Source organism: Bacillus stercoris, from assembly GCF_029772985.1.
Classification (GTDB): domain Bacteria; phylum Bacillota; class Bacilli; order Bacillales; family Bacillaceae; genus Bacillus; species Bacillus stercoris.
In genome coordinates this window covers 918,322-975,992 of sequence record NZ_CP121861.1, presented here as the reverse complement: position 1 = coordinate 975,992, position 57,671 = coordinate 918,322, and the positions used below count along the sequence as shown (strand labels likewise).

Genomic DNA, 57,671 nt, shown 5'->3' with positions numbered 1-57,671 from the left:
AGAGTGAGGATTTAATTATTCAGTTACTCCCAGAAGGTTATCAAAGAAAGGATGATCTGTCAAAGGGAACAGATGGAAAATACGGATAGAGCCAAGCCCTATCCGCATGTGATTATCGATTATTTTTCTTTTTTTGCACAGCTTCTTGAAGCGGATCATCTTTTAGAGCTGAACCTGCATCTTCAAGAGCTCCTTGGATTACGCTTTTTTCTTTTTCGGAACGTTTTCCTTTATCTTTATTAAAGAAACCCATTCGTATCACCTCTTTTTAAAAATAGGTACATGTTTAAGATGCCTTTTTCCTGAAAAATTATGCGGGAAATTTATTATCGTCCAAAGTCCTGTTGATCAAACATACATTCTCTTGATATATTTGTAATTCAGAGATTTTTTGCAAAAGATAAAGGAGAAGCGGCAAATGACAGGAAAAACACACATCATGGGAGGCATCGCTTCTTGTACGGCAGCAGCTTATTATTATGGATTTGATCCAGTGCTTATGGCTGCGTCAGGCGCGGTTGGGGCATTGATTCCCGATATCTGCCACACGCAAAGCAAAATCGGGAGAAAATTTCCTATTTTATCGAAAGTGGTCAGCTCCGTTTTTGGCCACCGTACCTTTACACACAGCCTGCTGTTTATGCTCATCATGTTTTTTATCACTTCTACATATATTCCAGATAAAAACATCTCAGCCGGCTTAATGATCGGAATGGCGAGCCACTTGATTCTTGACGCTTGGACAGTGAACGGAATCAAATTACTATTCCCTTCAACGATCCGCGTGCGGCTTCCATTATATATGAAGACAGGCAGTTTTTCTGAGCAGCTCGTGCTAGCCGGCCTGACCCTTGCTTCATGTTACTACTTTTATATGCTGTTTCATGGACGCATGTTGTAAATGCGAGTGCTGAAACTTGTCTGAACCGGCGGTTTTTAGTAGGTTTTACTTAAGAAGCATTTCATGCAGATGATCAAGAAAACGTGAGGAGTCATATTGATGAAAGGAACCTTTTTTCACAATCAGCGGTTTTTATGTTTTTCGATCTTGTTTATGTGGATCAAAACGTATGTGATATATAAACTCGGCTTTGATTTGCAGATCGACACTCTGTTGGAGGAGCTGATGTTGCTGATCAATCCGCTCAGCTTTATCCTTCCTTTATTCGGGATCGGCCTGCTTCTGAAAGGAAACAAGCAGCGGGTCTTTTTGCTGATTGCCAATCTGGTTCTGACTGTCATCTTGATCTCCAATACGATTTTTTACGGCTTTTATATCGATTTTATTACCATTCCGGTTTTATTTCAGGCCAGCAACATGAGCGATATGGGCAGCAGTGTAAAAGAACTGTTCCATCCTCTGTTTATTGCCCTGTTTGCGGATTTGGTTTGTCTGCTGCTGCTCGCCAGAAAAACGAAACAGCCGCAGACAAAAGCCGCTCCCCGCACGATCAAACGGTACTATGCGGCTTCCTGCGGCATGATTTTATGCACGCTGGCACTTGCAGAAGTACAGCAGCCGAAGCTTTTGGCACATTCCTTTGACCGGGAAATGCTCGTCAAAAGCATCGGTCTGTTTCAGTTCCATATATACGATACGATTTCTCAGACTGTTAATATAAGCGCGAAGGCATTTGCCGATGAAGACAGCATATCTGCCATTAAAAATTACACAGAGGCTGATTATAGCAAGCCTGATCAAAGCAAATTCGGACTGGCAAAGGGCCGCAATGTCATCTTTGTAACACTTGAGTCGACCCAAAGCTTTGTTTTGAATGAAAAAGTCAATGGAAAAGAAATTACCCCATTTATGAATGATCTCGTTAAAAAAAGCTATTCCTTTGATCATTTCTATCAGCAAACAGAACAAGGGAAAACATCTGATTCAGAATTCATCGTTGCTAACTCAATGTATCCTTCCCTTAGCGGCGCCGTCTTTTTCACGAAAAGCGACCATCAATTTCATACGATGTACAAATCGCTGAAACAGCATGATTATTATTCAGCCGCCTTTCATGCCAACCATAAAACATTTTGGAACAGAGATGTCATGTACGATACATTTGGGATTGACCGCTTTTTTGATGTTGATGACTTCCATGTCACTCCCGGAACATCGACAAGCTGGGGCTTAAAGGATAAGGAATTTTTAGAGCAGTCCGCCGAAAAGCTGAAAAGTCTGCCGCAGCCATTCTTCAGCAGTTTCATCACGTTAACGAATCATTTTCCGTTTGAGATTGATAAAAAGGATCAGCTGATTGATGAATACAATTCGAGCAGCGCCCTGCTAAACCGTTATGTGACAACGGTGCGCTATGAGGATGAGGCATTAAAGCATTTTATCAAAAAGCTGAAGGACGAAGGCTTATACGAAAATTCGATGATTGTATTTATGGGGGATCATTACGGCATTTCAGAAGCCCATAACGAGGCGTTGGCAGAGTTTTTAGGAAAAGACGAAATCACTCCGTATGACAATGTTCAGCTCCAGCGGGTGCCGTTTATCATACATATCCCGGGAATCACCGATCAACAGCCGGAAACCATCTCTGATGTTGGCGGACAAGTCGACGTCAGACCGACACTGATGCATTTACTCGGCGTTGACACAAAAGGCGATATTCAATTCGGCAATGATTTGCTGTCGGGCGATCGCACACCATTCGCCGTTCTGCGAAACGGAAGCTTTATTACGAACGATTTTATATACACGAAAAACACGTGCTACAGCCAAAAAACAGGTGAAATACTGGAAGATCAGGATGCGTGCCTCCCTTATAAGGAGAAAGCAAACGAAGAGCTGTCTCTCTCTGATAAAATTTTAAATGGTGACCTGCTCAGGTTTTCCGAATGAAAAAAATCCCTCTATATAAAGAGGGATTTTTTACGTTTCCAACATCACCTTGCCAGTCAGCTTTGTTTCATAGCCATTTAAATGAGACAAGTTCGCCTTGTAGTCCTCAGAATTCAAAATCTCCTTCACGGCTTTGAGCAGCTGCTCATTTTTTTTCAAAACGACGATATCATATTGTTCATCAATGAGCGGGATAAAATCAACACGCCCCATATGTGCCGCGTGCTGCGCCCCGATTCCCGCGTCAGCCTGTCCGCTTGAAACTTGTGAAGCGGCAGCGTAATGATCGGTCACGATATCGCCGTATCCCTTTACATCAGCCGGCTTCACACCAAGCAAGCCAAGCTGTTCATCAAGGAGCACCCTTGCGCCAGAACCCTTTTCCCTGTTGATGATCCGGATATCAGCTCTTTTCAAGTCTTTCCAGCCTTGAATGTTTTTCGGATTCCCTTTTTGCACATACAGACCTGCTTTGCGGAGAACGACATTGATGAGACAAAACGGTTCACCTGACAAAATCCGTTTTACATAAGGGGCGTTATACTGGCCCGTTTCTGCATCGTACAAATGGAGGCTGACAATGTCACACTTGCCTTGATACATATCAATCAGGCTGTTTAAGCTTCCTTTGTATTTACGGAGCGGCGTCTCCTGAATGGCATTCTCCAAATGCTTGCTGAGAAGATCCATCGAAATGTCCTGTCCGCTGATCATGACATTCGGTCTGCCGTCCGGTTCAGCCTCCTGCATCTGTTTCTGCGCTTCTGTTGCAGCGATGGGCTGAGACATTCTCATATTCGTCTTATATTGCTTTAAATCTTCTTCATCCACACGCATCTGCCTTCCAACACGGTATGCAGGCAGCACGCCTTTTTTAATCAAATCATAAACGGTCAGCTTTGATACCTTTAGCAGACCTGCAACTTCTTCTATCGTATAGGAAGAGGTTTCATTCATCATCATCACTCTCCTATTTTATTATACCTTTTCGCCGAATGTAAAAAAACCCACATAACCCAAACATAATCAGTTATAATTAGATATAACTAATCATAAGGGGTGCAATCATGTTTAAGAAGTATTCCATTCTAACAGCAGCCTTAACCGCTTTTCTGCTTGCAGCAGGCTGTTCTTCAAATCAGTCTTCAACAGACAGCGGGAAAAAAGTAACATTAACAATCTCAGCTGCCGCAAGCGCACAGGATGCACTTGAGGAAATTCAAAAAAATTATGAGAAAGAACATCAAAATATTACCATCCAAGATAACTATGGCTCATCCGGCGCCTTGCAAAAACAGATTTCTCAAGGAGCAGGAGCAGATCTGTTCTTCTCAGCTGCTGAGGACAAATTTAAAAAGCTGGTGGATGATGGGGATATCGAAAAAAAGGACAGCACTGATTTAGTCGGCAATGAAATTGTGCTGGTCGTACCGAAAAACGGAGATTCACCTGTGACAAGCTTCAGCAATCTGGCTGAATCAGAAAAAATCGCACTTGGCACTCCGGAATCCGTACCGGCAGGAGCTTATGGGAAAGAATCACTGACAAAACTGTCTTTATGGGACAAAGTGAAGGATAAAATTGTGTACGGAAAAGACGTTCGCCAAGTTCTTTCTTATGTGGAAACCGGCAATGTAGACGCAGGTATTGTTTATAAAACAGATGCCCTGGTCTCGAAAAAGGTCACCATTATTGACGAGGCAAAAGCAGATACACACAGCCCGATTGTCTATCCGTTAGGAATCGTAAAAGATACAAAACACCGTAAGGAAGCGAAGGAATTTTACGAATACCTGCAATCTGATGAAGCAATGAAAGTATTTGAGAAATATGGTTTTACTGCTGAGTAGCATAAACGCTTCAGAATTCTTAACACCTGTTATGCTTTCCTTTCAGGTGGCGGCAGTTGCCGGCATTGTTGTCATTATTCTCGGAACACTTGCTGGGGCTTGGATGTCACGGGCATCATTTTTTGGAAAAACGGCGCTCGAAACATGTTTTATGCTTCCGCTCGTTCTTCCGCCTACTGTTGTCGGTTTTATTTTGATCGTCATTTTCGGAAAGCATAGCTTCATCGGACAAGCCATCGAGTGGATCTTCCGGCAGCCTGTCATTTTCACCTGGTGGGCTGCTGTGATCGCCTCGGCTGTTGTAGCCTTTCCGCTCATGTATCAATCAGCCAAAACCGGATTTGCTGACATTGACCCCGATATACAGGGTGCGGCAATGGTAGACGGCGCAAGCAGATGGAAGGTCTTTATCCATATCTCCGTCCCGCTTGCCTATCCTTCTTTGCTGACCGGGAGCATCCTGAGCCTAGCGCGGGCGCTCGGAGAATTTGGCGCAACACTCATGTTTGCCGGGAACATCCCCGGTGTTACACAAACACTGCCGACGGCGATATATGTTGCATTGGATTCCGGAAACAACACCCTTGCCTGGGCGTGGGTCGTCTGTATTGTTGTCATTTCCTTTTTGATGCTGTTTTTCATTCAACAGAAAAAAACGCACTAAAAAACTCCCCGTAAAGGGGAGTTTTTTGATTAGAACAGAAGCTCATCAGGATTTGGGCCGACACGCTCATCTTTGTTTAATGCATCAATTTTATCCATGTCTTCTTGAGACAATTCGAAATCAAAAATATCAGCGTTTTCGATGATACGGTGTTCTTTAATGGATTTTGGAATGGTTACAACTTCATGCTGCAGATCCCAGCGCAAAATCACTTGAGCTACAGATTTATTATGCTTTTCTGCAATCTGTGTCAGTACTTCGTTATCCAAAAGCTGTCCCTGCATGAGCGGAGACCATGCTTCCAGCTGAATGCCGTGTTTTTTACAATAGTCTCTTAATTCTTTTTGCGTCAAACGAGGGTGAAATTCAACTTGGTTCACCATCGGTTTGATTTCAGTATCTTTTAACAGCTCTTCTAAATGATGAACTTGGAAGTTGCTGACGCCGATCGCGCGGATTTTGCCGTCTTTGTACAGCTTTTCAAGCGCGCGCCATGTATCTTTAAATTTATCTTTTCCAGGCCAATGGATCAAATATAAATCTAAGTAATCAAGCTGCAGTCTTTCCAGGCTTTTTTCAAAGGCAGCAAGCGTTGTTTCATAGCCTTGATCTTCATTCCACACTTTTGATGTGATGAAGAGCTCTTCTCTTGCCACACCGGATTCTTTAATCCCGATGCCAACACCTTCTTCATTTTTGTAGATCGCTGCTGTATCAATGCTGCGGTAGCCATTTTTAATTGCCGCTTTCACTGATTCAGTCGCTTCACTGCCATTTTCCACTTTAAAAACACCCAGACCGAACCAAGGCATTTCAACTCCGTTATGTAACTTTACCGTATCTTTTAAACTTGTTGGCACTTGAACATCCACCCTTTCACTGAAATGTAAGCGTCTATATTATCTCACATTCCTCTCAGCCGATACCAATAATACGCTTAAGGCCCTGTTTTTGCTTCTTTTTTCATAGCCAAGGTAAAACAATGTACTATTTTTTTCCTATTTTAACAATATTGAGATTACAAATACATGGAGCCGGGTATGCGTGTAGTGTAACCAAATGAAAACAAAGGAGGAAACAACTTGAAACGTATTCGTATCCCAATGACACTTGCTCTTGGTGCCGCTTTGACAATTGCCCCTTTGTCCTTTGCTTCCGCTGAAGAAAATCCTGCTCCGAAGATCTCGCAGACAACAACCGCCGGAACAACTGCCGCTGATGTAGGTTTAAACGTCAACCTGGATGTACTTGGAATTGCCAACCAGATCGCTGATGCCATCAAATCCGCACAGAATCGGGATGGATTTGTGAAGAATCTCATGGAGTCTTCCTTCTACGCGTCCGGCCAAAAATATAACGTCATGGTATTTAATTTAAGCCAGGAATATGAAGATCATTTGAACGGTGTGCAATTTTATGGCTCAGCCGTTTATGACGGCATTACGTATGGCATTTGGGTATTTGAAGACGGAACGTTTACAAACAAAGGGGATGGCGGCTGGATTAACTGGGCCTTCAGAGGCTGGTTCGACCGGGATGGCAGCACTGTCGAATTTCATCGCCCTTAATATAGAAAAAAGCTGGCGCTCTCACGCACCAGCTTTTTTGCTGCATTTATTCGCCGCCTTCAAGCATGGCGGCTTCGACATCATTAATGTATTGGCGAAGCTCATGGGAGATGTCCCGGGAAATTTCTCTTTCCTCGAACAGCGTTTGAATTTCATTTCTGATCGCCTGCACAGCCTTCAGCTTCACTTCCAGTTTTTGATTTTCAAAATGAGCGCTTGATTTTAACTCATGATGGCTGTTCTCCAGCCTAAAAATTAACTGTTTATAGAATGTAATGACAGATAAAAACACTTCCTTATGTTCTTCCGTCTTATGTTTTTCCAAATATTCTATCGCTGCTTTTGCCGTTTTTACTCTTGTTGCCCGTATCAATCCCGCTTCATTTAATATCGACATCTCCGGCTTTTTATGTTCACCGAAGAAAATCCAATACATCAGCCTCTTGAGCCTTGTTTTTGATAAGCCGACCTTAAACGGGTTGGCATACAAAATTTCCAACTCGTTAAATCGTTCTTGCAGCACATTTGCTGTTTCTTCCGGGATGTCTCCCCGCTCCAGCATTTTCATCAGTGCCTCTTGCTCAGCTTTAACCCCCTGCGCACGGACCTTTCGCTCATGCTTTTTGATACGATTAGATGAGGTATACTGCTGAAAACGAAGGTTTTTCATTTTCTCATTGTATTCAGCTATCACCGCAAGAGAGGCCGTTTTGTTTGTATCGTTCATGTCCTCTTTTATCGTTTGAAGAGCTGTTTTGATCAATTTGCGTCTCGCCGTCAGCAGCTTCTTGTTTCGTTCCTCGTCCTCTTCTTCTTTTTCAGTCAGAACCGGCAGCACTACGGTGGCAATGACAAGCGTGCATAAAATGACGCCGGCTGCTAAAAAGAGAATCAGATTTCTTTCCGGAAACGGCGTACCGTCCTCCAGAAAATACGGAATGGAGAAAGATCCCGCAAGCGTTACTGCTCCGCGCACACCGGAAATCGAAATTAACAGTGTCGAACGAAGACCCGGTTTATAGATGTTTTGATCTTTATTAAAGAACCATTTGCCGTTCCAAAAGAACAGCACCCACAGAAATCTGAGGAGCATTAACGTAAATGTGATGACTAGGATATAGCCAATCACCTTCATGTTGCTGATGGCGGTATCGTTAAAGATAACAGAAATCACATCAGGGATTTGCGTGCCGAGAATAACAAAGACCAGGCCGTTCAAAATAAATAAAATAATGTTCCACGTACTTGAGGAGACGATTTGCAGCTTGATCATCGTTGATTCCAGACGATCCTGTTCAACCGCATGAGTGATCCCTCCCGCCACAACAGCTAAAATGCCGGAAACGCCGATTTCTTCAGCGGCCAAATAAATCACAAACGGTGTCAAAATTTGAATCAGCATATGCATCGTGACATCCTGCATGCCAAGGCGGCGGAGAAATAGGCGAAAACGAATAATTAAAAATGAAATGACTACCCCGCACAGCAAGCCCCCAAGAGAAATAAAGACAAAGCTGACAGCCGCTTGCGCTAGTGAAAATGAACCAGTCACTGCCGCCGCAATCGCAAACTTAAAGGCTACAAGACCTGACGCATCATTCATCAGCCCCTCACCTTCAAGCAGGCGAAGAATCCCTTTTGGCATTTTCACTCTTCCTGATAATGCGCTGACAGCGACGACATCAGTCGGTGAAAGAATGGCCGCAAGTCCAAAGGCCGCTGCCAGCGGAATATCAGGAATCATCCAGTGAATCGTATAGCCGCCTACAATCACAGTCGCGAACACAAGGCCGAGGGCAAGCAATAAAATCGGAGCTCTTAAATTCCAAAGCTCCGCCCGCGGCGTCCTCTTTCCATCATTAAATAGCAGAGGCGCAATAAACAGAACAAAAAACAATTCGGTGCTTAATTCAAAATGAAGTCCCTGTGGAAATGAGGCGGCAAGAATCCCAAGGGCCACTTGAATCAGCGGCACCGGAATAAACGGAATAAATCGGTTCACGATATTAGAAATCGCAATAATCGTTAATAAAACAAGCACAACTAAAAATATGTCCAAATGCATGACCTCCTTCGTCTGTTGTCTTTCGTGCATGGTGAGTCTTGTCTAAAAGTCGCTGAGCCAGGCTGGCCTTGCATCCGATATGTGGTTTCGCAGGAGTTTCCTCCACACTTGTCTTCTTTTATAGTACCCTTTTTAGGGTAATTTTTCTCATGATATGCTCACAGTGAACTTTTTTGCATCAGAGCAAATTGCAAAAAAAAGAGACAGGAAGCTATTCCCCGTCTCTCGTCTTTCTTTCTCAATCATGAAAATTCGTACCGTCAGTTGTTGCTTTAATAATGCCGGCGCGGATAACAAAGTCACCGAAATGCTCGCCTTCCTCACGCTCTTTCGCATAGCGGGAAAGAAGGACGCGAAGCTCGCTTAAAATGTCTGCTTCACCGATGTTTTCACGGTACATTTTGCTTAAACGGCTTCCGTCAAACGCAGCGCCAAGATACATATTATATTTGCCCGGCGCCTTTCCGATAAATCCAATCTCACCGAGTGCGTGGCGTGCACAGCCGTTCGGGCAGCCTGTCATGCGAATGGTGATTTCCTGATCACGAAGGCCGTTTTCGTCAATAATCTCTTCAACCTTATCTAAGAGGGTTGGCAAATATCGTTCTGCTTCCGCCATTGCCAATCCGCAGGTTGGAAGAGCGACGCAAGCCATTGAGCTGCGACGGAGTGCTGAATGATGCTTGCCGTCAGTTAGTCCGTATTGCTCGATTAACGCACTGATTTCATCTTTTTTCTCACTTGAAACGTTTGCGATAATCAGGTTTTGATTGGCTGTCAGACGGAACTCGCCTGTATGAACTTTGGCGATTTCCCGTAAGCCTGTCATCAGCTTATAATCATCGTAATCCGTTATACGGCCGCCTTCGACAAACAGCGTGAAATGCCATTTATCCTCGATGCCTTCCACCCAGCCGTAGCGGTCGCCGTTATGATCGAAATGATATGGCTTCGCTGCTTCCAGGCTCCAGCCGAGACGGTTTTCCAATTCTTCTTTTACAGTATCTAAACCGAGGCGGTCAACCGTGTATTTGAACCGCGCATTTTTGCGGACAGAACGGTTTCCGTAATCACGCTGAATCGTAATCGTTTTTTCAGCAACGTCATACATTTGATCGGGCCGGCAGAATCCGATGACCTTGGCTAATTGCGGATATGTGGCTGTGTCACCATGCGTCATTCCCATACCGCCGCCGATCGCCACATTAAAACCGATCAGCTTGCCATCTTCGACTATCGCAATGAATCCAAGATCTTGTGAAAAGACGTCAATATCATTAGACGGCGGAACGGCAATACCGATTTTAAACTTCCGCGGCAGATAGAGCGGTCCGTACATTGGCTCGACTTCTTCCTCCGGCGTGCCGGCCACTCTTTCCTCATCGAGCCAAATTTCATGATAGGCTCTCGTCCGCGGCAGCAGATCATCACTTAATTTCTTCGACCACTCGTAGACCTCTGAATGGATTTCAGACTGATAAGGGTTCGATGCGCACATGACGTTACGGTTTACGTCTCCGCAGGCTGCGATCGTATCCAAAAGCGCCGAGTGGATCGTCTGGATGGTTTTCTTCATGTTCCATTTCAAAATCCCGTGCATTTGGAACGTTTCACGTGTCGTCAGTTTTAATGTGCCGTTCCCGTATTTCTGAGAAAGGTCATCCATGACAAGCCATTGCTCAGGCGTTGAAACGCCCCCTGGCATACGCACACGCAGCATGAACTGATAGGCCGGTTCAAGCTTTTGCTTTTGGCGTTCATTGCGGAGATCGCGGTCATCCTGCAAATAACTGCCGTGGTGCTTCATCAGGCGGTTGTCATCATCCGGAATTCCTGCACTGATCCGATCGAGCATCACTTCTTTCAGTGTGCCGCGCAAATAGTCGCTTTCTCTTTTAATGCGTTCAACATCACTTGGAGAGCCGTCCGGTGCTTTTAAGATTTTGGTCACCATGTTGAAAAACTCCTTTCAAGTCAAATCAGTATACATCACGCTGATAGCGTTTTTGCTGCTGCATATCGGCAAGATAAGCTTCCGCTTCTTCGCGGCTCATATTGCCTTCTTTTTCGATAATCTCAAGTAATGTGTTATGGACGTCATGCGCCATGTGCTTTTCATCTCCGCAAATGTAAACAGCCGCTCCTTCTTGAAGCCATTCGAACAACTCTGCGCTCTGTTCAAGCATGCGGTGCTGCACATATACTTTTTCTTCCGTATCACGCGAGAACGCCACATCCATTTTTGTCAGCACACCGTCTTTGAGCCAATTCTGCCACTCTGTCTGGTAAAGGAAATCCGTGACAAAGTGCTGATCGCCAAAGAACATCCATGCTTTTCCTTCCGCTCCCGTCTCCTCACGCTCCTGCATAAAGGAACGGAAAGGTGCGACGCCTGTCCCGGGGCCGACCATGATAATTGGTGTTTCAGGATCTTTCGGAAGCTTAAAGTTTTGGTTGTGCTGTACATAAACAGGCAGTGTGTCCCCCGGCTGCAGACGTTCCGCACATAAAATTGAGCAGACGCCTTTTCGTTCACGGCCGTGCGCATCGTAGCGGACTGCGCCGATTGTTAAATGCACTTCATCCGGATTTGCGGATAAACTGCTTGCAATCGAATAAAGGCGGGCAGGCATTTTTCTCAAAATCGAGACGAATTGCTGCGCAGATACACTGAATGGGCCATAATCACGGACGAGATCAAGCAAATCGCGTCCTTCAATATAAGCTTTTACATTCTCCTCATTTCCCGGGGCTAAAAGCTCTCTAAGCTCCTCACTTCCCGTCAATTGGGCTGCTTGTTCAAGAAGCGGTTTTGTGAGAACGGTAATCTCATAGTGAGAAATCAGCGCTTCTTTCAGCGGACGGACATCACCTTGCTTATTAAGCGTCACAATTTCTTCCGGGTCCCAATTCATTTCCTTAAGGAGCAGTTCGACAAGCTCTGGATCGTTTTCCGGATAGACGCCGAGGCTGTCACCAGGCTCGTAAGTCAGGCCAGCTCCTTCAAGAGACAGCTCCACATGACGTGTTTCTTTATTTGATCCTCTGCCGTTTAAATTCAAATTTTCTAACACTTCAGCCCGAAACGGGTTTGTTCTGGAATACGAAGACTCACCGGTTTGAGCCGCAGCCGCCGGCGCAGGTGCGGCGCTTCCGCCCCCAGCTTCATTTAATCCCTTCAATACACCCTCAAGCCATTCGGCTGCCGGTTCATCATAGTCAAGATCGCAATCAACGCGCGGAGAAATCCGTTTCCCTCCGAGTTCTTCTAAGCGCTGATCAAATTCTTTCCCTGTCTGGCAGAAAAATTCGTACGAACTATCACCAAGCGCCAAAACGGAAAAACGCAGATCTTCAAGCTTAGGCGCCCGTCTTCCATGTAGAAATTCGTGAAACGACAGCGCGTTATCAGGCGGATCGCCTTCACCGTGTGTACTGACGACGATTAAAAGATTGGTTATCTTCTTCAGCTGATTCGGCTTAAAATCGCTCATGGATGAGACGGTCACTTGAAAACCGCTCTGTTCAAGCTGCTTGCCGGCATTTTCTGCAAGCCCCTGTGCGTTTCCTGTTTGTGAACCATAAAGAACGGTCACTTCTTTTGAAACGGCCGGTGCTGGTGCCTCCACAGACACAGCTGCCGCCGGCGCACCCGCAGTTTCTTGGGCGGAAACAGATTGCGCGGATAAATATCCGCTCAGCCAGATTTTCTGGGATTCGGTCAAGGTCGGCAGAAGGCGGTTAAGGAGCTCTGCCTGCTCCTGATTAAACGGACTGTTCATTACCTGAAGTTGCAACGTATCCACCTCACAAAGTTATAAACTGATCGAAAATTGCATCTAATTGAACTTTACCGGAATACTAGGCTTAAGTAAAATATATTTACATGATGATAACTATTAAGAATCCTAATGATAAAACGGCTATGCTTCATATAAATAGAAAAAAGAGAAGGACTCCCTTCTCTTCATTCAGCAATCTGATATAAGTGAGGCGGCACAGCGGTTACAAACGGACTGGCTTCACCTGTATAAAATACCGCCAGCATGTGCATTGCACGGGTGCACGCAGTATATAATAACCTGCGGTCGTGCTCTGTATGATAGTGTTCTTCAGATGCATCATAGACAAGTACTGCGTCAAATTCAATTCCCTTCGCTAAATACACGGGAATCACGCAAACACCCTTTTGGAATGGTTGATTTTCTTTATGAATCAGGCGAACATCTGCATATTCACTCATGTGGGCGTGCGCCTGTATGCATTGCTGCGCAGTCTTGCAAATGACGGCTATTGTTTCGTGCCCTTTTTTCTTGAGCAATCCAATTTCTTGCGCGAGCTTTTGGCAAAGGCTCTCATGCCCTTCAGTTTTGACCACGATCGGCATTTCCCCGTTTCTGTTAAACGGCTCAATATCCGCCCCATCTTGAAGCATCGCTTTTGTAAACTCGACAATCTGCCTTGTCGATCTGTACGTTCTCTTTAAACGAACATACTCAGCAGGCTCATCTTCAAAGCACGCATCCATACGCTGATCCCCGTGTATGGCATGAGCGTAAATAGACTGATTGATATCACCAAGCACTGTCATGCTGGCAGCCGGAAAAATGCTTCTCATGTAAGCCATCTGCAGCGGTGAATAGTCCTGGGCTTCGTCAATAAATAGGTGTTTGATTTTCGTATTTTTCTTTCTGCCCTCAATCAGATCCTGCATATAAAGAAACGGTGCCGCGTCCTCATAGAGCAATTTATTTTCCGTAAATGCCGAACGGGTCAGCTCTCCTATCGCTGCCGTCTTCTCATGCTGGGATTCCCCTTCCCATCCGGAAAACAATTGCAGATACAGCTGGTTCACATCAAGAAATGCCAGGAGTCTGACCGCTTGTTTGAGCGGTTTGAAAGCTTTTTTCACAATGATGGCGGCAAGCAGCTGCTGCTCTCTTTGATAATCGTTAAACGTACTCTCGCTGAACCGTTTCCTTTCCTGCAGTTTCTTGTACACGTCCAAGTAGTCCTCTTTGTCGAGCAGCTCAGCTTCATGAACGACCCAATCCTTTCGCCGCTCCTTTTTCTCAAGCTTGTTTAGCTCACTCAGCAGCCACTTCGCGGTTTGTTCCATCCGGTTCGGGATCGAGTGATTTTGATCCAATGAGTAAAAATAGGATTGAATCTGTTCCTTTGTAATCAGCTTTTGGCCGCGGAAAACAATATTTTTAAAAATCATCCCTTCAGAGGACAGCCTTGTGACGTATTCATCAATGAATTGCTGAAAAGATAAACCCGCCTTCCATGTGATACCCGCAAGCCTTGTTGGAAAATCGCCTTCCTTTGTTTCAGTCAGGCAATATTCAAGCTGGTCAAAAGGGCTTTCACATTGAAACCTGCGGCCAAGCCGATGCTCGATATATTCCTGAAACGTCGCCTGCTCCATATTCTCTTCTCCTAACTCCGGCAAAACAGAGGAGACATAGCTGTTAAATAAGAAGTTAGGAGAAAACAAAACGATTTGTCCGGCATCAATGACGCCGCGGTGCCTGTATAACAAATAAGCGACACGCTGAAGCGCTGCAGATGTTTTTCCGCTCCCAGCCGCTCCCTGCACGATCAAGAATTTGCTTTTTTCATTACGGATAATCTGATTTTGTTCTTTCTGAATCGTAGACACGATGTTTTTCATTTGGGTATCGGAATGATGGCTTAATACCTCTTGCAGCATTTCATCGCCAATCGTCATATCGGTATTAAACATCGCCTTGAGATCGCCGTTTTTGATCATAAACTGTCGTTTCAGCACCATTTCCCCTTCTATCGTTTCACCGGACACCTCGTACTCCGCTTTTCCTGGGGAATAATTGTAGTACATACTTGATATCGGCGCCCTCCAGTCATAAATCAGAAAGTGTTCCTCCTTCTCATCCAAACAGGAAGCTAAACCGATATAAATTCGCTCTGCCTGCTCCTCGCCGTTTTCAATAAAATCAATCCGTCCGAAATAAGGCGATTTTTTTAATTGTTGAATTCGTTTGAGCTGCTGGGCCATGCGCCGATGATTCCGTTCCCGATCAGACAGCAGCTCTGCCTGCTGCTTAATGCTTGCCATCGTTTCAACCGCTTCATGGGCATCATCAAAATTAACCTTCACATCCTCCCAAAAGCTTTTTTTTAATCCGATGATATCATGCTTCAACCCGCCCGCAGACGTTTCCAGAAACCGCTCTTTTTTTCCGAGTTCCTGCAGCACCTCATCTATTCTTGACTGTTCTTCCTTCCATTCCTTATCCTTCTGATTCATGAACGGCACCTCCAGAAAATAGTTGACAAACATAGATGAAATACTGTAAAATATAATTGGATACATATATCAAATATATGATGAAAACTGACAAATACAATTTATCTTATCACATTTACCCAAAATCAATCAAGGTTTGGGTTATTTATATGCAAAAAAACCGACTTCACATCAAAATCGGTTTTTTTGCTATTAATTATCTAAGCGAAAAGAACGGTTTGGCAGCTTCCAATTAAACATATAGGAACAAACCCTGCAGACAACGAGCACAAAAAACAGAACGTATAAGCCTACCGAGTTCCCCAGCCAGCCCAATCCGACGATTAATCCGCCGAGAGCCGCCCAGACCGCGTAAATTTCCGCCTTCAGCACAAGTGGTTTGCGCCCGGCAAGAAGGTCGCGGATGATTCCGCCCCCGCTTCCCGTCAGCACAGCAGCCACAATCACGGCACTAAGCGGATGGCCCATTTTGACGGCATACAGTGCGCCTTGGATAGCAAAGGCTGCGAGGCCGATCGCATCTGACAAATTGCCCCACTTATTCCAATGCTTCAGCAGCAGCTTCGGAAACAGAAACACAATTGTAATAGATAAAAGCGCGATTTGAAAGTACGCTCCCTGCTCCCATAGTGCTGACACCGGAACACCAATCAGCAAATTGCGGATCGCTCCTCCTCCAAAAGCTGTGACGATCCCTAATATATAAACTCCTAAAATATCGTATTCCTCTTCCATCGCAACAATTGCGCCGCTGACTGCAAACGCAATGATTCCAATCACACTGAGCAGCTCCCAAGCCATTCTGATGACTCCCTTTATGTTTGTTAAATTTTCTGACGACCTCTAGATTTTATAATCGCTCAAGCGTAAAATCAATAACATTTTTATGAGAAAAAAAGATAAATTTAGAGGGAATACGTCTATTGCTGATGGACATGAGTTTTGCGAAATTAAAAAGCGCCCCGGCATACGAGGCGCTTTTGGGTTATTCAGATTTTTCGCCCTTCAGCAGGCACATAAAAACGATAATCAGGATAAAAGCAATCAAGGCCAGGAATGGAATGGTTATAAAACCAAACCAGTTAATATATTGGCCTGAACACGGCACACCGCTTACACACGGCTTAATGCCGCTAAAGCCGGGCACTTTTTGCTCTAAGTAATGCATAATCGAAATAAATGCCCCGATCATCGCCATCGGAAGCACATATTTTTTCACGCGTGTGTCCCCTTGAAAGGTGGCAATGCCTAAAATCAGGACGAGCGGATACATGAGGATACGCTGGTACCAGCACAGTTCACATGGAATGAACTTTCTGATTTCACTAAAATACAGGCTGCCCAGCATAGCGACAAGAGCCACAACCCAGGAAGCATATAAAAATACGATTCTATTTTTCATATCGTTACTTCCCTTTCAGCTCTTTTTCTATCGTTTCTTTGATTTCATCATAATCCGCAAAATTTTTGATCACTTTATCATTGACGTAAATCGTCGGTGTTGCATTTATGTTCATTTTTTGATTAAGGTCAGAATCCTTTTCCACTTGAGAAGCGAATGTTTCCTTATCAAGATTTTTCTTGAGCGTCTCAGGTTTTATCTTTGTGGTGCTTTTAGCAAGATCACCGAGAACGCCCGGGGTTACCCATTCCTGTTCTGTATCCGGCTGTTTTTCGAACAGCTTTTCATGGAAATCCCAGAAAGAGTCAGGGTCTTCCTTCCATACTTCTTCTGATGCAAGAGCCGCTAATCTTGAACCTTTTCCATGGAACATGACGTTCACGAAAGAAAATTTCACATCGCCCTTATCAATAAAGTCTTTTTGTATTTTTGGAAAGATGTCACTGTTAAACACCTTGCAAGACGGACATTTGTAATCTCCGAATTCTACTACAGTTACCGGTGCATCGTCCTTGCCAAGCACAGGCTGGCCTTTAATAGACGGCTGTCCGGAAACCGCTTCATCGCCTTGTTCCGTTTTGTTATTAATGATGACAATGGCTGCTAGCAATACAACGACCACAACCGTAAGGATGACCGCGAATTTCGCAGAAGACTGCTGTTTCTTTTTCACTCCGACACCTCATCGTTTTAAAATTAAAAAAGAAGCGGATCGCAATTGACCCACTTCTTTATTTTAACAAGACAAGCACAGATAAGAAAACCCCGAAAAAATGAATTCTCTCCGACAATTTATTTGTTTTTAAGACGCATGACACGCATGGCGTTTGCAACAGCCAGCAGCGTAACGCCGACATCAGAGAAAACCGCTTCCCACATAGTCGCAATTCCAAATGCACCAAGAATGAGGAAGATCGCTTTTACGCCTAAAGCAAAGCCGATGTTTTGCCACACGATACGCCGTGTCCGTTTCGCGATCCGAATCGCTTCCGCAATTTTTGACGGCTGATCTGTCATCAGCACGATGTCTGCGGCTTCTACCGCGGCGTCTGAGCCAAGGCCTCCCATCGCGGCCCCTATATCTGCGCGGGCAAGCACTGGTGTATCATTGATGCCGTCACCGACAAAAATGAGTTTTTCATTAGGTAAAAGCTTGGCTTCCAATGCTTCGACCTGCGCGACTTTATCCTGCGGGAGCAGCTCTGCATATACCTCATCGATGCCAAGCTGTTTTCCGACGGCTTCCCCCGTTTGTTTCGAATCACCCGTCAGCATAGCTGTCTGTTTGATCCCAAGCGACTTCAGATCAGCAACCGCTTGTGCTGCATCTTCCTTTACTTCATCCGCTATGATGATTGCTCCGGCATATCGTTGACCAACGGCAACGTGTACGATTGTTCCGGCTTTTTCATCCGGGACATCCTCAATTTGTTCTCTTTCCATGAGCTTTTTATTCCCGGCAAGGATCTCAGTTCCATTTACCTTTGCAAAAATGCCGTGGCCGGATATTTCCTCATATGATTCTATGGCGTCAGGGGAAAGCATTTTTCCATAAGCTTTACGCACAGATTCGGCAATCGGATGCTGTGAATGAAGCTCAGCGTATGCCGCCGCTTCAAGTAAGCTGTCCTTTGTAAATCCTTCCGAAGGCTTAATTTCTGTCACTTCAAAGCTGCCTTTAGTTAATGTTCCCGTTTTATCAAACACCGCGTATTTGACTTGATTCAAGGCTTCTAAATAATTGCTTCCCTTTACAAGCACTCCAGCCTTCGAGGCCGCTCCGATTCCTCCGAAGAAACCGAGCGGAATAGAGACAACTAGCGCACAAGGACAAGAAATCACTAAAAAGATAAGCGCGCGGTATACCCAATCGGAAAGAGCGGCGCCAGAAACAACAAGCGGCGGAACAAAAGCCAGCAATACCGCGATAATGACAACAGCAGGTGTATAATACTTAGCAAACTTCGTGATAAAGTTTTCTGTCCGGGCTTTGCGGCTGCTCGCATTCTGAACCAGGTCTAATATTTTTGATACTGCTGAGTCATGATAGCCCTTTGTGACTTCAATATGCAGAACGCCGTTTTGATTGATAAAGCCTGACATGACCTCTTGTCCTTCCGCAGCTTTTCTCGGAACGGACTCACCTGTCAACGCAGATGTATCAACCATCGCTGACCCTTGCACGACCTTACCGTCCAGGGGTATGCTTTCTCCCGGATTAACCACAATGATATCTCCTGTCTGAACATCCTCCGGAGAAACCTGTTCGATGCCGTTCTTTGTTTTCACATTGGCGTAATCAGGCCGTATATCCATTAAGGCACTAATTGATTTTCTGGACCGGCTGACTGCGGCTCCTTGAAAAAGCTCACCGATTTGATAAAACAGCATAACGGCGACTCCCTCAGGATATTGCTGAATCAGAAAAGCACCAATTGTGGCAAGGGCCATCAAGAAATGTTCGTCAAACACCTGACCGCGGATGATGTTTTTGACTGCGCGGATGACAATGTCACCGCCAATGATCAAATAAGCAGCGAGAAATAGGCAAAATTCAATGGTGCCTGAATGAACCAAATATGCCGCTGCGCCGAGAATGACAGCCGCCGCCATTCTGATCAGCATATTGACCATTCGATTACGATAGCCGTCATCCGCTGATTTCTTTTTATGCTTTTGGCGAACCGTTACATGCGGATCGATTGATTTCACTTTTTTCTCTATTTTATTTGTGACCCATTGCTCTTCTTTCCCATCGGCCGAGACAGTTAAGGTGCTTGCCGCAAAATTTACCGCGCATCCGTCAATTCCTTTTATGCCTTTGACTCCATTTTCGATTTTTTGGGCACAATTGCTGCAATCCAAACCGTCCAGAACGTATTCCTGTTTCACTAGTCTCACCTTACCTTCCGATTTAGGGTTCCCTCTTCAAAGCGTATCAATGAGCATTGATTTTTTATACATATATGAGCATATACTCATATAATAGTTACACCTATTATATGTTGTTTTCCAAGAAAGTGTCAATGAAAAACAAAAACCGGCATATCGCCGGTTTTTCATTTTACTTTCTGCAGACGAAGAGCGTTCAGAACTACGGAAACGGAACTGAATGCCATTGCTGCTCCCGCTATCCATGGTGCTAAAAATCCTAGCGCTGCGATTGGGATGCCGAGGCTGTTATAGCCAAGCGCCCAGAATAAGTTTTGTTTAATGTTTTTCATTGTCAGTCTGCTCATGCGAATGGCGTCGGCAATGCTGTTTAGATCGCCGCGAATCAGCGTAATGTCAGCTGTTTCCATGGCAACATCCGTGCCTGTTCCAATCGCCATGCCGATATCGGCTGTGGCGAGCGCCGGCGCATCGTTAATTCCGTCGCCTACCATGGCTGTTTGGCGGCCTTCTTTTTGCAGGCGGGCAATTTCTGCCGCCTTTTGTTCAGGAAGGACTTCCGCAATGACACTCGTAATTCCCGCTTCCTTCGCGATGGCTTCTGCGGTTCTGCGATTGTCTCCTGTCATCATGATGACATCAAGCCCCAACTCTTTCAGACGGGCAACAGCCTTCTGCGACGTGTCTTTTATCGTATCTGCAACCGCTACTAGCCCCGCTGCCTCCCCATCAATGGATACAAGCATAGCTGTTTTCCCTTCGGCCTCAAGCTCTTCCATTTGGGCGAGAAGAGCACCATGATCAACCTGTTCGCTCTCCATTAGCTTTCTTGTGCCGACGAGAATGCTTTTTCCTCCGGCTTCAGCCAAAATGCCTGCGCCGACCTTCGCTTCAAAACGGGTTAGCTTCGGTATCTCTAGCCCTTTTTCTTTCACGCCAGCCACAATTGCTTCGCCGAGCGGATGCTCCGATCCCGTTTCCGCTGCCGCTGCAAATTGAAGCAAATCCGTTTCATCAAAACGTCCGAATGGAATGGCATTCGTCAGACGCGGCTTCCCGTTTGTCACGGTTCCGGTTTTATCAAGAACAATGGTATCGAGACGATGTGTTTTTTCTAAATGCTCGCCGCCTTTAAATAAAATGCCGAATTCAGCAGCGCGTCCAGATCCAGCCATTATGCTCGTCGGAGTGGCAAGACCGAGCGCGCAAGGACAAGCAATGACAAGAACCGCAATGAACTTGCTGATCGCTTCAGCAAAATCGCCAGGAGCCGCCCAAAGATACCAAATGAGAAATGTGAGAACGGCAATCCCCAATACAATCGGCACAAAAATGCCTGAAATCTGGTCAGCGAGACGCTGGATCGGCGCTTTTGACCCTTGTGCTTCCTCAACAATTTTGATGATATGAGAAAGGGCAGTGTCCTTTCCGACGTTGACAGCTTTAATTTTCAGGAAGCCGTTTGCGTTAACGGTTGAACCTGTCACACTGTCGCCAGGATTTTTATCAACAGGAAGACTTTCTCCTGTAATCATCGATTCGTCAACCGCCGAGCGGCCTTCAATCACTTCTCCGTCGACAGGAATTCGTTCGCCAGGTTTGACGTAAACAATGTCATTAACGAGCACTTCGGCGATCGGGACGATTTGCTCCTTTCCATCTCTTACGACAGTCGCTGTTTTCGCTTGAAGCTTCATCAGCTTTTTAATCGCATCCGAGGAACGGCCCTTTGCTTTTGTTTCAAACAACTTACCTAATAAAATCAGCGTCAGCAAAATCGCACTTGTTTCATAGTAAAGGCCGTCTGTATGTCCGTGGGAACCAAGGCTTTGAAAAGTAAGATATAGACTATAGGCGTAAGCAGCAGTCGTTCCGAGCGCGACCAATACATCCATATTGGCGCTTTTGTTTCTGAGCGCCTTATACGCACCCGCATAAAACGGCCAGCCGATCAGAAACTGGACTGGTGTCGCCAGCGCAAACTGCATCCACGGATTGAGGAATATGTCCGGCACCCAAATGAATGATGTAAATGTAAAATGGCTCACCATCGCCCAAAGCAATGGGAACGACAGGACTGCTGAAAAGATCAGTCTCGCCGTTTGCTTCCGTTCTTCTTTCTTTTTAGCGGCAGCTGCTTCACTGTCCTGATCATCCTTCAGCTTTAGCTTATATCCAAGCTTATCTACCGCTGCTTTCAGATCGCTGACAGACGCTTCTTTTGGATTGTATTCGACTGTAACTGTTTCTAAAGCGAAGTTTACAGGGGCGTTTGCGACGCCTTCTATTTTGTTAAGCCGCTTTTCAATCCGATTGGCGCAGGCCGCACAGGTCATGCCTTCTATATCGAATTCAGCCTTTTCTGTAACGACGTGATAGCCCAGCTTCTCTATTTTTTCCTGAATTGCTGCAGCCCCTGTTTCAGCAGGATCGTAGATTACATTTGAAGTTTCCATTGCCAGATTGACATTGGCATCTGTGACACCGGGCATCCGCTTCAGGCCTTTTTCAATTCTGGAAGCACATGCCGCACAGGTCATACCAGAGACCTGCATCGCGACTTCCTTTTGTTCACTCAATAAACTCACTCCTTTATATACACCCGGGGGGTATGTAAAAATGAAAGAAATATCGCACCTCCAAAAGGCGCGATATCTTGAATCAATCGGCTACATCATAGCCCTGATCTTCTATCGCATCCGCAATGTCTTTGACTGATACTTTGTCAGCATCAAACGAAACATCGACTTTTCCCGCTTCCAAATTAACATGAACAGCACTGACGCCGTCCAGTTCTCCTACGCTCGTCTCCACTGCTTTGACACAGTGCTGACAGGACATTCCTTCAACTTGCAATGTTTTTTGTTCCATATGAATTCCTCCTGTTTATTCTTTCTGTTTTCATACTACCATACCCCCGTAGGGTATTACAATAAAAAACGCTTTATGATTTTGTGAACTTTTTAAATACATCCAAAAGCTCAGAAATGGCTTGTTCCCCGTCTCCGCTTTTGATAGCATCCGCTACACAGTGATGGGCATGATCCTCAAGCAAATGAAGCGCCACATTTTTCATTGCCGCTTGAACAGCTGAAATCTGCACAAGAATATCTACACAATATCTATCGTTTTCCACCATGTTTTGAATGCCTCTGACTTGACCCTCAATCCGCTTCAGCCGGTTTGTAATCTGATCTTTTTCTTTCGAGCTTTTATGGTTTAATGTTTTATGTTCGTTATGCTTTTCCATGCGTACACCTCTGTTTCATGATATTAATTCCCATTATACTGATTGTCCAAACGGTTGTCTAAGCATGCCGACGCAAAAATTGAATCAGTTAGGTTTTACCATTTCATCAGGAGGGTATATACTTCTGTTGATAACGCTTTTAAAGGGGAGAAAAAAAAGTGGATACGATCAAGGTTGGAATATTAGGATACGGATTGTCCGGTTCTGTTTTTCACGGGCCGCTGCTGGCTGTTCTAAATGAGTATCACATCAGCAAAATCATGACATCACGGACGGAAGAAGTGAAACGGGATTTTCCTGATGCTGAAGTTGTGCATGAGCTTGAGGAAATCACAAATGACCCCTCCATTGAGCTCGTCATTGTCACCACACCGAGCGGCCTTCATTACGAGCATGCTATGGCGTGCATACAAGCGGGAAAACACGTCGTGTTGGAAAAACCGATGACAGCGACGGCCGCAGAAGGGGAGAAATTAAAGAAAGCCGCTGATGAAAAAGGCGTATTGTTAAGCGTATATCATAATCGGCGCTGGGATAACGACTTTTTAACGATTAAAAAGCTGATCTCTGAGGGATCTCTTGAAGATATCAATACATATCAAGTCTCCTATGACCGGTACAGACCTGAAGTTCAAGCGCGGTGGCGGGAAAAAGAAGGCGTTGCCACTGGTACGCTGTATGATCTCGGCTCCCACATTATAGACCAAACCCTGCATTTGTTTGGGATGCCTAAAGCCGTGACTGCAAACGTAATGGCTCAGCGGGAAAATGCCGAAACGGTTGACTATTTTCATTTAATCCTGGATTACGGCAAGCTTCAAGCCATTCTATACGGAGGATCAATTGTTCCTGCAAACGGTCCCCGTTATCAAATCCATGGAAAAAGTTCCAGCTTTATCAAATACGGAATCGACGGGCAGGAAGACGCACTCAGAGCGGGAAGAAAACCAGAGGGTGACAGCTGGGGCGCGGATGATTCGGAGTTTTACGGACAGCTTACAACCGTTCATGGCTCCGATAAAAAAACAGAAACCGTTCCATCAGTAAATGGCTCCTATCTCACTTATTACCAAAAAATAGCGGAAAGCATACGAGAAGGTGCTGCGCTGCCAGTCACTGCTGAGGAAGGTATTGATGTCATCCGCATCATTGAAGCCGCGATGAAAAGCAGTAAAGAGAAACGAACCATTATGCTGGAGCAATAAACAAAAGCCTCCCCAAATAAGGGGAGGCTATTTCATTAGAATGTTTTTCCTGCTTCTTTCGCACGCGCGGCCGCGTCTTCTTTGATTTGCTGTGCTTTATCTGGCTCCGCATTATGTCCCTCTACGAAAATGCCATCGAATGATGGTACGCCGAAGAAGTTCATCATGATGCCGATGTAGCGGTGTCCCATTTCCATCTCAGCCGCGGGACCTTCTGAATAATAGCCGCCGCGCGCTTGGATATGGATTGCTTTTTTATCAGTCAACAAGCCGACAGGACCTTGTTCTGTGTATTTGAATGACTTTCCTGCAACGGCAACAGAATCAAGATACGCTTTCATCACTGGCGGGAATGAGAAGTTCCATAAAGGAGTGACAAATACGTACTTATCAGCTGATGCAAATTGATCGCTAAGCTCTCCCAAACGGCCTACTTTCGCTTTTTCGTTTTCAGAAAGCTCTTCAAAGCCTGTACCTGACTGAAGCTTTCCCCATCCGCTGAATACATCTGCGTCAATGTGCGGGATGTTTTCTTTGTACAAATCGATATGTACAACTTCATCATTTGGATTCGCTTCTTTGTAAGATTCGATAAATGCTTTACCTGTTGCCATACTGTACGAAGTTGCTTCGTCATGCGGATGAGCAGTGATATATAATACTTTTGCCATTTTTACCAGTCCTTTCGTTTTTAAAAATCACACATCAATTATTATCATACAGATGCATAATGATTATTCTGTCTCTCTTAGACTTTATTATAGAGACAAAGAAATTTACTTTCAAGTAAAATATCTCGAATTAAAGATTTATTTCCCTTTCCCAAACAGCTTACTTTTCAAAAGCTGTTCTCAAGCCGGAATACAGCGCGGATAATTCTTTACTGATCCGAGGATAATGAGGGACATGCGGCACTTGAATATCCGCCGGCATTCTTTTCACGTTAAAGGATTGCTCAACCTGTTCAAAAAACGTCCGCAGCTGGTTGATTTCTTCATCAGAAAACGGAGAAGGCAGACGGCGGTGAGCTTGGGCTGAGAGCAAATAATACCCTAAGTGCTGAGCACCGGAAATAGCAGGCCAGAGTGCATCCGCATTCGCATGAGGAAACTCCCCAAGCGCCTTGTCATACGCATCCCGAAGCCTGACGAGGCTCACCCTTAATTTATGTTCGTCAGCTTTCTGCCCGGTTAACAGTTTCTCCATAAACTGCCCTTCCAGCCGGATGACGTTCCTCATCAGTTCAGGCAGACGCTTCGTTGAAAACCGCCGCCACAAAAGCATTGTTCCCAATAGCCCGATCACGCTGCCGACAGCTACGTCCGTCAGCCTCGCTATCATAAAATAACCGGTGTCCGCGCCGCCATGCATACTTTCTGTGATAACAAGCGCATTTGCGGTTAAAAAGGGAACAGCCAGCGCATAATTGCGGACAATCAGCATCTCAAGAAGACATTGCAGCGCTGCAATACAAAACGCAATATAAACACCGCCCGGCTTAAAAAACAAGATTGCGCCTGCCAGCATAACACCGATCACCGTTCCGGCCGAACGCTGAATAGCCCTGTGAAGCGTAAAAACAACAGTAGTGCCAAGCATGACCGCTGCTGCCGAAAGCGGAATCCAATAGGAGCGTGCAAAGCCGAATACGAGGGCAAACATATCGGCGGCAAACAGAACAATTCCGTACTTTAACGCTCTAATCAAAACCGGAGACTTCCAGTCAAAGGCATTTCTCAAAAAGTAAAAAGAGGATGGCAGGCGGCTCGGTTCCCCATCAAGCTGCTTTTCCAAACGTCCTGAAGCGATATGCAAAACCTCGTTGATTTCTTCAAACAGCTTTCGCTTTGGCTCAGATTCATTTTCATTAATCTGAAACGTATTGAAAACCCGTGCATGTGCAAGCATATCTCCGGTTTGACGAAGTGCCTTTTCAATCTGCGCGGTCTCTCCATCCGGCGTTTCAGCTGAAAAATGAATAATGGCAAGGAATATGTCGTCAGCTTTTTCAAGCAGGCGGAAAAACCGTTCATCATGCTGTGATTTTTTCCGTCCGTTCCCTTTCCCCAGAACGGTTTGGCGGGCTGTTCTGAGCATGAGCACCGTCTGATGCTGCGCATGATGAAAACCTGGCGTTCCGACGGCTGAAAGACATGCAGCCAGCTGATCATATGTTTTTTGCAGCACCGCTCCCTCCGGTCCATGCTTGTTCCATAACCAGCCGATTAGCGCGATGCCCATGGCGAAAATGCCTCCGAGAAACGTCAGTCCCGCTCTGAACAACGCTTGTGAAGGATCGGCCGGCATACCGGAACTGACTAAAAAGGCAAGGACAAAAAACATCGGCGCAGGGCCTTGAATGCCGAGCGCGCTAAAAATAAACATCGCCGCTGCACCGACCAGCCCCAAAACAGCCGCCATTATCCAAAGCGTCCCGGACAAAAGCGTTCCTAATCCAAATGAGAGGGCGATCCCAAAGGAAACCAAGAGCAGCTTCAAAGCGCGCTTTTTGTAAGATTCACCGCCCGCATATAAATAAACAAAGCCTCCGATACTTGCAGTTAGTCCGTAATCCGTGTGACCCGCTAATGCGCCGACCAGCACAGGAAACCCTGAAGCGAAACCTGATCCGATAGCCTTTTTCCAAGGAAATGGATTCGCATGAATGCGAAAGGCATCCTTCACGATAGGCATAATTCTTTGATTGTTCTCAGCAGTTTTGTTCATTTGACAAAATCCTTTTCAATGAATGTGTAGAACTCTTCCCTTTTCTTCGCTTTAGTATGCCCAAAAACGCGTTACCTTCTCAATTGGTGCGCCCGATAAAAAAACAGAGACTTAGACCGTCTCTGCTTGCATGACATCAGTTTATTCGCAATATCATAAAAGCGGCACCTGTCAGGACTGCTTTGTCCTTCTGCTTTCCTTTAAGAGCAGGTGGATAAAAAATAAAGGGTAAATCAATAGATACCCATTAAATAGCCACCACACAAGATCAAAATCCCGGCTGAATGTCCAGAATGATATCGCCTGCAGACCTGAACAACAGGTCAGCACAAGAGAAATCAGCGCCATCAGCTTCCACTCAGCTCGATTCACCCGCTGTAAGTACAAGCTGTACAACCCTGTCACAGAGATCAGGATATCCAGCGGAAAAAAAGACCAGTTCCAGGCGATCATAAACGGATGGTCATGATGTTTAAAGGCCCAGTTTTCCGGTATGAGCGAAAACCCGGCTGACAGCCAGTACAAGATAAAGCCGATATCAGTCACGAGGAAAAACAATTTCATATATCTCATTTGTACTGCCCGCTTTTATGTACCGGCTCAGACACCCCAGCCTGCTCGATTAGGTTTAAAGACACAACACCGGCAATAATCAATCCAATTGAAATGACTTTCATGACACTAACATGTTCTTGAAAAAACAAAAAACCAACGACTGTAATCAGGACGATTCCCATCCCTGACCATACAGCATATGCAACAGATACATCTATTGATTTTAGCGTAAGCGTCAGAAAGAAAAGACTCCCTCCATAAAAGAAAATCAACAGCACACTGGGAATAAGTTTTGTAAAACCGGACGATAGCTTCATGCTGACCGTCCCGGCAACCTCAAACAAAATCGCCAAGCATAGAAACACCCAATTCACGTCGCATCAGCCTCCTCATCAGCTGTTATACCGTTAAATAAAACATCTACAATTGATTCAAGAACATCTCCTGTCGTGAACTGATGTTTCAGCGGATATTCAGGGTCATACACTTGGTTGATGCTCCCTAGATACATGTGAACAAACAGGTCCGGATTGATGTTTCTGATTTTCTTTTGCTGTTTGCACTCGTTTAATAATGCTAGGACGATCGCCCATTCTTCCTTAATAAAGGTATCTAATGTAAGCCACGCATCGTAATGGTATTTCTTGAGTTCATTTAATAATCCCATGTTCAGCAGTTCCATCCCCTGCGGAAGGCTGATCAGCATTTTTTTCACCTTTTCAAGCACATTTAAACGTTCATTTTCATAGATGTCTCTTTCCATTTGCTTCATTTCAGCTATAAATTGTTCGACAACCGCCTCAACAAGCTGATCTTTAGATGAATAATATGCATAGAGCGTCCGCTTGCTTGTTCCCAGCGCTGCCGCCAAATCATTCATCGTAAATGAAAATCCTTTCTGTTTAATTAGCCGGATGGTTTCCGCCAGAATTCTTTTATCCATATCAATCCCCCGCTTTCGGTACTACAAAAACTGTTTCAGTACCAAAATTATACGACAGCAATTTATGGAAATCAACAATATATAAAAAAACCTCTCCAATTGGGAGAGGTTTAAAAGACACTGCGGACCAAACCGCCGTCCGCCCGAAGCGCTGCACCATTGATTGCGGAGGAAAGCGGGCTGCTTAAAAATGTCACGAAGTGGGCGATTTCTTCCGGACGGATCAGTCTTTGAATAATAGATGTCGGCCGGTTTTCTTTCATAAAACGCGCCTCAGCTTCTTGAACAGTCAGGTTTTCATCAGGATACAGCGAGTTCAGCATGGTTTCCACACCCTCTGTTAAGGTAGAGCCCGGCATGACGGTGTTGACTGTGACATTCGTGCCGGTTGCCAGCTCCGCCAAACTGCGGGAAATGGACAGCTGCATCGTTTTTGTCGCACTGTAATGAGCCATCTCCTGTGACGGCATAATCGCCGCTTCACTGGCAATGAAAATCACACGTCCTTCTTTTTTCTCGATCATGTTATGCAAATACTTGCGTGTCAGCCTTACACCGCTCATAATATTCACTTCAAAAAAACGAAACCATTCATCATCCGGAATATCAAAATACTCCGCCGGTTCGAAAATCCCTAAATTGTTGATCAAAATATCAACGTGCGGATATGCCTGAAACAGCTCATTGCAGCCTTCTTCTGTTCCCAAATCAAATGCAGCCGGATACAGGACCGCTTCAGCATGTTGTGTTTTCAATTCATCTATCGTCTGATTCACTTTCTCTTCCCGGCGTCCGTTAATAATCACTGCCGCCCCTTCTTCAGCTAACGAAGAGGCAATAGCTTTTCCGATCCCAGATGTCGAGCCGGTAACCAGTGCGGTTTTTCCTTGTAAATTCAGCTTCATTCTTCATCCCTCCGTTTTTGATTCCTCTTATTTATTGACAGAAATCTGATTGGTGAAACATCTGCTCTGCAACCAGTATGAAACAGCTGGGATTGAAATGGAAGTACGCACTTTTTGGTGCCTGTGATTTGGAGAAAAAATAAAGCAGAACCTCTAGAGGTTCTGCTTTATTGTCAGTATGTATGGAGACGGTGGGAGTCTATTACCTTGGTATGGTTATGTTTTAAAAACGCTACAAATCGTTGATATATAAGCCTTTTCGGTATGTTGAAAAATGAGCATTAAAACTATTTTTTTATGTTTTTGTTACCAAAATGTTACCACAAATGTCATGGACCTAGCACACAAACAACATCTATAGGTGATGTCTGATTTATATATAGCTTATATATAGCTTATATATAGTTTATATATATTGTATGTATATTATGTTGACTTTGATTTCAAAAGGATATAAAATTTATATCGTACAGAGTACGAGTTGGATTTGCTAAGGCAAAGTTAATTGCGTACAAGAAAATTGAACCATAAGAAATCGTTTAACCGAGAACATTTTTGTTTTGTTAAACGTACTCTGTCAAGGTCCAAAAGGTCACGATTGACTATTTGTTAATTATTAGAGCGTTTTACAAAAAGAACCGGGTGGGGGCCCGGTTCTTTTTGTTTTATTATTTAAATATCGGGTATAAAAAAGTGAGAGACAGCAATATAATAAAGCGAGGATTATTCTCCCGGTTAGCGGAACTTCAGTTGAACAATCAATACAACAAACAAATTGGGGGCGTTGCTGCATCCGGTATTTACGAATAGCCTCACTTCTTTTTAACTCTTAATTATTGCTGCGAACAGAGTCAATTCAGATGGTGAAAAAACGGCAAGACAGTACCAACTATCCAACCGTAAAGCCAACTCAATGTCTTGAATCCTGCTACGATGCGGTAGGTCCATGTACCGATCGTTTTCACTCTTCCGAATTTTCCCTGTTCTGTTGCCTTGCATTCACAATTTTCTTTCTTCATGACATCACTCCTAAAAGTTAATTATTAGAGTGAAGTCCGCCTAGATTTATTCAACATTTGTATTATATCAGAAAAAACTTCCATAGCTACCTTATTATTTGACAGAAGGTAACTTTTTTCAGAATATCCAACACTTTGGTTTGATTCATTTTGAAAATATTTCTTTGTTTATCAGTATACTCATAATCTAAAACTACTTTCAAAAACGGTAACCGCCCTTGTCAAACTTTCCACCTGAGCGCTTTCTTGGAATAAGGAAATGAAAATTAAATTATATAAAGTCCCTCTCTAATGAGTCGGGACTTTTTTGTTTTACACAACAGGAATAAAGACACAGATCAAATGAATCATTTTCTTTTAATACAAAGACTTTTCAATTATTCTTCTTTTCCTCATGATAAAATTTTGATGTTAAATTCCAAAAGAAGGGACATGAACATGAAAGTATTTGAAGCTAAATCACTGCTTTCAGAAGCAGATAGACGCGCAAAAGAATACAAGGAATTAAGAAGTCAGATGGTCGATCTAAAAAAGGCTTTTAAAGCCGTAGCTGATTTAGATGACAGTGAGTTTTCCGGCAAAGGTGCCGACAACATAAAGGCATTCTATGAGGATCAAGCCGGGATCGCTGACCAGTGGATTGATTTGATCGACACAAAAATCGCATTTCTCACGAGTATTACTGGCATTCTGGAAGATGCAAGCTTATCCGATGCCTACATAGAAGAATCTTTTTTAGAACACGAGCTGGCCAACGCTTATACTAAATCAAAATCCATCATGTCAGAACAGAAAAAAGCAATAAAAGACATTCTAAATGACATCAACGACATACTACCACTAGATTTATTCTCCACAGAAGCTTTTAAAGACGAACTCTCTTCAACCAACAACAAACGTACCAAGACCATCAAAAAAATTCATGAAGTCGATGAAAATTTAACATCTGAATATGCACTCTCAGAAGCAAATGAACAAATGATTCAGGCTGATTACCAAGCACTCATGAACGCTACAGCAAAAGGTAAAAACGCCTCCCCTATCCACTATAATGCAAAAGCTTACAGGGACAGTGACATTCACAAGATGACCGAGGATGTAAAAAATCAAACTACTGACTATATTTCCTTTAAAGATCAGCAGGCCGAACAAAGAAGAATTGCGAAGGAACAGGAAGAGCTCGCAAATAGACCATGGTATGAAAAGACCTGGGATGTTGTTTGTAATTTTACGGGGGAAGTCTCCGGATATTATGATTATAAGAGAGCTGCTGATGGAGTTGATCCTGTTACCGGCGAGAAATTGACAGAGGGCCAACGTGTAGCAGCTGGAGCGATGGCTGCGGCAGGTTATATCCCGATTGTGGGATGGGCTGGAAAATTAGCAAAAGGCGGAAAAGCTGTTTATTCAACCAGTAAAGCACTCTACACAGCAGACAAAGCACTTGATGTCTACAAAACGCCAAAGACATTCCATGCTCTTCAAAACTCCAGTAAAGGACTCTACGGACTTGCCTCAGCGAATGGATTTAGTGAAGCAATAACCGGCCGAGATATGTTTGGGAATAAGATTTCCGAGGAGAGACGTGAGAACAGCTTAAACAGTGCGCTTGCCTCAATTGCTCCAATAGGCATGATTGGTGCAGGTAAAGCATTAAAAATAAATTCTGGCGCAGGTAAACCTTCCAACTTATTCAGAGGAGAAGATTTCCCTTATGCAACAAAAAGACCAAATGGTATCGGCAAATCTCATATTTCACCTGAGACTGGGAACCTTGTTCCCGCAAACAAAAGTGGAATGTATCAAGGCCGTCAAGTAACTGTTACAGAACATATTTTAGGAGGGTATAGGAAAGGTGGAAAATCCAATAGTCCATATACTAGTTTTACAATTAACAAAAAGATAGCAAAAGGTTATGGGGAATATACTATTGAATTAAATATATCAGCTCTACGAAAAGCCATACGTTCTGGAGAACTAAAAGGAGTTGCTATCCTGAATCCAAAACAAATTGAGAGATTAATAAAAAACGACACGAGACAAACAGACAATTGGAAGAAAAAAGCTCTAAAATGGACTAGCAGAGATACAGAGTATTTTGTTAAAGGTGAGATACCAAAAGAATACTTCAAAATGTTTCCTAAGGAGTGAGGAGTATGTTTCTTTATTATCAAAATGAATGCTTAGGTGAAATAAATGGAGCAACAATAGAAGGGCCTTGGGCTTATGGGAAAATCAAACCTAATGAGAATATGGAAAAATTCAAAGAATTTTTTAGAGCAGTAGTGGATGAAGATGATCCCTCTGCAATTGAGAAGTTTGACGATGATTTAATAGACGATGATAATTGGTATATTGTTGACGACGAGCAAAAAAGATTAGGGATTTCTTTACCCGGAATCTACGAAGAAGATAACGAAATAAACTGGAGATGGAGATAAAAAGAAAAGGCCCCTTCATAGAGACGGGGCTCCTTTTTTATTTCAATAATGCTTCAAGTTTAGCTTTCGTTTCAGCTCTGTAATCCCACTCATTATCAATGTCTTTACAAATCATAGAATTAAATCCTCATTTACTTTAAAATGTAAATGTTCGTTTTAAAAAGAGGAGGATCTTATGATTATTCTTGGTATTCTTGCAACATTTGCAGCCTTTGTCTTTATTACAGCGTTGATTTTTATCTTCTTTGAAAAAACTAGGAAGATAGGTATTCAAATAGCTCCACTAAGCCTTGTTTTGGCTTTATGTCTTTTTTTCATTATGGGTACGTTGAATCGAGAATCTCACAAATCCAAAACTGAGGATGTCACTGCTGCCACAGAAAGCACTACAGATGAGCCCTCAATAGAAGAGGAGCCGATGCGTTCTGAAGACAACGAAGACTCTGACATTCAGAGTGTTGAGGATAACCAAAAAGAATTTAATTTTAGCCTTGAGGAATTTGTACAGACTTTTAATGATGCAGTCCAAGATATTGAAAATGATAAAAAAATCGAATCTCCTAGTCTCAATCATATTAATAGAGATAACATTGGAGATTTTAAACATGATGAAAATAAAGACATTTATACAAGAGAACTTAAAACTGAAAGTGATGACTCCGGCGGAGTTTTTACTTTAACAGCTTGGTTTGATAACGATCAAAATTTCAACGGTTTAAATTTAATGACTTCTGGCTCAGATAATATTGAATCTGAAATTGGTCTTTTTAATACATTTGCAGTTTTTCATGCGTTAGGAATTGATATTGGTCATTTAAATGACCTCTTAGAAAGCGATCAAGATATGTTGGATGTAGACGAGGGAGATTACTTTGTGCATCTCGCTAAAATTCCAGATACAGCTGTAGTAGTGAAAATCGAACCGAAATAAATGATGCCCCTCCCTTTGGAAAAAGAGAGGGTTTTTTTGTTACTTCAATAGTGATTCAAGTTTCGCTTTAGTCTTAGAACCATAAATACCGTCTTGAGTAAGCCCGTACATAGACTGGAATCGCTTGACCGCGTTTGCTGTTTTCGGTCCATACACGCCGTCGATACCGTTATTCTTCGCTCCCTTGTCCGGGTAGAAATAAAGAGCCGCCAACGCTTTTTGAATCCGTCTGACGTCATCTCCTTTTCGCATAGGGTTAGTTACTTTAAAGGTTCCAGAAGGCAGCGCATATGACGTTCTTTTGCTGCTTGGTTTAGTGCTTGAAGTGTTTGAGCCTGTGAGCTTTAACTTTTGGCCAACTGTGATTTTATTAGGGTCTTTAATGTTATTCCAGCTCTGAAGATTTGCCACACTCACCCCGTGCTCTTTTGCAATTTCGGAAAGAGTATCGCCTTTTTTGACTGTGTAGGTATCTCCGGCGGTTTTCTTAACCGTTTTTGTCGGCGAAGATGTAGCACCGCTGATCCCTGCTTTAAATGAATCCCAACGGTTCAGCAACTTCCGAGGGCACTCTTTACCTGACCAATGCTTATGAGGCACGACATTTGCAAAAGAAATCCCCTGTTCTTTCATCAATTTCTTGATAAGCCATTGAGCATTTGAAACAGCTTTTTCAAAATCCCCATCGCTATTTTCACAGATTTCAATACCAATTGATTTACGGTTTCCTGTCCCGTTTCCGTCTCCTGCATGCCAGCCATTTTCATTTAAAGGAAGGTGCTGATAAATCTCTTTATCATCCACAGTAAAGTGCCAGCTGGTTGCTGTTTCCGGATTTTTAACATACCGGGCATGACTGGCAGCGTCCGCCCCTTTCGCAGTATTCGAAGTATTATGAACTGTAATAAACTGAGGATTCATAGGGTATGCTGGTCTGTTTTTATTTCCTTTCAGAATGAAGTCTTGAATAATGTTTACCATGTTTCATCGTCTCCTTTTTGTGTATAGAAAAAGCCGCCGGTTTTATCCAGCAGCGTCATTTTGTTAGATTGTTTTGTTTAAGAACTGCTTTTTGTTGGTGCCCTTTTGCTGTCACATAATTGTTTTTAAACCATGCAGCAAGTGTCGTACCGATCATGAAGATCAGAGAGCCAGCAGTGTAAAGAGCATCCGCAAGCTGATTCACCTGATCTTCTGAAATATCCAACGGTGACTTACCAAGCATCAGCATTGTTTGGTTAATAAGTGCAATCAAAAGAAGCACCGTCCGAATGACCGTGCCTTTGTCATAGTTTTTCATAGTGTAATCCCCCTATTGTACTTTGCTTTCAATTTTGTCTAGCTTTTCAATTACGACATCATACTTTTCACTGAACTTCCCTAAGACTTCATTTTGAGAATCAATTTGATCATAGAGCTTAGATTCCCTTTCCTTACTCGTTTTCATGACATAGAATAGGAGCCAGCAAAACAACACAGCAAAGGGCCCCTGAGTAATTAAATACTGTGTAATATCCATCTCCATTAAAAGCCTCACCTCCTTTAGGGCAAAATAAAAACACCTTCACGGGTGTTGGTTAACTTCCTAAATCTATGACAACCGGCTCTGTAGCTGGATAGGTAAGACCGGTGATTTCTTTATATTGATCTTCTGTGATTCTATTTAAGACAACAAAACGGGCAACGTCAGCATTTGTGTAATACTGTCTGCCCCACCCATAGATGGTTTTGATATTTCTAAACCAATCCATCACGTTTCCCCTCCTTCAGCCAGCATTAATAATAAGTCCGCGATCATTTTCGCCTGAGACTCTATCAAGTTCTGGGCTTCAGCCAGCTGCACCATGATTTCAGCGTTTTGAGACTTTAATACATCTAAAGGTGACGGAACTCTTCCATTTTCAACTTGTTTTAAAATCTCGTCTTTTTCTGCTTGAGTTGCTACTTCTGACCATTTTTGCTCTTCCGGATGAAACATAGGTTTAATGTATGATGGAGGCTGAATGGTTGTACAATTTCTAGGAATTACATATTTTCCATCCTCGCCCGGTTCTTCAATTGGTACCGGTTCAACAAAGACAAAGTTCTCATCATATCTGTAAACCTGTATCATGCTGTACCTCCCTCTTGAAACCCGATGACAACATCTATATAGTATCCTCCGCCAAGCTTGCTTGAATCTGTCGGGTCTGGATATTTGATTTTTAAATCTCCATTTTCATATACAATGAGGTTAGCCGTCCCACCTGTCCCGCTAAGTGGAACTGTTACAATTGCCCCACCGATTGGAGCATATGAAGAAGGAATTGAGCCAAATATGATTTCTGGTTCTGTTTTCACATGCCCGCGTAATAACGTTAACGGACCCCACTTTGCATAAATGGGTACCCGTGTTCCGGCTGCCGCCCCATTTTTCAGAGTAATATTTGCATACGAGACAGCCCCGTTCCACTTAGCGCGTTCTATAGCAGAGGTGTGTCTTTCTTGATTGTAATTATGTTGCCTAAACTGACTTATAAGATCATTCCAGCTGCTTTTCTCTTGCGACGTGACGTGAATTTCCGTTTTGTTTTCATGAGAATCAACTTTTCTCTGGGCCCCTACCGGCGTTTCTTTGGCATTCCATTTATCTCGTTCACCTGCTGCTAGGTGTAAATCCAAGTCAGCAGCATGAGCATTCACTTTCCCCTGTGCACCGGAAGGCGTCTCCTTTGCATTCCATGTCTCGCGCTCTTTTGCCGTAATATGCTTTATCTGATCATTTGCATGTTCATCAGTATAGCCCTTCGCTCTTTTTTCTGCTGCATCAGCCTTTTTCTGCGCGCCCTCTTTGGTTTCAATCGCTTCGAGGTCAGCAAATTTTTCACGCAGCTCTTCAATTGTTTGGCTAATCTCGTCCACTGTCTGGTTAATGCCGTCCCGTAACGTCTCAAAATCATCAATGTAATACTCAGCTACTGGGGCGATGTTCTGATCTTCCAAAGTTTTTGATATCGTGAACGTAAAAAAGGAAGTCGCTAGTGCTTGGCCGTTTGTATAGTAGAGCTTTAATTCGGCCTTTACAATTCCGGGGTGTTTCAGTTCCCTATCCGACAAAATGTATTCTGCTTTTCCGTTCACTTTATCTATGAGAGTAAGACTCTTTTTATAAAAGGAGCCGTCCGGATAAAGCAAAACAATTTTTGCATCAACCGCGGACAATGGAAGTGGGACACCATCTTTTGTAAAAGAAAAGGACAGCTTGGCGCTGCCCGTATCTTGGGTCATAAATTGGATGTTTGTTGATCTTCCGTTTGATCCATGTGAGTTAATATCATACGTGACATTTGCATTTTTATAAATCAAGAATGAACCTCCTTAATGTTGCGGCGTGACGATCATCTTGGCTACCCCGTAGCCTTTCTCTTCGTCGTATGGCATTTCAATTTTCATTACAGTGCCGTATCCATCGGACTCAGATTTTGTCGCTATCCCTTCAATGGCCGTTACGCTATCACCTACCCTAACTGTGGAGTCAATACGAACAAACACCTGTCCTATAAGTCCAATGACATGCCATTCATCTCGATCTTCACGAGGGGTATATTCCACAGAAGGATCATAGTCTGGATTTTCTGCTGGGACCATTCTTACCCGTTCCCCGTCGTAAATCTCTCTATAAATAATGCCGCCAAATTCATCCCTCAAATACCGATCTTTCCAATCGAAAGCAGCACCACCGAGAACAAGCCCGGCTGTTTCTGATACAACGCCCAAAATCTTGTCACCCTTATCGGCTTTTCGAATCTTTTCGCCTTCCAACGCTACAAGGTAGGAGGCTTCAATTTTCTGGCCGTCAGTTGATTCAAAGTATTCGGCAAGGTCTTTTAGGTCAGAGACGCTTTCTATTCGACTTGTGGCGCGCACAGTTCCATTTTTTGCATCCAGCTCAATCTTTTTGTTTGCTTCTGAGGGATTACCGTCGCCGTGGCCTAAAGCTAGCGTGTATTCCTTACTGTTCTTTACGTTTTTTGAAAACATAACGCCAGTTGATCCGCTGTCTCCAGTTGTGTGTGAATCCCAAGAGAACATTACGCCGTTCCGTGAACCCTCCGTGGATGCACCGCCAGCTACGCCAGCAATGAAATTACGCTCGCCCTTCGCAATAATCGTTCCCGATCCTGCTATGATTGCACTTGTATCCGTTAAAGGTGAGCCCGATCTGGCAGCAGCCCGGAAGCCGCCTTTTATGTTTGTAGGTACCGAACTATATTTTTGACCTGCTAAAACTGCCGCATTACTATAGCCAACAGCCCGAACTGCTGTTATATCAGCCTGATTGTTTGGTGACGAAATCCCTATACTGCCGCCTCTTGTATGAGCAATACCGTTCATTAAAGTGACATAGTAAACCCCGCCACCGATGGAAATTCCCTCTGGGGCTGAATCATGGTTAGTAAAATTTGAAATACGAACATCATCCGTTCTTTGATCACCGCCATAGATTCGGACATCCGAACCCGCCTTCGCAAATCCAGAAATGTTCAAACCATTAATGTTAATCTTGCGGCTTTTATACTGGAAGGCGATAACTGGTGTCCCTTTATAGTCATAGGTAGGATCACCAAGTGCTGTAAAGCCCAGTACTGTAACACGCTGATAAGCAGAAATCACAAGCGCTTTCGGCTCTAGCCCAGCGTATAAATCATTGAATATCGGCTCCTTAGCCGTACAGTCTACTAAAGTGACATCCCTTGCTGTTTCGCTCCACGGCTCATTTGCATAATGATGGCCGATATGACGAAGATCATACGCTCTTACATCATGGAATGATTGATGACCATAAACATGAACATTAGAAGGTGCCGGCCACTTCGCATGCGCCTTCACTTCAACCCCCCGGACATTCCCCTCCGTATAATTATTGAAAAGCCATACGTCCATAGAGCCATCGTCTACTTCAATACCATTTGAATTTGCTTTTCCAGAGGCATGGGCTGTTCCAGATGGATATAAACATCTATTGTTTGTGATGAAAATATTTTTGCTGTAATGAGTTGTAATCCCGTCGTCTCCATACCCTTCACAAATACATCCATCAATCCAAATTGAGTCACAACCGTTTTTAGTGTAGTCACTATCTGAAATGTCGTAGGTTGGCGCCGAGATATCAATACCATGCAAAGCAGGATTTACAGTTCGGACTCTTTGAATCCATGCGTTTTTCACCTGTGCTAACAATAAGCAGCTGGATTTTACTCCGCCCATGGCTTTCATGGTGCCATTTTGCCGTTCACGATTCCAATCAAGTGTCATATCACGTATTACGATATTTTTGTTACCGCCCTGATGATTAGCGTTCGTAATCACCCATTCATCTGATGGTGTCTCATCATGAAGAATAAGAGTGGTAATATCCATTCCGTCACCCTCAAAGATGATGTTGCTTTTTAGCTTTACACCGCGAACAACATAGACGCCCGGCCCCAGTTTAATTTTCACTTTACCGTTACCCATGGCCTTCACGATTGCATCGGAACTGTCTGTCACTCCGTCTGCAACGGCTCCGTAATCATCCACATGAACGACACGTTTTATTCGCTTATTCAATTTCATGTAATCCCGGTCAAGCCGTTCTTTTAATAAGGGTGCAATATTGCCGTCAGTATCAACACGGGCATCGACGACCTCTTTTACATTTGTTCCGTCAGCATTAAGAATCAAATTGCGCATACGGTTATAAAGGCTTTCAATATAGGTTCGGAGAGAAAAACCTTGATGGGTAATTTGATCACTGGTATGTGCCTGAAAATCAGACTTATGATTCCTCAAATCACCGTCTAGGTTATTAATCTCTTTTTCGATGCTATTCATATCTTCCGATAATTGAGATTCATATACTGTATTTCGAGTAGTGTCGTAATATTTCCTAAGCCTGATCAACTGTTTCACTCCTTTGAGGACAAAATAAAAAACGCCTATCGTAGCGTTTGTATTATCTGGTCAATATATCTTTTTTGATCTCTTATTTTCTTGGCCTGATTGACTGCAATGTCTTGAATATCTTTTCTATAGTTTGCAAATGTAAGCTTTGGACTGCTGTAAGGATTCAAAGGATTATACTGAATCGTTACTAAACGAACATCATCTTCAAAAGTAATACCCTCGGCTGTATCTGCTAAAACATGAATGGTATCACCTTTCCAAAAAGGTTTTTCTATGGATAAAAGCTTAGGTTCATAGATATATTGATAATCAACACTTACCGTTGTTTCCGGGTAAGGATTTACATGTTTTTTTAAAGCTGAAACCATGCTGCTAGCCTTTTTTATTGTTTCATCTTTTAGCGGATCGGCCCATCTTGGTTTACCTTCTCGTAAGAATTTTTTCTCTTCGGGATGAACATAAAGAATAGGTTCAAAAACATACTTAGGTTTCTTATCCGTAGAATTGCTATCCTTTTCCATGGCACCGTATCCCCATGCCCGAGTCGTGCAGTTTTGCGAGTTTGTTTTAATGTTAATTCCCGGCATGTTATAACGGGAATCAAGCGTGAAGTCTACTTCCTGTCCCATTTTCTTGTAAACATGAATCTTATAATTATCAACATCAATTTCTAAGTCATAATCCTCTATGATCTGATCCATCAATTCTGTGCTGTTTTTCTCTCCGAAATTCTCTTCTTCTGCCGATGGGAAATCACTTTCAGGAGCTTCTAATACATAAGTGAAGTCCGTCCCTTTTAACGCAATATCAAGCGCCTCTTTTAGCTTTAGCTTTTTAGATACAGTTTCCTCAACACGGTTTTCGACTAAAAGCACAGAATAGATATGATTCGCGGTAATCGTTTTCGTGATTACATTTTTTGATTGTTTCAGGTCAACATCCGTAATGTAGTATTTTTGGTGATTGAATTTCCTCTCGTCGATATAAAGGATATTGTCGTTTATTAAAAGATCAAATTCAGCTGCATTCTGCTGAGTTTTTGTAATAGTGAAGGTGAAGCTTTTCTTTCCCGTTGTGTCATCTGTCAAATCAACAATAACTCCTGTTATTTCAACAACATCCGTTCCGTCCGTCGTAGAAACAAACAATTGAGGAAAATCAACGTCTGAAGGCAAGTTTTTATTTAAAGAAACGTCTTTCCCCGCATATTCTTTACTTGGAAATACAGGTTCCTCAACCGGGGTATCTGGATTATCTGGTACATCTGGTTCGTCAGGCAGCGTCGTAATGTTGTCATATTGCGTCAAATTATATTTATCTATGATACTGATTAACTTGCTCGGATAGTTCACGTCAGTAGCATACCCGCCGTCTTTTACTGCTTGGCATGCTTTTTTATAATTGCTTTCACCCACAACCGCCTTATACCGATCAAGACGGTTATACAAGCTTCCTAAATCAGCCAAGCTTTCAGCATAGGAGGGATACTTTCTAAACTTCGCTTGAATCCGAGTAACGTTTCCGTATTTGTCTTGCTCACTTGTCCACATCAAGACATACTGACCGTTGTATGTCCCTTTTATGCCAAAAAGGTTATGAGCTTTTTGCGCCAATCCACTTGTGCCGTACCCACTTTCAAGACATCCCTGAGCAATGACAAGGCTGGCGAGAACATTATATTTTTTGTATACATTTTGTGCGCCGGGTACAAGGCTTTTAATAAAGTCTGCTGCAGCCATATCATCCCTCCTTACTTGTAATAAAAATGGGTGTCAAATTTGATTTCAAAATCATTCGAGTTTTGTATTTCAAACTCGTTCCATCCAATATCTAAAGACGGAAGCCGGCCAGAGGTTTTAATTCGTTTATCATTAATCACTGTATATTGTTTGATGAATGTTACCTTCTGAGATCGTTGAAGTTCTTGTTCAATCTTTAGCTTTTCACCGTTCGTGTGATTGACTATTGTGACATTCTTGCCTTTAGCCCAAAAGGTAACATTGTAGTTATGCTGCAAAGTATTTACAATGGCATCCCCCGGATTATAAATGCTGAATCGCTTTTTGTTTTTGAAGTGATATTCAAGATCATCCCTCATTAAAATTCCCATGCCCGAGCTCCAGTGTTCTCCGTTAAAATTCTGGAGTGTTGAAGATGTATACTTAGATTCGGCTAGCCCGAGAATGTCTGTAAACTCTACAGTGAATGTTGCATGGTTTTTCTGCTTATCTTTCGGGATAGAGAAATTCCCGTCACAAGTAACAAGAAAACGACGGTTAGGAAACAAATCCGTTGAAATGTAATAGGGAAACGGCTGAACTAACAAGGCATAAAGTTCATGCCTGTTCTGGTAAAACGTCTCAGCAATAATTGAATCAAGAAGAAATTCAACTTTTATACTTCGCTCCTTATACACAACATCCCGGGGATGCTGCGGCAAGACCAATCCGTTTATTCTCGACATAGTTGTTGTTTCTCGCTCAATATTGGGAGAGTCGGGTGTAAAACTCCTCACACTAAAACGAGGGAGCAAGCTTGTCAGCTCTCGCTCCCCCTTCCCATCGTTAAAATCTATATATAGATCAAGCATTAGCCTCTCACCCCACCTTTATAGGCACTCTGGTTGTAACGGTCCGCGCTCTTTTGATCAAGAATCTTCCCATCTCCTTTTTCAAACAGGATATTTGCAATATGCTGACCATCCATATGAACTTGTGCAGGCTGAATGACAATCGGAGTTTGTGCCATCCCTGCGCTTCCTCTTCCATCACCTGTAAGTCCCTTGGATAAAAGCGTGATCAAAGCATCAAGCTTCTGGTTTAACGATGGGGTATCTACTTCGTTTCTAACCACAAGTTCCGATTTCATGGAAATCAGCTGATCGGCCGCGCCCTTTATGTCATAAGCCATCTGGCTAAGTTCCTGTTTAAATGAGCTCATTGTGCTTTGAGCCATGGAAACAGCACTTTTCTTCACTGTTTTAGCTTTATCTTGAATCCCAATTGCAAAACCATCAGAAAAGTTATGACCTTCTGATTGAGTCAATTTTGACGGAGAATGCGAGTCAATGGATTTCTTTAATGAACTAAGTGCAGATTTCCCAAGTTTCCATGCGGCACTCACAAGTGATCCATTTAGAGATCCCATTCCATTGATAAAACCAGTTACAAAGTCTTGACCTACACTGTTTGTTTTAACGCTTTTCAACCCTGTCTTCGCGCTGTTGGAAACATTCTTCCCTGCACTGCTCGCACTTCCTTTTTTGCTGTTCACTCCACTCGAAAACATGGTCCCGGCTTTCTTACCTCCGCCACCATCTGTAGTTTTTCCAAGAGTATTTGTTACGGATGAACTGAGTGAACCAGCTGCAGAGGTGTTTGCTCCTTTCGTTGAGTTCAAACCGGATTTATGTTTATTCCCCTTGTTCTGACCAGCTGAACTGGCCTGTCCTCCGCCTTTGTTGAGCTCACTCAGCACAGCCTGACGCAAGACCGATCCACTTTGAACATTAGAGTTTTTTGTGGAATTCAAACCTGATTTGAATGCGTTCCCTTTAGACTTACCGGCTTGGTTAGGTGTAGCAGTATCAGACTTCAATGAATTATTTAAGGCCTGCTGTAAAACTGTTCCTTCTCCCACAACAGCCGGCTTTGCTTGTTTTAAGCCGCTGGCAAAGTCGCGAACAACCTTTTGACCGGCAGCTTCCGTGTTACCAGGCTTGTTCATTTCATCTTCAACAGCTGAGACAACTTTACTTGCTTCTGCGCGGGCTTCGCCTTCTGTCATCCCCACGCCTTGATAAAACTCTTGAAGTGCTTGCTGTGTCGTAGCAATGGCATCTTCTTTGCTTTTTCCTAGACTTTGAAGAAACTCAATCTGTTTATTGGCCCAACGTTCTTGATAGGCGGATTCAGATTCCTCAGTTTTGACCATAATCCCCATTGAGTTAGAAATATATTCATCTTGTCGCTTTAATGCTTTTCCAGTCTCTAAATCTAATAGTTGTCCGTCTCTCGACATTTTTGAGAAGAGAGCACTTGAATTCTTTTCATAAGCAGCTGTGTTTTTTGCTAAAGCCTTGTCATAATCAGCTGTACTCTTACTGAGCAAAGTATTGCGTTTTTCTGCATCAATATAGCCCTGTGCATATAGTTTTTCAATGACATCATTCCGATAATCCAAGTCCTTTTTGGCTGCTTGTTGTCCATCTTCATAAACCTTCTTAATATCATCGTTGTACTGTTTCGCCTGTTTGAATGATAGTTTCCCTTGTTGCTCGGAAACAGCTTTTTGCATGGCGATAGCTTCTTTTTGATTGGCCGCAAACTTACTTGTAGATTGCTCAAAGTATGAAAGAATCTCATTGAATTTAGCCTTTTGCGATTCATTCATTTTTGAGGATACAAGACCCGTATCCTTCTGTAGCTGTTCTAATTCTTTTACTTTTTGGCGGGCTTCCTGCATATCCTTATCAATAGCGCCGACCATCTTATCTGTGATCTTTTCGCCTTGTTTCTTGGTGTTCTCGTCTGTATCTTCAAATAATCCTTTGAGAACAACCAACGCATCTTTCTTTAATCCCTCAAGTTCCTTGATTAGACTGTCCCGCATTTGAGAATAAGTGGTTACAAGTTTAGAAGACATTTTTTCTGCTTCTTCACCGGAAACCCGGCTCAATTCAAATAATTGAAGTTCAGCTTTTTCTCTCAAATCAACATAAGCCGCTGCTGACTTTTGAGTCGCTTTAGAAACCCCTTCACCATATAGCAATGCGGCTTCCCGTGCCTCTTCCTGCTTCTTCTTTTGATTCTTTAATTCTTCGTTGTAAGCATAGGTAGCAACAGTGATTCCTCCGAGAAGGGCAGTTCCGCCGACAATTGCCAAACCAATTGGACCAGTGAATGCAAGGAGGGCTCCAATACCAGCTGTTAACGTTGCAACGGCTGTTGTTACGCCTAGAACCCCTGTGGCAAGAAGTGCGGTTTTGGCAATCGTTTGAACGGTGCTGGAATCCATATTGTTAAAAGTGGATATAATATCGGCACCTTTATCAGCTAAATCACCAAGTGCCGGCAACAGGCTCTCGGTAAGCTTAATTTTCGCGCCTTCAAGCGCTGATTCAAACGCTACGATACTACCATGTGCATTATCCAGCATGGTATCCGCCATCTTTTTTGCTGCCCCGTCTGACTTTTCAAGAGCTTTTGTATTATCTCCGAGGGCTTTCGACCCCTTTTGAAGAAGAATTGTCCAATGTTTATACGCCTCGGCACCCACAATTGTTTTCAGCGTAGCTGCCTGTTGCTCCTTTGTCATGCCCTTCATGCCTTTTTCCATCTCAGCGACTACTTCTGGCATGCTCTTCATATTCCCAGCAGCATCAAAGAAATTAAAGCCTAATCTTTCTATTTCCTTGGCTGCTTTTCTGGAAGGCGCTGCAAGGCGGGTTAAAGATGTTCCAAACGCTTGTCCTGCTAGAGTTCCTTGGAGACCAGAATCACCAAAGGCCATAATGGCGGCAGCTGACTCCTCCATGCCCCATCCAAGTGAATGAGCATTAGGCGCCAAGAATTTCATAGCTTCGCCCATCTGCTCTACATTTGTGTTTGCGTTAGCAGCTGCATAAGCAATGACATCCGAAGCGTGACCTGATTCCTTTGCTTTCAGAGCAAAAGAAGACATGATATTTGACGTAATATCTGCCGCCGCGCCCAGCTCCAATTGACCAGCAGCCGCAAGACTGAGCATCCCCGGCATTGCATCGTAAATATCATTTACTTTAAATCCGGCCATTGCTAAAAAGCCCTGTGCATCCGCCGCCTGACTTGCTGTAAAGACAGTGGTTGCACCGAGCTCTTTTGCTTGCTCTTTCAATTTGGCTACCTCTGACGCCGTTCCGCCAGAGATCGCTTTTACCTTGCTCATTTGTTTTTCAAATTCCATACCTGTTTGTATGGCATCTTTGAATGTCAGAACTAAGCCACCGAAGGCCACACCCGATGTCATCGCAACCGATGATCCAACATTCCGCATTGTTCCGCCTACAGAATTCATGCGCTGACCCATCTGCCTGATACGTGTTGCAGCTCTTCTTGATGCGCTTTCCATTTCTTTGATTTTCTGAGTTGTTTCATTCAAGGCATGCTGCGTTCTATTCATCTGCGCAGTCGCATTGTTCAGACGTCGGGCAAGAGATTGTGTTTCTTTTGCATCCTTTCCCTTTTTGATCGCTGCATCTGCATAAGCTCTTTCAAGGGCTTTTACTTTTTGTTTATGCTGCTCAAGCTGTTGACTAAGAGTCCGGGCTGTTACTTGGGCGGTCCTTAACTGATTCCCCCATACACCGACTGCTGTACGATTCTTTTCGAACTCAGATTTGATATTTTTCATCTGAACAGCAATACCACGCATTTCAGTATTAAACTGCGATGAATTGGAATACAGTTTGACTTTAATATCCTTACTCAATCGGACACCCCCTTATCCTAAAATCTGATCTATGTACACTTGATCATTCTCATTAGTTTTTGGATTTTCAGTTGTTTCCTTTCTCCTAGCCAACCGTTTGAGATGATACACAATGTCCATTTCGTCAATTTGGTTTTGGGAGAACCCGACTTCTTCCAAGGCGTTATACATATCCATGACAGCCTCGGACAAACTTACTCCCCCGGTTCTTCACCATCTGCATTCTGATTCGGATTTAACAGAGCGCTGGCTTCTGTTATGTTTCCAAGAACATAATTTGCAGTAGCATAAATTGTTCTTGCAGCTAGACGAGAATCAATCCCGTTTTCAAATTCATCAAGCGTAAATTTATTTCCGAATATATTACAGACAAATTCATTTTGTTTTTCAGTGAACAGTCGTTCATCATCATTAGATTCAAAGTCTTCTGCAATAGCTGCAGCGGTACGAAAAAACTTTCCGGAAATGAAGTCTGGTGTCACGAACTTTTTGTCTTTCCCGTCAATTCTTAAAGTGATTGTTAAAGCTTCCACTTTTATTCCTCCTTTTAATTCAAGAAAAAAGAGCGCTTAAAGCGCTCAGGTTACTTATTTACCAACGTCCACAACTTCATCGTTTCCGCCAGAAGTAAAACTATCTTTGTTATAGACAACTTGTCTGAACCAAGTATCAGCATTAATGCCGTTTCCTTCTTCGGCTTTAGCTTCCCATCTTCTCTTTCCTTTTTTTACATTGGTCAGTGGACTAAATTTAATTTTCACTTGAGTAGATTGAGGCGACGGTTTTCCTTCCTCCGTTTTATGTTCAACTGGTACTAATTCTGGCTTTCCTTTTAAAGCCCAATAGTAACGGTAGCCACCAGTTGAAATTTTCGCACGGAAACCCAGCGCAATCTCTAGTGGCCTGTCATCTGCACTAGAGAAATGAATGCCATTTTCAACCGTTTTCCCGAAAATCCTCGCCTGCATATCAAGGGGTAAATCTGCGACTTCCATTTCCCCGTCAATGTCACCTAAGCTGCTTAACTGTGCATACGCACCGTTATCCGCATAGAAAGTTTCCGTTTCAGACTTCGGATCAAGTTTCATACTAACAGCACCTGGTAATTCCTCTGGAACTGAAAACTCAAGTTCATCTTTTGTATCTTTCAGAACTTCTGCGATATGGAACATATCCAGTCCGGTTAAAATTTTTCCCATCTATTCTTCCTCCCTAAAATAGCCTTTCACATATCTCATTGCTTTGTGATAGACTTTGGTGTCTTCTTCATATAATGGTTGCGAATCATACCGGCCATAACCGATTGAACGCATTAACTTATCTATTTCATTAGCAATCGGCTTTTCAAATTTCCGCGTAGCTGCTTGAGTGAATATACTAATCTGAAACCGAACTTCAAAACAGTATGCTTTATTATCTGCATAACCTAAGATCAGCGTCTTTAAGCTCATAAAATATGACTCTCGGAAAAGCATTCACATCATTTGCAGTAAGGTTATGAATTCCGCCCGTTACTAATTCATCCAATATAGAACTGGATGTAAGAGTTTTGACCAATTCACTAACTGGGTCCATCGTCATTTGATCGGCGCTGTAAGTATTCGCTCCATTAAATCCACAGCAGGCCCCTCCCCTTCTTGTCCACCTTTTTCAATGAACGGATACGGCGGCATTTTTGAAGTACCCCATTCTAAGAATTTCCCTCGGAACGCTACTTTTTTATTCGGACCAACAGCAACAAATTTCTCTCCGTCCTTGGATTCTCTTACATTTGAGACTGTGATATTGTCCTGCATATGAGGCTGTTGTTTATCACTTCGGTTAACGTGGCCGCGCTGCCTTTCAGCGATAATTTCACCGCCAGCCTTCAATGCTACAGGTTCAACCTTTTCAACGTCTCCACCGATTTTTTCAAAATACTGCGTTAAATCATCTATACCGTCAAAACTCATATCAGCCATTGATCCCCACCTCCTGACAAATAATCTCGAGCTCTTCTTGTAGATCATCCGGATCGTTGGTATCCAAAATATCGAAGACCCGTTCTGTCTTATTTTTAGGGAAACGTTCAACAATTCGCATATCCTGTTTTATACCCTTCCGGTAACGCACCGTGATTTTTTTTGGCGACTTAACCCCCAAAGCGCCGGCAATCATAGTTTCATTGTTTCCGAGAGAACCAGACCCTTCAACAGCTCCCCACACTGTAAATAAGTCCTCATACGAATCAATCCAATTTAATTCTTCATCCTGTATCTTGGTTTTCTTTTGAAAGGTCAGGCGATGCCGGAGTTTGCTGATCTTTTTTCTCATCTTCTTGTTCCTCCACAGATATATAACGCAGCTGCGTCAATATATTTTCAGCAGTAAAAGGGATAGACGAGCCGGTGCCCCCGGACTCATATATCCCTTTGTTTTCATACCAATGTTCAACAAGCATTTGAAGTACCAGCTCAAATTGCGGGTGCCCTTCTATATACCTGCCTATTCCATTTATGATATAGCTTTTGGCCGCAGCTATTTGTCTCAAGAGCTGGCGATCATCTTCTTCATGCTCGACCTTTAAATAGTTTTTAATAGCCTCTAAATCCATTTAGGATACACCGCCTTATTCTTGTGGCGCTTCATCTGTTCCTTTTAGTGTCTGCACCTCATTTTTCAGCTCATCAATTTGCTTCTGCAGCTGGTCAAATACTGCCTTCACCTCTGCATTCAAATGATCCATCATGACGCTTCCTGTGCCAATATTTTTGCTACGAACCGACTTTTCCAGCAGCATTTCGTGAGTAATAGAGCCGTCTGCAATTACAGCTGGATCGCCCTTTTCTCCCTTCGGCCCCTGTGGCCCTGCTTCCCCTTGAGGCCCTTGTTCTCCTGTGTCTCCCTTATCGCCTTTCGGACCTTGAGGACCAGTTTCGCCTTTCGGACCTTGAGGACCAGTTTCGCCTTTTTCACCTTGAGGGCCCTGTGGTCCGGTTTCCCCTTGTGGTCCTTGCGGGCCCGGGTCACCTTTTAATCCTTTCACATACACAGGGTTTTCCTCGCTGTTTTCTTTTAAATAAACGGGTGTGATTGCTTTTCCGTCAGCACCCTTTTCAGATGATGTTTTTACTCCGCCACTCTCATAAAGATAATCTTCTGCCATTTTCACTCATCCTTTTCTTTTATATTTTTCATTCAGTTGCAGCTGGTTCTGTTTTAGCTGTCTCTAAAGCTTTCAATCTATCTTCTAAACTTGATATTCTTTCTGTGATAGCTGAATTCAAGTGCTCTTCCATTACGCTTCCGGTGCCGATATTGTTACTGCGGACTGACTTATCCTGCAGCATTTCATGAGTTACACTGCCTGCACCCATTTCGGTTTGATTTCCGCCGCCTAATGAAATTTCCTGACCATCCTTCATAACGGTTCCACCGTCGATGTCTAAAACACCGCCAATGACGGTACGATCTCCGCCATCAGTGGTATAGTTTTTAGTTACTCGCATGATAACCCTCCTTTATTACTCAGCAGGCAACGTCAATTGACCGTACACTACAGCCTCAGAATCCCACAACTTCACGTCTTCACGCTCAATGGCGCGCACTTTAGTTGTATTTGTCTCAAATGCACCGGCCCCGACATCAGTAGAGGCAATTGATTGTTGCTGGCGGTCAAATAAAACAATCGCTTCTTTTAGATCGCCGACAATGACAGGCGCTTTCCCTGATTTTGTTTTTAGAATCTTGTTTGAAATGACCACCACCCGACGACCAAATAGCATTTTGTTTGTCGGTTCAGAAGGGATGTCTTTAAGTAGATATTTGCCGTCTGCATCCTTTAACTGATCAAGATAGTCAAAGCCGTCTTGGTTAGTCATGATGATTGCGCCTGATGAAATAGCAGGATCAAGCGTTACGTTTAAAGCTTTTTTAATTGCGTCCAGCCCTTTAAATTCTACTTTTTTCAAGCTATCAAGAATCGCCAAAATCAAAGCATTACGCGTTGTGATTGATTTCTTTACAAACCATTTAGCAACATAGGCCATGATTGCTTGGTCTGTGTCTTGAAGCAGTGTATTTGAAAGTGGCAAGATGCCAGCATAATCCACAATGTTATAAGAGAGTTTGGAGAATTTCGGCTGATCCGTTTCTTGAATCTCGTCCATTTCTTCAAGAACTGCAAACGGAGTCAAATCACTATTTTTCTCAAGCATGCGGCTTCCTGAGCGAGTTGCAACCGGCTCAACAGTCACGTATTGCTCCAGCTGATGTACTTGCTCCCTTTTCAACTCTTTGATTAGTCTAGAAATATCTTCGGGAATTAGGATGCCGCCGTCTTCTTCGTTTTTCCCGGACATTGCCCGAAACTCTTCACTTTCAAATAAGTCACGTTCCTCTTCAGTCAAACGCTTGCCTCGAAGGGACTTCATGAATGCTTGAGAGAACATCTTTTGACGCTCCTCTTTTGCTCCTGTATCACCTGTCCTACCTTCTGGATTCCGCTCCTGTTCCGGCACAAAATTCACACCGCCCGGCAGGTCAGGCACATCAAGTGAACGTCCTTCGGTCATCAATTCGATTTGATTCTTGAGCTGCTTCACTTCATCAAGCAAGGCACGGGCCTCATCTGTTTTCCCCTCCTGCAGCGCCTTGTCTGCTTGCTGCTTCTTTTCAGTAAATTGCTGTCTTAATTGAATTTCTTTTTTGCTCATTTGCATTGGCATATTGGTTTCCTCCTTATTTAGACACAAAAAAAGACCTTACTCCGGGAGTACAAGGTCAAGTAGTTCCAATTCCATTTTTAATGTTTCATCTGATGCGTTGCGGCTCTCCTTCAATTGCTCCACTTTTTCCAAACTGCGGGCGCCTACGACTGCCTCTGTATCGCTATACGCCGGCGTCGTGACAAGAGATATATCAAAAATACGATGTATTTTATTGATTCTTCTCTCATAGATGTCCTCATCTTCATTCAACCGCCACTCGTCCGCGTCTGCATCGCCATAATCGAGTGAAAAAGCAAAAGAACATTGATTAATAACACCGCTGCGGACATTCTCCATTAAATCACGAGCATATGACGTGTCTGAGGGCTTAAATCTGAATTTGAGACCTATTCCATCTATTTCAAGGTCAAGACGCCCAGAATCGCCTGAAACAGTATTTCTCGCCAAAGGAAAGTCTTGCTGATGATTAAAAAGAGCAATAACGTTTGAAAGATCGGCTGAATCAAGTGCATTCCTGCTGATTATCTCCTTGAACCACCCAAGACGCTCTGACCATTTTTCAAACTTCAAAGCGTATCCTTCAATAAATTCGCTTTGCCCTTCACCTTCTGAACGTATTTCAATGGGTGTTGTTAACTGCCGGACCTCTTTATCCTTCATTCTTGATGTCACCCCCTTTCACGGCACCGCCAGCTTTAAGACGCTGATATTCTTCCATGAAATCAAGAAACACATAATTTAAACTTGCAAGATATTTGTCACCGTGTTGAATCGGATTGCGTTCAATGAGCTCTCTAATTTCGTTTTTATTCAGCACTCCTGTTTCATGCATCGTTTTAAAATACTCTGCCTGTGACTGGCTATCTCCCCGCAGCTCACTGTCGACATTGAATTTTACATAGTGGCCGCTTCTCTGGCTGTGATCCATAAATAATTTGACGTTGAGTTCTTGTTCAAAATTCACGATCCACGGCTGAAGAGTATTTCTGACATATTCGATAGACTGATGTTCAATATTGGAGAAAGTTGCTTTATCCAATTCATTGAGTTTATGCAACGGCACTTTATAGATCATTGAAATTTGCGCTTTATTAAATTTCATTGATTCAACAAACTGAGCCTCTTGTAATGGCATAGAAATAGATTGATATTCTAAGCCATTGTCGATGATCGCAATATTTTCACCCTGGTTTACTCTTTTCCATTCTTTACGAACATTCTCTTTAGGCTTCTCATCTAAAAAAGCAGGAACTTTCAAGATTCCGCGTGGTGTTGCTTCATTTTTATACAGCTTGGCATTGTATTTTGTGGCTGCCGATTGTGCTCCGATATGTTCCCGTACTACCCCTATGGGTGATTTTCCGTGTATGCCATCTGTTGAAAGTCCTTTAAAATGCAGCACTTCATGATCATACAGCTCCACGGCCTTTCCATTGACCACCGTTTGATACCACAACATGCCCGTATTCGGACTAATATAAGCGTTTGTAGTTTCAGGACGTAAAGGAGACAGCGCTTTTGGATAACCGTTTTCACCGAATTGGATATATGAGTAACCATTTCCCCACGTCAGCACTTGCGTCATCATCAACTTTTTCCATACAAAAGCCGTCATATAAGGATTAGGACGTGCATAAACAGTGTAGGCAGTGGGATGATCTGGTTTACGCTCTATACCGTTTTCTGTTTTTTGAAACGTATGAATCGGGAGCTTTGCAATATCATCTGATAATACGTTCACGCATGCAAAAACGTCAGGCTGTACCAATGAATTTCTTTCATTTACAGTTTCGCCGCTTGCTGTTTTCCGGCCGCCGAATAAATTTACAAATAAATCATTGAAACCGTCTATATCCGTTGAACCGGACCGTTTTTCAAACATCCGATCTATTAGCAATTATTTCACCTCGCTTTCTTGGTCAGAAGATAGGCATAAAACATAAAAAAGACACCCGTCAGAATAAGACCGATGTTTGTATTCCATCTATAAGCAGCTGTCAGGATAAAGCCTGCACCCGTAATGAACAGCAGATCATTTAATATCAACAAGAAAAAAGAAAACCCTCTTTTCATAACTCTAGGGTTAAACATGGCTGTAAAAAAGGCACTAACCTTTTTCATATTTCTCACATCCTAAAAACTGAAATTGCCGGACCCAAAATGTTCATTCAAATCAACTCTTCCACTATTGCCGAAGTACATCGCACGGGCATACGCATTTATAACAGCTGCAATTGGGTCAATCCTTTGCTTCGATTTTGCTTTATCCAGCATGATATTTTCCTGCGGATCAATTTTAGTAATCGCATTATTAATGGCCCATGTTAAAACCGGGTCGTCACTGTGTATGACTTTCCCCTCATAAACGTTTTCTCGAAAACTCTTTGTTGGTAATGAAAGATGATTTATTCTTTGCGGCATTTCGACTGTCGTCAACCCTTTTGATTCAAGACGTTGGGCTAAATGAAGAGCGTTCCATTTATCGTATACGATCTCTTGCGGCCGAAAACGATGTTTATGAATAAATTCTATGATCCATTGTTCGACTCGTTGATAATCAACCGCTTCCCCTGCCGTATACGTAATGTAACCCATCTCTTTCCACAAATCATATGGCACCTTATCTGTTGCCATTTTTTCCTTGGCTCGTGCCTCAGGCATAAAGGAATGTTGGCCAACGTAGTACAACCCCTCCTGCACAGCCACATATCCAACAGATGTTAAGTCTGTAGTCATGGACAGATCAAGCCCCAGATAAACTGACATGCCCTGTAAATCAGGAATTTCACCGCTGCATTCCCGCCATTTTGTCATGTTCATATATCCATTATCCTTCTGATCAACCCACCGATTCATATTTTTAGTCAAGAAGCTTCTCATTTTTTCCGGAACTTCAAGCGCTACTTTAAGGGCAGCTCGCAATGACTCCATGCCCTCTGGGTACGTTGCAACAATCGGATTGGCTTTAATCCAATTTGATTCGTCTTTTATATCGTCCTCTGGATCAAGCTCACAGATCATAACAAAATAATCATCATTCTCCGTGTCAATGTCTGGATCAAGTATTTTACTTGTATATTGATATTCCCTGAAACACGGTCTTTCCATATGAAATCCGGCTGTCGTAATAACAGCCATTAACGGGCTGCGGCGGGCGACCATACCACTATCAAGAACATCATAAATTTCACTTGTTTCATGAGCATGATATTCGTCCACTATCCCAATAGATGGGTTTTTCCCGTCCCCTAACTTCCGGGCTTCTCGAGATAAAGGCTGAATGATGGAGTTTGTCTTGTATTTTTTTACTCGTCCATTGGCTGAGGAGTATTTCCCTTTCAGTATGGGCGCATGATGCAGCTGTTCGAGTATGGCTTGATAAACCTCATCGGATTGTTCTCTGGACCAGCCGGCGATAAATACCCGGTGTTTTTCTTGCGTTGGAAAAATCTCGTATGACGCCACTAAAGCAAGAAACTGTGATTTCGCATTTTTCCGGGCCAGCTGGATATAAACTTTTCGAAATCGCCGAGCACCGTTTTCTTTTTTATAAAAACCGTAGATATTAGCCGCTATAAAAAGTTGAAAGTCTGTAAGCTCGATCGGCTGTCCGGCAAGAATCCCCTCGACGTGTCTGAATTGCCGCGCCCATTCATAAAAATCTACAACAGCCTCAGCGTCAAAATAATAAGGACAGTCATCATCTGCGAGGCGTTCAACATCTCGAAAAAAGCGTTCAACTGCCCATCTGTGTTTTTTGCTTGCCTTGATTTCACCGGAACGGATTTTCTCAGCGTATGACCACACCCGTTCTATAAGAATTTCGGCAGTAACCTCTTGCATTACATGCGGCCCCCGAACCGTTCTTCCTCTTTTGACTTCGGTTTCCCATCATCTTTTTTCGGGATGACGAGTTTACAGCGAGAGGAAATGGTCAGTCCTAAATCGCTTGAAGCTTGCCGGCATTGTTTAAACAACTTGTCTTGGTTTATCAATAGTTCAGAATAGTCATCATTCGGAATAACCTTTTCTTCTTCTCCTATTACATTCCCGTCATCATCAAATTTTCTAACGATCACTGTTTTCATCGGACCCCGTTCAAGTAATTGCTCAGTTACTTGCAAATATAATTTCCGGGCAAACAAAAAACGGGCAAGCGCATCAACATCTAAATTGGTCATAATCCCGATGTTTTTCAGCTCGTCCGCTATCTTTTTAAACTCTCTTTTTAAGTCTTTTGGTAAATATGATGGAGCTTTTACTTTGTCGTTTGGTGCCTTTATTTCCTGTGCTCGACGCTCCTCAATCTCTTGCTGTGTCAGGTGTTTCTTCCCTTTCACCAGTAGCAAGTCGACAGGTTGCCGCGGTCTAGCCATTCCCTCACCTCCTTCCGAATTTTCATTTAGGGAATTTTTCAAAATGGGGAGGGGAGCGCGGTCTCCGGCGTTCACCCCTCAGAGATTTTAGGGTGGGGGGTGCTCATTTCCTCTTTCAACTGCAGCATTGCGGCTTCTAATTTCTTTTGTGCTTCTTTTAATTTCTTTGTATACAGATCGAATGCTGTTTCCTTTTTCATCGTTGCACGAAGAGCAAACAGTTTCTTTACCTTTTGTTGCATACGTCTTATGTCAGCGTTGGTGTAATAGGATGTATACTCAGTCCGACACCGAGGACACTTGATATAATGCTCACGGATTCCGTCGTCATGCTTCCTGACCTTTGAGCATCCTTTGACCAAGAGTAATGTTCCACATTCATCACACATGCATGTTTGATGTTCTGTTCCCAAATCCTCCATCCTCCTTCGCTGTCTTCCTGCTGTGGCACGGCGCGCATAGTGGCTGCCAGTTTCTTGAATCCCAAAAGAGTTTCATGTCTCCTTTATGCGGTTTGATATGATCGACTACTGTTGCCGGCACCCGCCTACCTTCCATCATGCATGATACACAGAAGGGATGCTTTGACAGATAGCCTAGACGCGCCTGCCTCCACTTGCTGTTATATCCACGCTTGGCAGCGGACTCCCGGTATTGATCATAGGCCGGCTTGGTTCGCTTGTGATGTTCACAATAGCCCTCCCGTGTTAGGTTGGGACAGCCGGGTTCATTGCAAGGTTTTAATGGTTTTTTCATGAATAAAACCACGAGCTTTTATATAAAACTTCTCTCAAGGCTTCTTCTAAAGAACATGTGTAAGGGACATTATCTCTTCTAACAAATCCCGTTAACAGACACCCTTTACTATGCAAATCTTTAACAACGTCAAAAGGAATGCCCTCGTCGCATACAACGTTCTCTAAACCGTCCAATCTTTTTCCATCATGATAGTCTATAAATTCAAGGTCTGGATGCATGTACTGATAGTCAGAAGCGACATTTCTATGCATTAAGATAGGGCAATTATTTTCTCTGGCAAATTGAATTAACGACGCTGTTTTGCCTAAACACCTTTGCCTTTCTCTAACATAAATCAGCTCATTCTTTTCTGCTGCCTTTTCCAATAAATCAGAAATACTCATATATGACAGATTCAACTCCATGTAACGCCGCTCCCTTTTCACAAAATAAAAAGCGCCCTCCCAAATGGGACAGCGCCTGTCGATTTATTGCCTATTACCATAATAACTCACTAAAGACAAAATGGTGTGCCGTTATATTGCCATGTTTGTGCCGTTTGTCTGCCAAATTTAAAATATTTGAAACTCAGCGTCCTCTATTTCTTCTTCCATTTGGCTAATTGACTTAGCCCGTTCCTCAATTACTTCTTTTTGGTTTTCTAATAAGAAATTTAGACCATCTATAGCATTCTTAAATTGACCTTGTTGAGCAATAAAAAATGGAGCAACAATCTTCTCATCCTTCGTGCTTACATCTATTAAAATGATCTCTTTCTGTTCTGCATTATAAACAATCAGTTCATCCGCTACCTCTCCCTCCAAAAATCCTAATATAGGTCCTCTGATAGAATGATACCGAATACTTGGGTGATAGAAATACCTTTTGTTTTTAATATACCAGTTAATAACTCCATCGAATTTTTCGAGATAATCTTTTATGATGTTAGACTGTTTGAGTGTTAATTCTTCCATTTTTTCTTCTTGTTTCTCTAGCGTTCTTTTTTGTTCTTCCAATTGTTTTATCCAATCTTGTTCTAATAATTCTGTCATGAACATACTCCCCCCTTTTTTTGTATAGTATAACATATCCACATTATCCACGAATTACCCATATGTTTTATACTGTGCAACTCGTCGAACTGAGCCAACCCCTTGTCCTCTCTGTTTTTAACAGATATCCCTAAAATGAATTACACACCTGCTATTTTTGAGGAATTGACGAAAAATGCAAAGAAAAAGGCCCATCCTTGTTGTTTTGGATGAGCCTGATTATATTTTAAATTTCTTCATAGCGTTGTTCATGGCGTCTTGATTGATTCCAATGTATCTAAGGGTTGTCCGTTGGTCCGAGTGATTAAATATCTCCTGCAGCATAGCTACGTCCTTCGTTTGTTTGTAAAAGTGATAGCCAAATGTTTTCCTCAATGTATGAGTGCCGATGTCATCTAAACCAACATACTCAGCAGCCGCCCTGAGAATCTTGTATGCCATCGACCGGGATATTGGCTTGTTAATCCCTTCACGGCTTTTAAAGAGAAACTCATGGTCCTCTTTCCCTTCGACATAGGCCTTAAATTCTCTTTGAAGAGCTGGCGTCATGTCGATTCTCTTTTTCTTTTTCGTTTTCTTCTCTATGAGATTGAAGTATGGCCGTTTAGCGTCTCTTACTCTCAGCTGCAGAATATCTGATATGCGTAGCCCTGAATTGATACCGGTCACAAATAGCATGTAATTCCTCATGTTTTGCTCTTTTAAAAATCTCTTAATGTAAAAGATGCATTCCGGGTCACGTATAGGTTGAACAAAATTCATTAAGAAGCTGCCCCTTTCTTGTAGACTTCTTCTCTTAGAGCAAATGCCAGCCTATAGAGAGCTTTTGCCTTTACACGA

At 43.2% G+C, this 57,671-nt stretch carries 60 protein-coding genes and 1 pseudogene (1 of these 61 running past the window's edge); 9 read left to right on the top strand and 52 right to left on the bottom strand.

Features of this window, described 5'->3' with window-relative positions:
• Nucleotides 1-112 precede the first annotated feature (112 nt).
• Nucleotides 113-253 (bottom strand): small acid-soluble spore protein SspJ, encoded by a 141-nt coding sequence (sspJ, locus tag QA442_RS05040; RefSeq protein ID WP_014665368.1) that lies wholly within the window; start codon nucleotides 251-253, stop codon nucleotides 113-115.
• Between the two features lie 165 nt (nucleotides 254-418).
• Between sspJ and QA442_RS05035 the strand changes: the two genes are divergently transcribed.
• Together QA442_RS05035 and QA442_RS05030 are read left to right on the top strand one after the other, a co-directional pair.
• Nucleotides 419-901, top strand: a complete 483-nt coding sequence (locus tag QA442_RS05035; RefSeq protein ID WP_014665369.1) for a metal-dependent hydrolase — start codon at nucleotides 419-421, stop codon at nucleotides 899-901.
• A gap of 99 nt (nucleotides 902-1,000) precedes the next feature.
• Nucleotides 1,001-2,854, top strand: coding sequence for an LTA synthase family protein (locus tag QA442_RS05030; RefSeq protein WP_095431883.1), 1,854 nt, complete (start codon nucleotides 1,001-1,003; stop codon nucleotides 2,852-2,854).
• 30 nt (nucleotides 2,855-2,884) lie between these two features.
• Here the strand turns inward: QA442_RS05030 and QA442_RS05025 are convergent, their stop codons facing one another.
• The gene (locus QA442_RS05025; protein WP_041521534.1) at nucleotides 2,885-3,811 is read right to left on the bottom strand and encodes a substrate-binding domain-containing protein; all 927 of its coding nucleotides are present in this window, start codon (nucleotides 3,809-3,811) and stop codon (nucleotides 2,885-2,887) included.
• A gap of 110 nt (nucleotides 3,812-3,921) precedes the next feature.
• Here QA442_RS05025 and modA point away from each other — a divergent pair, with 110 nt between their 5' ends.
• Both modA and modB read left to right on the top strand, forming a co-directional pair.
• On the top strand, nucleotides 3,922-4,704 hold the full coding sequence (modA, locus tag QA442_RS05020) for a molybdate ABC transporter substrate-binding protein (RefSeq protein WP_095431884.1): 783 nt from the start codon (nucleotides 3,922-3,924) through the stop codon (nucleotides 4,702-4,704).
• Nucleotides 4,676-5,368 (top strand): molybdate ABC transporter permease subunit, encoded by a 693-nt coding sequence (gene modB / locus QA442_RS05015; protein WP_134975116.1) that lies wholly within the window; start codon nucleotides 4,676-4,678, stop codon nucleotides 5,366-5,368. The genes modA and modB overlap by 29 nt, the downstream gene beginning before the upstream one ends.
• A 29-nt stretch (nucleotides 5,369-5,397) precedes the next feature.
• Here the strand turns inward: modB and pgoN are convergent, their stop codons facing one another.
• Nucleotides 5,398-6,228: a glyoxal/methylglyoxal reductase gene (pgoN, locus tag QA442_RS05010; RefSeq protein WP_095431885.1), complete on the bottom strand. Its 831-nt coding sequence runs from the start codon at nucleotides 6,226-6,228 to the stop codon at nucleotides 5,398-5,400.
• Nucleotides 6,229-6,450: 222 nt separating this feature from the next.
• Between pgoN and yvgO the strand changes: the two genes are divergently transcribed.
• Complete coding sequence (gene yvgO / locus QA442_RS05005; RefSeq protein WP_014665375.1) at nucleotides 6,451-6,936, top strand: stress response protein YvgO; 486 nt, start codon at nucleotides 6,451-6,453, stop codon at nucleotides 6,934-6,936.
• 46 nt (nucleotides 6,937-6,982) lie between these two features.
• Here the strand turns inward: yvgO and QA442_RS05000 are convergent, their stop codons facing one another.
• From QA442_RS05000 to csoR, 11 genes are all read right to left on the bottom strand, one after another.
• A complete protein-coding gene (locus tag QA442_RS05000) occupies nucleotides 6,983-8,995 on the bottom strand; it encodes a Na+/H+ antiporter (RefSeq protein WP_095431886.1) in 2,013 nt (670 codons plus the stop codon).
• A gap of 244 nt (nucleotides 8,996-9,239) precedes the next feature.
• Entirely contained in the window at nucleotides 9,240-10,955 is a 1,716-nt protein-coding gene (gene cysI / locus QA442_RS04995; RefSeq protein WP_014665377.1) for an assimilatory sulfite reductase (NADPH) hemoprotein subunit, read from the bottom strand.
• 25 nt (nucleotides 10,956-10,980) lie between these two features.
• A complete protein-coding gene (locus QA442_RS04990) occupies nucleotides 10,981-12,798 on the bottom strand; it encodes an assimilatory sulfite reductase (NADPH) flavoprotein subunit (protein WP_095431887.1) in 1,818 nt (605 codons plus the stop codon).
• 170 nt (nucleotides 12,799-12,968) lie between these two features.
• Nucleotides 12,969-15,293, bottom strand: a complete 2,325-nt coding sequence (gene helD / locus QA442_RS04985) for a DNA helicase IV (protein WP_095431888.1) — start codon at nucleotides 15,291-15,293, stop codon at nucleotides 12,969-12,971.
• Between the two features lie 192 nt (nucleotides 15,294-15,485).
• On the bottom strand, nucleotides 15,486-16,094 hold the full coding sequence (locus QA442_RS04980; protein ID WP_014665381.1) for a trimeric intracellular cation channel family protein: 609 nt from the start codon (nucleotides 16,092-16,094) through the stop codon (nucleotides 15,486-15,488).
• A gap of 184 nt (nucleotides 16,095-16,278) precedes the next feature.
• Entirely contained in the window at nucleotides 16,279-16,695 is a 417-nt protein-coding gene (locus QA442_RS04975; RefSeq protein WP_014665382.1) for a disulfide oxidoreductase, read from the bottom strand.
• Nucleotides 16,696-16,699: 4 nt separating this feature from the next.
• Nucleotides 16,700-17,368 carry a disulfide bond formation protein BdbD gene (gene bdbD / locus QA442_RS04970; RefSeq protein ID WP_095431889.1) on the bottom strand — a complete coding sequence of 223 codons (669 nt, stop codon included), beginning with the start codon at nucleotides 17,366-17,368 and terminating at the stop codon, nucleotides 16,700-16,702.
• A gap of 119 nt (nucleotides 17,369-17,487) precedes the next feature.
• Nucleotides 17,488-19,596, bottom strand: a complete 2,109-nt coding sequence (locus tag QA442_RS04965) for a heavy metal translocating P-type ATPase (RefSeq protein WP_141237721.1) — start codon at nucleotides 19,594-19,596, stop codon at nucleotides 17,488-17,490.
• A 158-nt stretch (nucleotides 19,597-19,754) separates the two neighbouring features.
• Nucleotides 19,755-22,166 (bottom strand): copper-exporting P-type ATPase CopA, encoded by a 2,412-nt coding sequence (copA, locus tag QA442_RS04960; RefSeq protein ID WP_279473776.1) that lies wholly within the window; start codon nucleotides 22,164-22,166, stop codon nucleotides 19,755-19,757.
• A gap of 82 nt (nucleotides 22,167-22,248) precedes the next feature.
• Nucleotides 22,249-22,458, bottom strand: a complete 210-nt coding sequence (gene copZ / locus QA442_RS04955) for a copper chaperone CopZ (protein ID WP_040081817.1) — start codon at nucleotides 22,456-22,458, stop codon at nucleotides 22,249-22,251.
• A 73-nt stretch (nucleotides 22,459-22,531) separates the two neighbouring features.
• On the bottom strand, nucleotides 22,532-22,837 hold the full coding sequence (gene csoR / locus QA442_RS04950) for a copper-sensing transcriptional repressor CsoR (protein WP_003228404.1): 306 nt from the start codon (nucleotides 22,835-22,837) through the stop codon (nucleotides 22,532-22,534).
• Nucleotides 22,838-22,964: 127 nt separating this feature from the next.
• Here csoR and QA442_RS04945 point away from each other — a divergent pair.
• Nucleotides 22,965-24,042, top strand: a pseudogene (locus QA442_RS04945) (oxidoreductase).
• Between the two features lie 35 nt (nucleotides 24,043-24,077).
• Here QA442_RS04945 and azoRB read toward each other — a convergent pair.
• The 7 genes from azoRB to QA442_RS04910 all read right to left on the bottom strand — a co-directional run bounded on the left by azoRB (nucleotide 24,078) and on the right by QA442_RS04910 (nucleotide 30,191).
• Nucleotides 24,078-24,713 carry an FMN-dependent NADH-azoreductase AzoRB gene (gene azoRB, locus QA442_RS04940; RefSeq protein WP_279473775.1) on the bottom strand — a complete coding sequence of 212 codons (636 nt, stop codon included), beginning with the start codon at nucleotides 24,711-24,713 and terminating at the stop codon, nucleotides 24,078-24,080.
• Nucleotides 24,714-24,873: 160 nt separating this feature from the next.
• A complete protein-coding gene (locus QA442_RS04935; RefSeq protein WP_279473774.1) occupies nucleotides 24,874-26,769 on the bottom strand; it encodes an FUSC family protein in 1,896 nt (631 codons plus the stop codon).
• 171 nt (nucleotides 26,770-26,940) lie between these two features.
• Entirely contained in the window at nucleotides 26,941-27,342 is a 402-nt protein-coding gene (locus QA442_RS04930; protein WP_040081811.1) for a YvaD family protein, read from the bottom strand.
• Nucleotides 27,339-27,698 (bottom strand): DMT family transporter, encoded by a 360-nt coding sequence (locus tag QA442_RS04925; RefSeq protein ID WP_014665391.1) that lies wholly within the window; start codon nucleotides 27,696-27,698, stop codon nucleotides 27,339-27,341. Before QA442_RS04925 ends, QA442_RS04930 begins: the two co-directional genes overlap by 4 nt.
• Nucleotides 27,695-28,267, bottom strand: a complete 573-nt coding sequence (locus QA442_RS04920; RefSeq protein WP_243571497.1) for a TetR/AcrR family transcriptional regulator — start codon at nucleotides 28,265-28,267, stop codon at nucleotides 27,695-27,697. The genes QA442_RS04925 and QA442_RS04920 overlap by 4 nt, the downstream gene beginning before the upstream one ends.
• A 110-nt stretch (nucleotides 28,268-28,377) precedes the next feature.
• Nucleotides 28,378-29,172: an SDR family NAD(P)-dependent oxidoreductase gene (locus QA442_RS04915; RefSeq protein WP_014665393.1), complete on the bottom strand. Its 795-nt coding sequence runs from the start codon at nucleotides 29,170-29,172 to the stop codon at nucleotides 28,378-28,380.
• 851 nt (nucleotides 29,173-30,023) lie between these two features.
• A complete protein-coding gene (locus tag QA442_RS04910) occupies nucleotides 30,024-30,191 on the bottom strand; it encodes a hypothetical protein (RefSeq protein ID WP_187265323.1) in 168 nt (55 codons plus the stop codon).
• 438 nt (nucleotides 30,192-30,629) lie between these two features.
• Between QA442_RS04910 and QA442_RS04905 the strand changes: the two genes are divergently transcribed.
• The 3 genes from QA442_RS04905 (at nucleotide 30,630) to QA442_RS04895 (ending at nucleotide 33,563) form a co-directional block, all read left to right on the top strand.
• Nucleotides 30,630-32,342, top strand: coding sequence for a ribonuclease YeeF family protein (locus QA442_RS04905; protein WP_147801365.1), 1,713 nt, complete (start codon nucleotides 30,630-30,632; stop codon nucleotides 32,340-32,342).
• Between the two features lie 5 nt (nucleotides 32,343-32,347).
• On the top strand, nucleotides 32,348-32,632 hold the full coding sequence (locus QA442_RS04900) for a hypothetical protein (protein ID WP_103330115.1): 285 nt from the start codon (nucleotides 32,348-32,350) through the stop codon (nucleotides 32,630-32,632).
• Between the two features lie 175 nt (nucleotides 32,633-32,807).
• Nucleotides 32,808-33,563 carry a hypothetical protein gene (locus tag QA442_RS04895; RefSeq protein WP_147801364.1) on the top strand — a complete coding sequence of 252 codons (756 nt, stop codon included), beginning with the start codon at nucleotides 32,808-32,810 and terminating at the stop codon, nucleotides 33,561-33,563.
• Nucleotides 33,564-33,602: 39 nt separating this feature from the next.
• On the opposite strand, the gene QA442_RS04890 is transcribed toward QA442_RS04895, so the two are convergent.
• The 31 genes from QA442_RS04890 to QA442_RS04740 all read right to left on the bottom strand — a co-directional run.
• Entirely contained in the window at nucleotides 33,603-34,544 is a 942-nt protein-coding gene (locus tag QA442_RS04890) for an N-acetylmuramoyl-L-alanine amidase (RefSeq protein WP_147801363.1), read from the bottom strand.
• A 55-nt stretch (nucleotides 34,545-34,599) separates the two neighbouring features.
• Nucleotides 34,600-34,863, bottom strand: a complete 264-nt coding sequence (locus QA442_RS04885) for a phage holin (protein WP_147801362.1) — start codon at nucleotides 34,861-34,863, stop codon at nucleotides 34,600-34,602.
• Nucleotides 34,864-34,875: 12 nt separating this feature from the next.
• Nucleotides 34,876-35,088 (bottom strand): BhlA/UviB family holin-like peptide, encoded by a 213-nt coding sequence (locus QA442_RS04880; protein WP_003220204.1) that lies wholly within the window; start codon nucleotides 35,086-35,088, stop codon nucleotides 34,876-34,878.
• Between the two features lie 52 nt (nucleotides 35,089-35,140).
• A complete protein-coding gene (locus QA442_RS04875; RefSeq protein ID WP_017696315.1) occupies nucleotides 35,141-35,314 on the bottom strand; it encodes an XkdX family protein in 174 nt (57 codons plus the stop codon).
• Nucleotides 35,314-35,676, bottom strand: a complete 363-nt coding sequence (locus tag QA442_RS04870) for a hypothetical protein (RefSeq protein ID WP_147801361.1) — start codon at nucleotides 35,674-35,676, stop codon at nucleotides 35,314-35,316. Before QA442_RS04870 ends, QA442_RS04875 begins: the two co-directional genes overlap by 1 nt.
• Entirely contained in the window at nucleotides 35,673-36,908 is a 1,236-nt protein-coding gene (locus tag QA442_RS04865; RefSeq protein ID WP_371149643.1) for a phage baseplate upper protein, read from the bottom strand. Before QA442_RS04865 ends, QA442_RS04870 begins: the two co-directional genes overlap by 4 nt.
• Before the next feature lie 12 nt (nucleotides 36,909-36,920).
• Nucleotides 36,921-39,416, bottom strand: coding sequence for a peptidase G2 autoproteolytic cleavage domain-containing protein (locus QA442_RS04860; RefSeq protein ID WP_279474480.1), 2,496 nt, complete (start codon nucleotides 39,414-39,416; stop codon nucleotides 36,921-36,923).
• A 104-nt stretch (nucleotides 39,417-39,520) separates the two neighbouring features.
• Complete coding sequence (locus QA442_RS04855; protein WP_017696311.1) at nucleotides 39,521-41,227, bottom strand: phage tail protein; 1,707 nt, start codon at nucleotides 41,225-41,227, stop codon at nucleotides 39,521-39,523.
• Nucleotides 41,228-41,238: 11 nt separating this feature from the next.
• Nucleotides 41,239-42,078 carry a phage tail family protein gene (locus tag QA442_RS04850; protein ID WP_017696310.1) on the bottom strand — a complete coding sequence of 280 codons (840 nt, stop codon included), beginning with the start codon at nucleotides 42,076-42,078 and terminating at the stop codon, nucleotides 41,239-41,241.
• A complete protein-coding gene (locus tag QA442_RS04845) occupies nucleotides 42,078-45,956 on the bottom strand; it encodes a phage tail tape measure protein (RefSeq protein WP_147801359.1) in 3,879 nt (1,292 codons plus the stop codon). The genes QA442_RS04850 and QA442_RS04845 overlap by 1 nt, the downstream gene beginning before the upstream one ends.
• A 12-nt stretch (nucleotides 45,957-45,968) precedes the next feature.
• Entirely contained in the window at nucleotides 45,969-46,148 is a 180-nt protein-coding gene (locus QA442_RS04840) for a hypothetical protein (protein ID WP_017696308.1), read from the bottom strand.
• Between the two features lie 2 nt (nucleotides 46,149-46,150).
• On the bottom strand, nucleotides 46,151-46,489 hold the full coding sequence (gene gpG / locus QA442_RS04835; RefSeq protein ID WP_017696307.1) for a phage tail assembly chaperone G: 339 nt from the start codon (nucleotides 46,487-46,489) through the stop codon (nucleotides 46,151-46,153).
• A gap of 54 nt (nucleotides 46,490-46,543) precedes the next feature.
• Nucleotides 46,544-47,155, bottom strand: a complete 612-nt coding sequence (locus tag QA442_RS04830; protein WP_017696306.1) for a major tail protein — start codon at nucleotides 47,153-47,155, stop codon at nucleotides 46,544-46,546.
• Nucleotides 47,156-47,407 (bottom strand): hypothetical protein, encoded by a 252-nt coding sequence (locus tag QA442_RS04825; protein WP_279473773.1) that lies wholly within the window; start codon nucleotides 47,405-47,407, stop codon nucleotides 47,156-47,158.
• 126 nt (nucleotides 47,408-47,533) lie between these two features.
• Nucleotides 47,534-47,917, bottom strand: a complete 384-nt coding sequence (locus QA442_RS04820; RefSeq protein ID WP_017696304.1) for an HK97-gp10 family putative phage morphogenesis protein — start codon at nucleotides 47,915-47,917, stop codon at nucleotides 47,534-47,536.
• Nucleotides 47,910-48,269 carry a phage head closure protein gene (locus tag QA442_RS04815; protein ID WP_026113677.1) on the bottom strand — a complete coding sequence of 120 codons (360 nt, stop codon included), beginning with the start codon at nucleotides 48,267-48,269 and terminating at the stop codon, nucleotides 47,910-47,912. The genes QA442_RS04820 and QA442_RS04815 overlap by 8 nt, the downstream gene beginning before the upstream one ends.
• Nucleotides 48,202-48,549, bottom strand: coding sequence for a head-tail connector protein (locus QA442_RS04810; RefSeq protein WP_017696302.1), 348 nt, complete (start codon nucleotides 48,547-48,549; stop codon nucleotides 48,202-48,204). The genes QA442_RS04815 and QA442_RS04810 overlap by 68 nt, the downstream gene beginning before the upstream one ends.
• Before the next feature lie 15 nt (nucleotides 48,550-48,564).
• The gene (locus QA442_RS04805; RefSeq protein WP_017696301.1) at nucleotides 48,565-49,101 is read right to left on the bottom strand and encodes a collagen-like protein; all 537 of its coding nucleotides are present in this window, start codon (nucleotides 49,099-49,101) and stop codon (nucleotides 48,565-48,567) included.
• A 28-nt stretch (nucleotides 49,102-49,129) separates the two neighbouring features.
• Complete coding sequence (locus QA442_RS04800; RefSeq protein ID WP_017696300.1) at nucleotides 49,130-49,444, bottom strand: hypothetical protein; 315 nt, start codon at nucleotides 49,442-49,444, stop codon at nucleotides 49,130-49,132.
• Nucleotides 49,445-49,459: 15 nt separating this feature from the next.
• Nucleotides 49,460-50,662: a phage major capsid protein gene (locus QA442_RS04795; protein ID WP_147801357.1), complete on the bottom strand. Its 1,203-nt coding sequence runs from the start codon at nucleotides 50,660-50,662 to the stop codon at nucleotides 49,460-49,462.
• Between the two features lie 36 nt (nucleotides 50,663-50,698).
• On the bottom strand, nucleotides 50,699-51,325 hold the full coding sequence (locus QA442_RS04790; protein WP_147801356.1) for an HK97 family phage prohead protease: 627 nt from the start codon (nucleotides 51,323-51,325) through the stop codon (nucleotides 50,699-50,701).
• Nucleotides 51,315-52,562, bottom strand: coding sequence for a phage portal protein (locus QA442_RS04785; RefSeq protein WP_279473771.1), 1,248 nt, complete (start codon nucleotides 52,560-52,562; stop codon nucleotides 51,315-51,317). Before QA442_RS04785 ends, QA442_RS04790 begins: the two co-directional genes overlap by 11 nt.
• Nucleotides 52,563-52,567: 5 nt before the next feature.
• Complete coding sequence (locus QA442_RS04780) at nucleotides 52,568-52,786, bottom strand: hypothetical protein (protein ID WP_103330102.1); 219 nt, start codon at nucleotides 52,784-52,786, stop codon at nucleotides 52,568-52,570.
• A gap of 12 nt (nucleotides 52,787-52,798) precedes the next feature.
• On the bottom strand, nucleotides 52,799-54,508 hold the full coding sequence (locus QA442_RS04775; RefSeq protein WP_147801354.1) for a terminase large subunit: 1,710 nt from the start codon (nucleotides 54,506-54,508) through the stop codon (nucleotides 52,799-52,801).
• Nucleotides 54,508-55,041, bottom strand: coding sequence for a phage terminase small subunit P27 family (locus QA442_RS04770; RefSeq protein WP_147801353.1), 534 nt, complete (start codon nucleotides 55,039-55,041; stop codon nucleotides 54,508-54,510). The genes QA442_RS04775 and QA442_RS04770 overlap by 1 nt, the downstream gene beginning before the upstream one ends.
• 71 nt (nucleotides 55,042-55,112) lie before the next feature.
• Entirely contained in the window at nucleotides 55,113-55,463 is a 351-nt protein-coding gene (locus QA442_RS04765; RefSeq protein ID WP_250540063.1) for a transglycosylase, read from the bottom strand.
• On the bottom strand, nucleotides 55,423-55,797 hold the full coding sequence (locus QA442_RS04760) for an HNH endonuclease signature motif containing protein (RefSeq protein WP_147801352.1): 375 nt from the start codon (nucleotides 55,795-55,797) through the stop codon (nucleotides 55,423-55,425). Before QA442_RS04760 ends, QA442_RS04765 begins: the two co-directional genes overlap by 41 nt.
• Nucleotides 55,794-56,204: a hypothetical protein gene (locus tag QA442_RS04755; protein WP_279473769.1), complete on the bottom strand. Its 411-nt coding sequence runs from the start codon at nucleotides 56,202-56,204 to the stop codon at nucleotides 55,794-55,796. The genes QA442_RS04760 and QA442_RS04755 overlap by 4 nt, the downstream gene beginning before the upstream one ends.
• Before the next feature lie 147 nt (nucleotides 56,205-56,351).
• Nucleotides 56,352-56,831, bottom strand: a complete 480-nt coding sequence (locus QA442_RS04750; protein ID WP_147801350.1) for a hypothetical protein — start codon at nucleotides 56,829-56,831, stop codon at nucleotides 56,352-56,354.
• Nucleotides 56,832-57,050: 219 nt separating this feature from the next.
• Nucleotides 57,051-57,593 carry a tyrosine-type recombinase/integrase gene (locus QA442_RS04745; protein WP_003220264.1) on the bottom strand — a complete coding sequence of 181 codons (543 nt, stop codon included), beginning with the start codon at nucleotides 57,591-57,593 and terminating at the stop codon, nucleotides 57,051-57,053.
• Nucleotides 57,593-57,671: the end of an ArpU family phage packaging/lysis transcriptional regulator gene (locus QA442_RS04740; RefSeq protein ID WP_147801349.1), read on the bottom strand. 371 nt of this gene lie beyond the right edge of the window; the window shows 79 of its 450 coding nt (coding positions 372-450); the start codon falls outside the window, past its right edge; it ends in the stop codon at nucleotides 57,593-57,595. The genes QA442_RS04745 and QA442_RS04740 overlap by 1 nt, the downstream gene beginning before the upstream one ends.

Excerpts from the sequence above, each read along its gene's own strand:
- sspJ (WP_014665368.1), bottom strand. The coding sequence starts at position 253 with ATGGGTTTCTTTAATAAAGATAAAGGAAAACGTTCCGAAAAAGAAAAA.
- QA442_RS05035 (WP_014665369.1), top strand. The coding sequence starts at position 419 with ATGACAGGAAAAACACACATCATGGGAGGCATCGCTTCTTGTACGGCA.
- QA442_RS05030 (WP_095431883.1), top strand. The coding sequence starts at position 1,001 with ATGAAAGGAACCTTTTTTCACAATCAGCGGTTTTTATGTTTTTCGATC.
- QA442_RS05025 (WP_041521534.1), bottom strand. The coding sequence starts at position 3,811 with ATGAATGAAACCTCTTCCTATACGATAGAAGAAGTTGCAGGTCTGCTA.
- modA (WP_095431884.1), top strand. The coding sequence starts at position 3,922 with ATGTTTAAGAAGTATTCCATTCTAACAGCAGCCTTAACCGCTTTTCTG.
- cysI (WP_014665377.1), bottom strand. The coding sequence starts at position 10,955 with ATGGTGACCAAAATCTTAAAAGCACCGGACGGCTCTCCAAGTGATGTT.
- helD (WP_095431888.1), bottom strand. The coding sequence starts at position 15,293 with ATGAATCAGAAGGATAAGGAATGGAAGGAAGAACAGTCAAGAATAGAT.
- QA442_RS04980 (WP_014665381.1), bottom strand. The coding sequence starts at position 16,094 with ATGGCTTGGGAGCTGCTCAGTGTGATTGGAATCATTGCGTTTGCAGTC.
- QA442_RS04975 (WP_014665382.1), bottom strand. The coding sequence starts at position 16,695 with ATGAAAAATAGAATCGTATTTTTATATGCTTCCTGGGTTGTGGCTCTT.
- copZ (WP_040081817.1), bottom strand. The coding sequence starts at position 22,458 with ATGGAACAAAAAACATTGCAAGTTGAAGGAATGTCCTGTCAGCACTGT.
- csoR (WP_003228404.1), bottom strand. The coding sequence starts at position 22,837 with ATGGAAAAGCATAACGAACATAAAACATTAAACCATAAAAGCTCGAAA.
- azoRB (WP_279473775.1), bottom strand. The coding sequence starts at position 24,713 with ATGGCAAAAGTATTATATATCACTGCTCATCCGCATGACGAAGCAACT.
- QA442_RS04935 (WP_279473774.1), bottom strand. The coding sequence starts at position 26,769 with ATGAACAAAACTGCTGAGAACAATCAAAGAATTATGCCTATCGTGAAG.
- QA442_RS04930 (WP_040081811.1), bottom strand. The coding sequence starts at position 27,342 with ATGAGATATATGAAATTGTTTTTCCTCGTGACTGATATCGGCTTTATC.
- QA442_RS04920 (WP_243571497.1), bottom strand. The coding sequence starts at position 28,267 with ATGGATAAAAGAATTCTGGCGGAAACCATCCGGCTAATTAAACAGAAA.
- QA442_RS04915 (WP_014665393.1), bottom strand. The coding sequence starts at position 29,172 with ATGAAGCTGAATTTACAAGGAAAAACCGCACTGGTTACCGGCTCGACA.
- QA442_RS04910 (WP_187265323.1), bottom strand. The coding sequence starts at position 30,191 with ATGAAGAAAGAAAATTGTGAATGCAAGGCAACAGAACAGGGAAAATTC.
- QA442_RS04905 (WP_147801365.1), top strand. The coding sequence starts at position 30,630 with ATGAAAGTATTTGAAGCTAAATCACTGCTTTCAGAAGCAGATAGACGC.
- QA442_RS04900 (WP_103330115.1), top strand. The coding sequence starts at position 32,348 with ATGTTTCTTTATTATCAAAATGAATGCTTAGGTGAAATAAATGGAGCA.
- QA442_RS04895 (WP_147801364.1), top strand. The coding sequence starts at position 32,808 with ATGATTATTCTTGGTATTCTTGCAACATTTGCAGCCTTTGTCTTTATT.
- QA442_RS04890 (WP_147801363.1), bottom strand. The coding sequence starts at position 34,544 with ATGGTAAACATTATTCAAGACTTCATTCTGAAAGGAAATAAAAACAGA.
- QA442_RS04885 (WP_147801362.1), bottom strand. The coding sequence starts at position 34,863 with ATGAAAAACTATGACAAAGGCACGGTCATTCGGACGGTGCTTCTTTTG.
- QA442_RS04880 (WP_003220204.1), bottom strand. The coding sequence starts at position 35,088 with ATGGAGATGGATATTACACAGTATTTAATTACTCAGGGGCCCTTTGCT.
- QA442_RS04875 (WP_017696315.1), bottom strand. The coding sequence starts at position 35,314 with ATGGATTGGTTTAGAAATATCAAAACCATCTATGGGTGGGGCAGACAG.
- QA442_RS04870 (WP_147801361.1), bottom strand. The coding sequence starts at position 35,676 with ATGATACAGGTTTACAGATATGATGAGAACTTTGTCTTTGTTGAACCG.
- QA442_RS04860 (WP_279474480.1), bottom strand. The coding sequence starts at position 39,416 with ATGAATAGCATCGAAAAAGAGATTAATAACCTAGACGGTGATTTGAGG.
- QA442_RS04855 (WP_017696311.1), bottom strand. The coding sequence starts at position 41,227 with ATGGCTGCAGCAGACTTTATTAAAAGCCTTGTACCCGGCGCACAAAAT.
- QA442_RS04850 (WP_017696310.1), bottom strand. The coding sequence starts at position 42,078 with ATGCTTGATCTATATATAGATTTTAACGATGGGAAGGGGGAGCGAGAG.
- QA442_RS04830 (WP_017696306.1), bottom strand. The coding sequence starts at position 47,155 with ATGGGAAAAATTTTAACCGGACTGGATATGTTCCATATCGCAGAAGTT.
- QA442_RS04825 (WP_279473773.1), bottom strand. The coding sequence starts at position 47,407 with ATGAGCTTAAAGACGCTGATCTTAGGTTATGCAGATAATAAAGCATAC.
- QA442_RS04820 (WP_017696304.1), bottom strand. The coding sequence starts at position 47,917 with ATGGCTGATATGAGTTTTGACGGTATAGATGATTTAACGCAGTATTTT.
- QA442_RS04815 (WP_026113677.1), bottom strand. The coding sequence starts at position 48,269 with ATGAGAAAAAAGATCAGCAAACTCCGGCATCGCCTGACCTTTCAAAAG.
- QA442_RS04810 (WP_017696302.1), bottom strand. The coding sequence starts at position 48,549 with ATGGATTTAGAGGCTATTAAAAACTATTTAAAGGTCGAGCATGAAGAA.
- QA442_RS04805 (WP_017696301.1), bottom strand. The coding sequence starts at position 49,101 with ATGGCAGAAGATTATCTTTATGAGAGTGGCGGAGTAAAAACATCATCT.
- QA442_RS04800 (WP_017696300.1), bottom strand. The coding sequence starts at position 49,444 with ATGCGAGTAACTAAAAACTATACCACTGATGGCGGAGATCGTACCGTC.
- QA442_RS04795 (WP_147801357.1), bottom strand. The coding sequence starts at position 50,662 with ATGCCAATGCAAATGAGCAAAAAAGAAATTCAATTAAGACAGCAATTT.
- QA442_RS04790 (WP_147801356.1), bottom strand. The coding sequence starts at position 51,325 with ATGAAGGATAAAGAGGTCCGGCAGTTAACAACACCCATTGAAATACGT.
- QA442_RS04780 (WP_103330102.1), bottom strand. The coding sequence starts at position 52,786 with ATGAAAAAGGTTAGTGCCTTTTTTACAGCCATGTTTAACCCTAGAGTT.
- QA442_RS04775 (WP_147801354.1), bottom strand. The coding sequence starts at position 54,508 with ATGCAAGAGGTTACTGCCGAAATTCTTATAGAACGGGTGTGGTCATAC.
- QA442_RS04770 (WP_147801353.1), bottom strand. The coding sequence starts at position 55,041 with ATGGCTAGACCGCGGCAACCTGTCGACTTGCTACTGGTGAAAGGGAAG.
- QA442_RS04765 (WP_250540063.1), bottom strand. The coding sequence starts at position 55,463 with ATGGAGGATTTGGGAACAGAACATCAAACATGCATGTGTGATGAATGT.
- QA442_RS04760 (WP_147801352.1), bottom strand. The coding sequence starts at position 55,797 with ATGAAAAAACCATTAAAACCTTGCAATGAACCCGGCTGTCCCAACCTA.
- QA442_RS04755 (WP_279473769.1), bottom strand. The coding sequence starts at position 56,204 with ATGGAGTTGAATCTGTCATATATGAGTATTTCTGATTTATTGGAAAAG.
- QA442_RS04750 (WP_147801350.1), bottom strand. The coding sequence starts at position 56,831 with ATGACAGAATTATTAGAACAAGATTGGATAAAACAATTGGAAGAACAA.
- QA442_RS04745 (WP_003220264.1), bottom strand. The coding sequence starts at position 57,593 with ATGAATTTTGTTCAACCTATACGTGACCCGGAATGCATCTTTTACATT.